The sequence below is a fragment of the Bacillus sp. JZ105 genome (assembly GCF_053903125.1).
Window position 1 is genome coordinate 3,626,524 of sequence record NZ_CP096387.1, and the last position, 57,671, is coordinate 3,684,194.

Annotated in this window: 47 protein-coding genes, 6 pseudogenes and 1 riboswitch (2 of these 54 only partly in view); of the genes and pseudogenes, 21 read left to right on the forward strand and 32 right to left on the reverse strand. The window is 40.0% G+C overall.

Features of this window, described 5'->3' with window-relative positions:
• Nucleotides 1–97 carry the start of a LysR family transcriptional regulator gene (locus M1D81_RS18670; RefSeq protein ID WP_034281399.1) on the reverse strand. It extends 803 nt beyond the left edge of the window, so the window shows 97 of its 900 coding nt (coding positions 1–97); its start codon is at nucleotides 95–97; its stop codon lies off the left edge, out of view.
• Nucleotides 98–269: 172 nt separating this feature from the next.
• Between M1D81_RS18670 and M1D81_RS18675 the strand changes: the two genes are divergently transcribed.
• The 7 genes from M1D81_RS18675 (at nucleotide 270) to M1D81_RS18705 (ending at nucleotide 9,853) form a co-directional block, all read left to right on the forward strand.
• Nucleotides 270–1,265, forward strand: a complete 996-nt coding sequence (locus tag M1D81_RS18675; RefSeq protein ID WP_328699163.1) for a LacI family DNA-binding transcriptional regulator — start codon at nucleotides 270–272, stop codon at nucleotides 1,263–1,265.
• Between the two features lie 172 nt (nucleotides 1,266–1,437).
• Nucleotides 1,438–2,703, forward strand: coding sequence for an extracellular solute-binding protein (locus M1D81_RS18680; RefSeq protein ID WP_456266048.1), 1,266 nt, complete (start codon nucleotides 1,438–1,440; stop codon nucleotides 2,701–2,703).
• 146 nt (nucleotides 2,704–2,849) lie between these two features.
• Nucleotides 2,850–4,088 carry a carbohydrate ABC transporter permease gene (locus tag M1D81_RS18685; RefSeq protein WP_065214989.1) on the forward strand — a complete coding sequence of 413 codons (1,239 nt, stop codon included), beginning with the start codon at nucleotides 2,850–2,852 and terminating at the stop codon, nucleotides 4,086–4,088.
• Between the two features lies 1 nt (nucleotide 4,089).
• Nucleotides 4,090–4,932: a sugar ABC transporter permease gene (locus tag M1D81_RS18690; protein WP_456266047.1), complete on the forward strand. Its 843-nt coding sequence runs from the start codon at nucleotides 4,090–4,092 to the stop codon at nucleotides 4,930–4,932.
• An 11-nt stretch (nucleotides 4,933–4,943) separates the two neighbouring features.
• Entirely contained in the window at nucleotides 4,944–6,152 is a 1,209-nt protein-coding gene (locus M1D81_RS18695; protein WP_456266046.1) for a glycoside hydrolase family 53 protein, read from the forward strand.
• A 23-nt stretch (nucleotides 6,153–6,175) separates the two neighbouring features.
• Entirely contained in the window at nucleotides 6,176–8,245 is a 2,070-nt protein-coding gene (locus M1D81_RS18700) for a beta-galactosidase (RefSeq protein WP_456266045.1), read from the forward strand.
• Nucleotides 8,246–8,524: 279 nt separating this feature from the next.
• On the forward strand, nucleotides 8,525–9,853 hold the full coding sequence (locus M1D81_RS18705; RefSeq protein ID WP_456266044.1) for a CitMHS family transporter: 1,329 nt from the start codon (nucleotides 8,525–8,527) through the stop codon (nucleotides 9,851–9,853).
• 41 nt (nucleotides 9,854–9,894) lie between these two features.
• Here M1D81_RS18705 and M1D81_RS18710 read toward each other — a convergent pair whose 3' ends face one another.
• From M1D81_RS18710 to M1D81_RS18750, 9 genes are all read right to left on the reverse strand, one after another.
• On the reverse strand, nucleotides 9,895–10,323 hold the full coding sequence (locus M1D81_RS18710; protein WP_456266043.1) for a DUF4064 domain-containing protein: 429 nt from the start codon (nucleotides 10,321–10,323) through the stop codon (nucleotides 9,895–9,897).
• A 24-nt stretch (nucleotides 10,324–10,347) separates the two neighbouring features.
• Nucleotides 10,348–11,298: an ABC transporter permease gene (locus tag M1D81_RS18715; RefSeq protein ID WP_456266042.1), complete on the reverse strand. Its 951-nt coding sequence runs from the start codon at nucleotides 11,296–11,298 to the stop codon at nucleotides 10,348–10,350.
• A complete protein-coding gene (locus M1D81_RS18720) occupies nucleotides 11,295–12,224 on the reverse strand; it encodes an ABC transporter ATP-binding protein (protein WP_456266041.1) in 930 nt (309 codons plus the stop codon). Before M1D81_RS18720 ends, M1D81_RS18715 begins: the two co-directional genes overlap by 4 nt.
• A 323-nt stretch (nucleotides 12,225–12,547) precedes the next feature.
• The gene (locus M1D81_RS18725; protein WP_024423969.1) at nucleotides 12,548–12,886 is read right to left on the reverse strand and encodes a zinc ribbon domain-containing protein YjdM; all 339 of its coding nucleotides are present in this window, start codon (nucleotides 12,884–12,886) and stop codon (nucleotides 12,548–12,550) included.
• Nucleotides 12,887–12,953: 67 nt separating this feature from the next.
• Entirely contained in the window at nucleotides 12,954–16,064 is a 3,111-nt protein-coding gene (locus M1D81_RS18730) for a CDP-glycerol glycerophosphotransferase family protein (protein ID WP_456266040.1), read from the reverse strand.
• Nucleotides 16,065–16,357: 293 nt separating this feature from the next.
• Nucleotides 16,358–17,508, reverse strand: a protein-coding gene (locus tag M1D81_RS18735; protein WP_456266039.1) for an IS3 family transposase whose coding sequence is annotated in 2 segments (ribosomal slippage) — nucleotides 16,358–17,235 and nucleotides 17,235–17,508 — 1,152 coding nt in all. Because the reading frame shifts where the segments join, the coding sequence is not laid out codon by codon here.
• Nucleotides 17,509–17,625: 117 nt separating this feature from the next.
• Nucleotides 17,626–18,765 (reverse strand): glycerate kinase, encoded by a 1,140-nt coding sequence (locus M1D81_RS18740; RefSeq protein ID WP_456266038.1) that lies wholly within the window; start codon nucleotides 18,763–18,765, stop codon nucleotides 17,626–17,628.
• 29 nt (nucleotides 18,766–18,794) lie between these two features.
• Nucleotides 18,795–20,066, reverse strand: coding sequence for a GntP family permease (locus M1D81_RS18745; protein WP_456266037.1), 1,272 nt, complete (start codon nucleotides 20,064–20,066; stop codon nucleotides 18,795–18,797).
• Nucleotides 20,067–20,185: 119 nt separating this feature from the next.
• Nucleotides 20,186–21,298 (reverse strand): CdaR family transcriptional regulator, encoded by a 1,113-nt coding sequence (locus tag M1D81_RS18750; RefSeq protein ID WP_456266036.1) that lies wholly within the window; start codon nucleotides 21,296–21,298, stop codon nucleotides 20,186–20,188.
• Nucleotides 21,299–21,458: 160 nt separating this feature from the next.
• On the opposite strand from M1D81_RS18750, the gene M1D81_RS18755 reads away from it, so the two are divergent.
• The 4 genes from M1D81_RS18755 (at nucleotide 21,459) to M1D81_RS18770 (ending at nucleotide 26,531) form a co-directional block, all read left to right on the forward strand.
• The gene (locus M1D81_RS18755; protein WP_456266035.1) at nucleotides 21,459–22,109 is read left to right on the forward strand and encodes a TetR/AcrR family transcriptional regulator; all 651 of its coding nucleotides are present in this window, start codon (nucleotides 21,459–21,461) and stop codon (nucleotides 22,107–22,109) included.
• A gap of 69 nt (nucleotides 22,110–22,178) precedes the next feature.
• The gene (locus tag M1D81_RS18760; RefSeq protein WP_456266034.1) at nucleotides 22,179–23,432 is read left to right on the forward strand and encodes an MFS transporter; all 1,254 of its coding nucleotides are present in this window, start codon (nucleotides 22,179–22,181) and stop codon (nucleotides 23,430–23,432) included.
• On the forward strand, nucleotides 23,429–25,756 hold the full coding sequence (locus tag M1D81_RS18765) for an FtsX-like permease family protein (protein ID WP_456266033.1): 2,328 nt from the start codon (nucleotides 23,429–23,431) through the stop codon (nucleotides 25,754–25,756). Before M1D81_RS18760 ends, M1D81_RS18765 begins: the two co-directional genes overlap by 4 nt.
• Nucleotides 25,757–25,769: 13 nt before the next feature.
• Nucleotides 25,770–26,531, forward strand: coding sequence for an ABC transporter ATP-binding protein (locus M1D81_RS18770; protein ID WP_456266032.1), 762 nt, complete (start codon nucleotides 25,770–25,772; stop codon nucleotides 26,529–26,531).
• 32 nt (nucleotides 26,532–26,563) lie between these two features.
• On the opposite strand, the gene M1D81_RS18775 is transcribed toward M1D81_RS18770, so the two are convergent.
• On the reverse strand, nucleotides 26,564–26,833 hold the full coding sequence (locus M1D81_RS18775) for a hypothetical protein (protein WP_456266031.1): 270 nt from the start codon (nucleotides 26,831–26,833) through the stop codon (nucleotides 26,564–26,566).
• Between the two features lie 354 nt (nucleotides 26,834–27,187).
• Here M1D81_RS18775 and M1D81_RS18780 point away from each other — a divergent pair, with 354 nt between their 5' ends.
• Complete coding sequence (locus M1D81_RS18780) at nucleotides 27,188–28,366, forward strand: response regulator aspartate phosphatase (protein WP_456266030.1); 1,179 nt, start codon at nucleotides 27,188–27,190, stop codon at nucleotides 28,364–28,366.
• A 97-nt stretch (nucleotides 28,367–28,463) separates the two neighbouring features.
• On the opposite strand, the gene M1D81_RS18785 is transcribed toward M1D81_RS18780, so the two are convergent.
• From M1D81_RS18785 to M1D81_RS18800, 4 genes are all read right to left on the reverse strand, one after another.
• Nucleotides 28,464–29,312, reverse strand: a complete 849-nt coding sequence (locus M1D81_RS18785) for a PRD domain-containing protein (protein WP_456266029.1) — start codon at nucleotides 29,310–29,312, stop codon at nucleotides 28,464–28,466.
• A 30-nt stretch (nucleotides 29,313–29,342) separates the two neighbouring features.
• Complete coding sequence (locus M1D81_RS18790) at nucleotides 29,343–30,809, reverse strand: glycoside hydrolase family 1 protein (RefSeq protein WP_456266028.1); 1,467 nt, start codon at nucleotides 30,807–30,809, stop codon at nucleotides 29,343–29,345.
• Between the two features lie 4 nt (nucleotides 30,810–30,813).
• A complete protein-coding gene (locus M1D81_RS18795; RefSeq protein WP_456266027.1) occupies nucleotides 30,814–32,673 on the reverse strand; it encodes a beta-glucoside-specific PTS transporter subunit IIABC in 1,860 nt (619 codons plus the stop codon).
• Nucleotides 32,674–33,000: 327 nt separating this feature from the next.
• Entirely contained in the window at nucleotides 33,001–33,894 is an 894-nt protein-coding gene (locus M1D81_RS18800; RefSeq protein ID WP_456266026.1) for a hypothetical protein, read from the reverse strand.
• A 141-nt stretch (nucleotides 33,895–34,035) separates the two neighbouring features.
• Between M1D81_RS18800 and M1D81_RS18805 the strand changes: the two are divergent.
• Nucleotides 34,036–34,377, forward strand: a pseudogene (locus M1D81_RS18805) (PadR family transcriptional regulator); the annotation flags it as partial.
• A 62-nt stretch (nucleotides 34,378–34,439) separates the two neighbouring features.
• Here the strand turns inward: M1D81_RS18805 and M1D81_RS18810 are convergent.
• Nucleotides 34,440–35,063: an NUDIX hydrolase gene (locus M1D81_RS18810; protein ID WP_135031597.1), complete on the reverse strand. Its 624-nt coding sequence runs from the start codon at nucleotides 35,061–35,063 to the stop codon at nucleotides 34,440–34,442.
• 170 nt (nucleotides 35,064–35,233) lie between these two features.
• Here M1D81_RS18810 and M1D81_RS18815 point away from each other — a divergent pair, with 170 nt between their 5' ends.
• On the forward strand, nucleotides 35,234–35,440 hold the full coding sequence (locus tag M1D81_RS18815; protein ID WP_003215336.1) for a helix-turn-helix transcriptional regulator: 207 nt from the start codon (nucleotides 35,234–35,236) through the stop codon (nucleotides 35,438–35,440).
• Nucleotides 35,437–36,117, forward strand: coding sequence for a DUF3169 family protein (locus M1D81_RS18820; protein ID WP_456266025.1), 681 nt, complete (start codon nucleotides 35,437–35,439; stop codon nucleotides 36,115–36,117). The genes M1D81_RS18815 and M1D81_RS18820 overlap by 4 nt, the downstream gene beginning before the upstream one ends.
• Nucleotides 36,118–36,164: 47 nt before the next feature.
• Here the strand turns inward: M1D81_RS18820 and M1D81_RS18825 are convergent, their stop codons facing one another.
• Nucleotides 36,165–37,511 (reverse strand): amino acid permease, encoded by a 1,347-nt coding sequence (locus M1D81_RS18825; protein WP_456266024.1) that lies wholly within the window; start codon nucleotides 37,509–37,511, stop codon nucleotides 36,165–36,167.
• A gap of 164 nt (nucleotides 37,512–37,675) precedes the next feature.
• Nucleotides 37,676–37,755: riboswitch (glycine riboswitch) on the reverse strand.
• Nucleotides 37,756–38,010: 255 nt separating this feature from the next.
• Here M1D81_RS18825 and M1D81_RS18830 point away from each other — a divergent pair.
• The 3 genes from M1D81_RS18830 to M1D81_RS18840 all read left to right on the forward strand — a co-directional run bounded on the left by M1D81_RS18830 (nucleotide 38,011) and on the right by M1D81_RS18840 (nucleotide 41,578).
• Nucleotides 38,011–39,030: a LacI family DNA-binding transcriptional regulator gene (locus tag M1D81_RS18830; RefSeq protein WP_456266023.1), complete on the forward strand. Its 1,020-nt coding sequence runs from the start codon at nucleotides 38,011–38,013 to the stop codon at nucleotides 39,028–39,030.
• A 445-nt stretch (nucleotides 39,031–39,475) separates the two neighbouring features.
• Nucleotides 39,476–40,657 carry an MFS transporter gene (locus M1D81_RS18835; RefSeq protein WP_456266022.1) on the forward strand — a complete coding sequence of 394 codons (1,182 nt, stop codon included), beginning with the start codon at nucleotides 39,476–39,478 and terminating at the stop codon, nucleotides 40,655–40,657.
• An 18-nt stretch (nucleotides 40,658–40,675) separates the two neighbouring features.
• Nucleotides 40,676–41,578 carry a shikimate dehydrogenase gene (locus tag M1D81_RS18840; protein ID WP_058838381.1) on the forward strand — a complete coding sequence of 301 codons (903 nt, stop codon included), beginning with the start codon at nucleotides 40,676–40,678 and terminating at the stop codon, nucleotides 41,576–41,578.
• Between the two features lie 129 nt (nucleotides 41,579–41,707).
• On the opposite strand, the gene M1D81_RS18845 is transcribed toward M1D81_RS18840, so the two are convergent.
• The 12 genes and pseudogenes from M1D81_RS18845 to M1D81_RS18900 all read right to left on the reverse strand — a co-directional run bounded on the left by M1D81_RS18845 (nucleotide 41,708) and on the right by M1D81_RS18900 (nucleotide 52,347).
• Entirely contained in the window at nucleotides 41,708–42,901 is a 1,194-nt protein-coding gene (locus M1D81_RS18845; protein ID WP_456266021.1) for an MFS transporter, read from the reverse strand.
• Nucleotides 42,902–43,217: 316 nt separating this feature from the next.
• Nucleotides 43,218–43,403 (reverse strand): YxiF family protein, encoded by a 186-nt coding sequence (locus M1D81_RS18850; protein WP_456266020.1) that lies wholly within the window; start codon nucleotides 43,401–43,403, stop codon nucleotides 43,218–43,220.
• A 343-nt stretch (nucleotides 43,404–43,746) separates the two neighbouring features.
• A pseudogene (locus tag M1D81_RS18855) lies at nucleotides 43,747–43,978 on the reverse strand (tRNA-Val4); the annotation flags it as partial.
• 82 nt (nucleotides 43,979–44,060) lie between these two features.
• A complete protein-coding gene (locus M1D81_RS18860) occupies nucleotides 44,061–44,387 on the reverse strand; it encodes a hypothetical protein (protein WP_456266019.1) in 327 nt (108 codons plus the stop codon).
• 19 nt (nucleotides 44,388–44,406) lie between these two features.
• Nucleotides 44,407–45,258 (reverse strand): annotated as a pseudogene (locus tag M1D81_RS18865) (hypothetical protein); the annotation flags it as partial.
• A gap of 398 nt (nucleotides 45,259–45,656) precedes the next feature.
• Nucleotides 45,657–46,097, reverse strand: coding sequence for an SMI1/KNR4 family protein (locus M1D81_RS18870; RefSeq protein ID WP_456266018.1), 441 nt, complete (start codon nucleotides 46,095–46,097; stop codon nucleotides 45,657–45,659).
• Nucleotides 46,097–46,537: pseudogene (locus M1D81_RS18875) on the reverse strand (LXG family T7SS effector ribonuclease toxin YxiD); the annotation flags it as partial. The gene M1D81_RS18870 and the pseudogene M1D81_RS18875, both read right to left, overlap by 1 nt.
• A 249-nt stretch (nucleotides 46,538–46,786) precedes the next feature.
• Nucleotides 46,787–47,580 (reverse strand): annotated as a pseudogene (locus M1D81_RS18880) (T7SS effector LXG polymorphic toxin).
• Between the two features lie 195 nt (nucleotides 47,581–47,775).
• Nucleotides 47,776–48,996, reverse strand: coding sequence for a TerD family protein (locus M1D81_RS18885; RefSeq protein WP_456266017.1), 1,221 nt, complete (start codon nucleotides 48,994–48,996; stop codon nucleotides 47,776–47,778).
• A 328-nt stretch (nucleotides 48,997–49,324) separates the two neighbouring features.
• The gene (locus M1D81_RS18890; protein ID WP_456266016.1) at nucleotides 49,325–50,305 is read right to left on the reverse strand and encodes a restriction endonuclease; all 981 of its coding nucleotides are present in this window, start codon (nucleotides 50,303–50,305) and stop codon (nucleotides 49,325–49,327) included.
• Nucleotides 50,306–50,459: 154 nt separating this feature from the next.
• Entirely contained in the window at nucleotides 50,460–51,899 is a 1,440-nt protein-coding gene (gene bglA, locus M1D81_RS18895; RefSeq protein ID WP_456267080.1) for a 6-phospho-beta-glucosidase BglA, read from the reverse strand.
• A gap of 81 nt (nucleotides 51,900–51,980) precedes the next feature.
• Nucleotides 51,981–52,347: pseudogene (locus M1D81_RS18900) on the reverse strand (PTS sugar transporter subunit IIA).
• 206 nt (nucleotides 52,348–52,553) lie between these two features.
• Here M1D81_RS18900 and M1D81_RS18905 point away from each other — a divergent pair.
• Nucleotides 52,554–53,264, forward strand: coding sequence for a GntR family transcriptional regulator (locus M1D81_RS18905; RefSeq protein ID WP_073208095.1), 711 nt, complete (start codon nucleotides 52,554–52,556; stop codon nucleotides 53,262–53,264).
• A 119-nt stretch (nucleotides 53,265–53,383) separates the two neighbouring features.
• Nucleotides 53,384–54,534 (forward strand): IS3 family transposase gene (locus tag M1D81_RS18910; protein ID WP_456266015.1). Its coding sequence is split into 2 segments (ribosomal slippage): nucleotides 53,384–53,654 and nucleotides 53,654–54,534, totalling 1,152 coding nucleotides; the frame shifts between segments, so codons are not numbered across the junction.
• Between the two features lie 65 nt (nucleotides 54,535–54,599).
• On the opposite strand, the gene M1D81_RS18915 is transcribed toward M1D81_RS18910, so the two are convergent.
• Complete coding sequence (locus M1D81_RS18915; RefSeq protein WP_456270906.1) at nucleotides 54,600–55,187, reverse strand: Imm64 family immunity protein; 588 nt, start codon at nucleotides 55,185–55,187, stop codon at nucleotides 54,600–54,602.
• 175 nt (nucleotides 55,188–55,362) lie between these two features.
• Between M1D81_RS18915 and M1D81_RS18920 the strand changes: the two genes are divergently transcribed.
• Entirely contained in the window at nucleotides 55,363–56,259 is an 897-nt protein-coding gene (locus M1D81_RS18920; RefSeq protein ID WP_456266013.1) for a PhzF family phenazine biosynthesis protein, read from the forward strand.
• A gap of 39 nt (nucleotides 56,260–56,298) precedes the next feature.
• Here M1D81_RS18920 and M1D81_RS18925 read toward each other — a convergent pair whose 3' ends face one another.
• Nucleotides 56,299–57,174, reverse strand: coding sequence for a LysR family transcriptional regulator (locus tag M1D81_RS18925; protein ID WP_456266012.1), 876 nt, complete (start codon nucleotides 57,172–57,174; stop codon nucleotides 56,299–56,301).
• 9 nt (nucleotides 57,175–57,183) lie between these two features.
• On the reverse strand, nucleotides 57,184–57,671 hold the 3' portion of the coding sequence (locus tag M1D81_RS18930; RefSeq protein ID WP_456266011.1) for a hypothetical protein. The gene runs 19 nt beyond the window's last position; the window shows 488 of its 507 coding nt (coding positions 20–507); its start codon lies beyond the right edge, outside the window; its stop codon occupies nucleotides 57,184–57,186.

The following is a 57,671-nucleotide window of genomic DNA, read 5'->3' on the forward strand; positions in this document are numbered from 1 at the left end:
TGACACTTGGCTGAGAAATCCGCAGTTTTTGGGCTGCTTTTGTAAAGTTCTTCTCCTCCACCACTGTCACAAATGTCTTCAGTGCATCGTAATACATCGGTCCCTCTCCTATCAGAAATCTTAATCCAACACCTTACCTATATATATCTTACTAATTCCTTTCCAACACGTAAAGAACCGCCTAAACGAAAACAATTTAATAAAAATATTTACTAATTTTTTTAAAGACTCTATACTAAGAGGAGATATTTTCTATAGGAGGTGCTGATTTGGCAGCTAAAATAAAGGACATTGCAGAAAAAGCAGGCTTATCCATTGCAACGGTATCTCGCGTACTGAATCAAGATCCCAACCTATCTGTCACCGATCAAACACGCGAAAAAGTATATGCCGCCGCAGAAGCTTTGTCCTACCAAAAGAAGACATTCAAACATTCATTAAAAAAAATCGCCTTTCTCTATTGGATGACCGAAAAGGAAGAGCTTGAAGATATTTATTTTAAATCCATTCGACTCGGCATTGAGGAACTCACCAATACCCGGAGCTTAAATGTCACCGCTTACAATCCGTCTGATGGGCTACAATCCATTGATTCTGCTACAGAAGGAATCATCGCCATCGGCCGCTTTAAAACGTCAGAACTTGACCAATTATATGCGATCACTCCGCATATTGTCTTTATTGATACGACGCCAGATGAAGACCGTTTTGATTCTGTAAAGCCGAACCTGAAACGAATTGTTGAAAAGATCATTGATTCTTTTATCGAAAAAGAGCACACATCTATTGGATTCATTGGCGGCACAGACCTTGATCTGAATACGAATGTGCACATTCCAGATATTCGTGAAACGACTTTCCGTGAATACATGCTGGCCCGCCATATGCTTGATGAGCAATTGGTCTATATCGGCCATCATTTCTCAGTAGATGAAGGCTATTCGCTGATGATGAAGGCGATCGACGAGCTTGGTGATGATCTGCCCACCGCTTTTTGTGTCGCTAGTGACCCTCTTGCCATCGGCTGCTTACAAGCATTAAATGAGCGAGGATTTTCTCTGCCGAACCGCGTCAGCGTCTTTAGTATCAACGATATTCATGTGTCTCAATATGTATCGCCGCCGCTCACCACGTATCACATCCATACGTCATTACTTTGTGAGACGGCGATCGATTTACTTTTAGAAAGACTTGTGGACGGCAGAACATTGCCTAAGACTGTTCTGATTGCGTCAGAACCTGTTTTTCGGAAAAGCACCATATAATCAACTGGAAGTCCCTCCTCATGTGGAGGGCTTCTTTTCTCTCTACACGAGTAAAAAATTTTACTTAATAAATTTAATAAAATATGTTTACTTTTTTTACTTAAGTTGATATTCTCACATTAAGAAAGCGTTTTCTTATTATCTGTGAAAAAAGAACGAGAGGGGATTACCAATGAAAAAGGGAAAATGGGCGACATTATCAGCAGTCGTTGGTACTGCTGTGCTTCTGCTTTCAGCATGCGGGCCAGGAGATGACAATTCAAGCGGGACTCAGCCAGCATCTACAGGTACAAAGACCTTGCTAGTATGGGAGGATGTCAAAAAGTCTGATGGAATTCAAGACGCTGTAAAAGAATTTGAAAAACAAAACGATGTGAAAATCAAAGTGGTCGAAAAAGCGTATGCCGACCAAATCGAAGCTCTACGTCTTGATGGAGCAGCCGGGACAGGCCCAGACGTCATCACGATGCCTCACGATCAAATTGGATCAGCTGTCACTGAGGGGCTGTTACAGGAAATCAAGCCTGATCAAAAAGTGATCGATACCTTTACAGACGAATCCATTCAATCACAAACGGTAGACGGCAAGCTGTATGGTCTTCCTAAATCCGTTGAAACGACAGTGCTTTTCTATAACAAAGACCTTGTCAAAAAGGCACCAACTACACTTGATGGCTGGTATGACCTTTCGAAAAAGCTGACAAAAGACGGGAAATACGGTTTTGTTGCGAAATGGGATGAAATTTACTATGCACAAAGTGTGTTAGGCGGATCAGGGGGTTATATTTTCAAACAGAAAAGCGATGGCTCCTATGATGTAAATGATATTGGCCTGAACAACGATGGCGCGGTTGAAGGCGGAAAATACATTCAAACATTCTTTAGCGAAGGACTTTTCCCGAAAGGCATCATTGGTGAACAAGGAATCAATGTCCTTAACTCCTTATTCACAGAGAAAAAGGCGGCAGCTGTCATTTCTGGTCCATGGTCATTTGGTCCTTATAAAGAAGCTGGTATTGACTATGGCGTAACAGAGCTGCCAACACTCCCTAACGGAAAGCATATGAGCTCATTCTTAGGTGTAAAGAGCTACAACGTCTCCTCTTATTCTAAAAATAAAGAACTTGCTGAGAAATTTGTTGAGTTTATCACGAATGAAAAAAATTCGAAGAAGCGATTCGAAGCGACAGAGGAAATTCCACCAGTGAAAAAGCTGATGAAGGATTCAATTATCACAGGAAACGCCAATGCGGATGCTGTTTCAAAACAAACGAAATATGCCACACTGACACCAAATACCCCTGAAATGGCAGAAGTATGGAAGCCGATTGACAGCGCATTAGGTCTCATTGCAACAGGCCGGACAGATGTGAAAAAGGCATTTGATGATGCCGTCAATCAAATCAACTCTCAAATTAAAGCAAATCACTCTAAGTAATCATCAAACACGGGTAGCCTTTGAGTCTATCAAGCTGCCCGTATTTGATCTAATTTCATATGAAGTAGGTGTTAGACGTGACGGGTAACCTTGAACTAGACCGCACACACATAGTGGAATCAAAGACACACCGGAGACGGGCGCTAATGTTCTCCTTAATACCCGGGATGGGGCAGATTTATAACAAACAGTACGGCAAAGGGGCACTTTTTTTCCTGTTCGGCGTCTCTTTTTTCATCGTATTTTATGATTTATTCAATATTGGCTTTTGGGGGCTGTTCACACTTGGTACGATGCTGCCTCGTGACAACTCTGTTTTCCTTTTAGCAAAAGGGATTATTGCGCTGTTAACAGCTGGTTTTGGTATCGGCTTTTACGTACTCATGATGCGTGATGCTTTTATGAACGGAAAGAAACGTGATCAAGGGGTTCCGCTTCATTCCATCCGGGCTCAATATCATCAGCTGATCGACCAAGGCTTTCCTTACTTAATGAGCACTCCTGCTTTCTTTTTACTTCTATTCTCTGTTGTCTTTCCTATTATGTTCAGCTTTGCGCTGGCTTTTACGAACTACGATTTATACCACTCGCCTCCTGCCAATCTGATCGATTGGGTAGGGATCAAGAACTTTCAAAATATCTTTTCAATTGATATTTGGAGAGACACTTTCATTGATGTACTTGGCTGGACCGTCGTATGGACGCTGGCTGCTTCGACCCTTCAATGTGCTGTCGGCATCTTTCTAGCGGTTCTGCTCAATCAGAAGGATTTAAAAGGAAAACGTTTTTTTAGAACCATTTTGATTCTCCCTTGGGCTGTTCCGGGTTTTGTGACCATTTTGGTGTTTGCCGGACTGTTCAACGATACATTTGGGGCCATTAACAACACACTTTTTGCATCGATTGGAATTGATCCAAAACCATGGCTGACAGATCCATTTTGGAGCAAAATTGCCCTTATTGCGATGCAGACTTGGCTTGGATTTCCTTTTGTTTTCATTATGACAACCGGTGTTCTGCAAGCAATTCCAGAGGATCTATACGAAGCTGCGACCATTGATGGGGCAAACTTCTTTCAGAAATTCCGGTCCATCACGCTACCGCTTGTCCTTTATTCCATTGCGCCTATATTAATCACGCAATATACGTTTAACTTTAACAACTTTAATATCATCTACTTATTTAATGGCGGAGGACCGCCTGTCGCTGGCTCAACTGCTGGAGGAACGGATATCTTGGTTTCTTGGATTTACAAACTCACGATGCAGTCTTCTCAATATGCACTTGCTGCCGCTGTCACGATCTTACTTTCAATCTTTGTCATTGCCATTGCACTCTGGCAGTTTAAGAGAACAAATTCATTCAAAGAGGAGGACATGATGTGATATGGGATCAAAACAAAACAAGCTCATTCGCCTGAGCATCACTTATTTTATCCTTTTCATTGCCTCCATTTGTATTCTATATCCACTGCTTTGGACGATCGGCGCTTCCTTTAACCCTGGAAACAGCCTCATGAGTACAAACATGTTTCCGAAGAATCCAACGTTCAGCCACTTCACCGAGCTGTTCTTCGGTCAGGGGGCACTTTATGCAAAATGGTATTGGAACTCAATGAAGATCAGTATTGCCACGATGGTTTTAACGCTGGTTCTTGTCAGTTTTACAGGCTATGCCTTTTCCAGATTCCGCTTCAAGGGACGGAAAAATGGGCTGATGCTCTTTTTGCTGCTGCAAATGATTCCTCAATTTTCAGCGCTGATAGCGATTTTTGTTCTTGCTCAAATGCTTGGACTCATAAACAGCCACCTTGCCCTGATTTTGATTTATGCAGGTGGACAAATTCCGATGAATACGTATTTAATGAAAGGCTATCTTGATGCGATTCCAAAGGATCTCGATGAATCAGCCAGGATGGACGGCGCAGGGCATTTCCGGATTTTCATCCAAATTATTATGCCGCTCGCCAAGCCCATCTTAGCTGTTGTTGCCATCAACTCATTTACAGGTCCACTGGGTGATTTCATCATTTCCAGTGTCATTGTCCGCTCACCTGAAATGTATACGCTCCCAATCGGTCTGTACAATCTTGTGTCAGACAAAATGGGTGCCAGCTACACGACTTTTGCAGCCGGGGCTTTACTCATTGCGATTCCAGTTGCTTTATTGTTCCTTGTTTTACAAAAACAATTTGTGTCCGGTCTCACACAAGGCGGGACAAAAGGATAAGGGGAGATTTGATGAAGAAATGGTTGCTTGTCACTGTTGTCGTTTTCTTTCTGATGGGATTAGGTATTCTGCCTGAAGCAAAGGCCGATACGATTTCTGTGAAACCGATCAATGGACTGCAAGGTGATTTCATCAAAGGAGCCGATATCTCAATGCTTGCAGAAGTGGAGAAAAGCGGCGGCAAATACTACAACCAGAACGGACAGCAGGTTGATCCGCTCAAGCTATTAAAGGATAAAGGCGTCAACTATGTGCGTATCAGACTGTGGAACCATCCATATGACAATCAAGGCCGTGCCTATAACGGCGGCACAAATGATCTCAATACAGCCATCGCTTTATCGAAACGTGCAAAAGCACAAAACATGAAAGTGCTGCTTGATTTTCACTACAGTGATTTCTGGACTGACCCTGGTAAACAATTCAAACCGAAAGCGTGGGCATCTCTCTCACAAAGCGATTTAGAAAAAGCGGTCGGCACTTACACAGGTGATGTGCTCAAAGCGATGAGAGCGCAAAATGCCTTGCCGAATATGGTTCAAGTCGGAAATGAGTTGAACTCAGGTATGCTGTGGCCAAACGGAAAAAGCTGGGGTGAAGGCGGTGGTGAATTTGACCGGCTCGCTGCTCTGCTAAAAGCTGGCACAAATGCCGTCCGCTCTGTCGATTCAAACATCAACATCATGCTTCACCTTGCACATGGCGGAGACAATGGTGCATCCCGCTGGTGGTTTGATGAAATCACAAAACGAGGCGTCTCCTTCGATACGATCGGTTTATCTTATTACCCTTATTGGGACGGCGGCTTTAGCGGTCTTACATCCAATATGAATGATATGAGTACCCGCTATAACAAAGACGTCATCGTGGTAGAAACTGCTTACGGCTTTACAACAGCAAACGGTGACAATCTAGAAAACTCATTTAACCAAGACTCTGTCAATACAGCCGGCTATCCAGCCTCACCTCAAGGCCAGGCATCTTTTATACGAGATCTATCCGAAAAAATTTCACAAGTAAACAACAAACGCGGGAAGGGGTTCTTCTATTGGGAGCCGCTTTGGATTCCAGCGAAAGGTGCTCCGTGGTCTAGTCAATACGGGCTCGCTTATATCCAAACAACCGGGACTGTCGGAAATGCGTGGGAAAATCAAGCGATGTTCGATTTTAACGGAAAAGCACTGCCATCTCTTGATGTATTTAAACAAATGACACCGTAACTAAAAGGATAGGACGTGACAAAATGGGAAAGCGTTACCCACTCGTTCACCCAAATGTGAAAGGCTTTTTGCATGGTGGCGATTACAATCCAGATCAATGGCTCCATATGCCAGAGATCATAGACGAAGATTTTCGATTAATGAAGCTTGCACACTGTCAAACATTCTCCATCAACATTTTCGCATGGAGTAAGCTAGAGCCAGCAGAAGGTCAGTATGACTTTGCATGGCTGGATGACATCATGGACCGCTTGGCAGCGCAGGGGGCACACGCCATTCTCGCAACGCCAAGCGGAGCAAGACCTGCTTGGCTGTCACAAACATATCCAGAAGTATTGCGCGTCGAAGCGAATCGTCAGCGTAACTTACATGGACTGCGCCATAATCATTGCTTCACCTCTCCGGTTTATCGAGAAAAAACGAATACACTCAACCGGCTGCTTGCGGAACGCTACAAGGATCATCCAGCACTGATCATGTGGCACATTTCGAATGAGTACGGCGGTGAGTGTCATTGCGACCTGTGCCAGGAAGCATTTCGAGACTATTTGAAGGACAAATACAACCACGATCTTGAGGCTTTGAATCAAGCATGGTGGACGGGATTTTGGAGCCACACGTATAGTGATTGGTCACAAATCGAGTCACCCGCACCACACGGGGAGCACATGATTCACGGCATGAACCTGGATTGGAAGCGCTTTGTCACAGCACAAACGATCAATTTTTATCAAAATGAAATTAAGCCGCTGCGGGAATTGACGCCTCATATCCCAGTCACCACGAACTTTATGGGCGACTATCCGCATATGCGTCCATTTCTTGGGCTGGATTATCATCAATTTGCAAAAGAGGTCGATGTGATCTCATGGGATAGCTATCCTGCTTGGCACAGCGGCAGAGAAACAACGGCCGAATTAGCATCGAATGTTGCCTTTGTACATGATTTGTATCGTTCCTTAAAGGACGGACAGCCGTTTCTCGTCATGGAGAGTACGCCGAGCCTTGTGAACTGGCATGAAGTGAACAAGGTCAAACATAAAGGCATGGCACACCTTTCTGCCATGCAGGCAATTGCCCACGGATCAGACTCCGTGCTTTATTTCCAGTGGCGGCAAGGCCGAGGCGCCTCTGAGAAATTCCACGGTGCCGTTGTCGATCATTCTGGTCATGAACATACGCGCGTGTTTCAAGAGGTAGCTGATCTAGGGAAACAACTGGAGCAGCTGCAGCCAATTGCGGGCACATCCGTTGATCCAGAGGTTGCCATCATTTACGATTGGGAAAACCACTGGGCCATTGATGATGCGCAAGGTTTAAATAATAAAAACAAACGCTATGTAGAGGCTTGTCAAACTCACTATCGAAGCTTTTGGAAAAAAGGCATCCCTGTTGACATTGTTGGGATGGAAAAGGATTTCTCATCCTATCGTGTACTCATTGGGCCAATGCTCTACATGATCAAACCAGGCGTTGCAGAAAAAATTGAAGCCTTTGTCAAAGCGGGCGGCATTTTTATCGCGACTTACTGGAGCGGCATAGTCGACGAAAATGATCTCTGTTTCCTCGGCGGTTTTCCTGGCCCTCTCCGCCATGTACTTGGCATTTGGGCAGAGGAAATCAACACATTGATGCCAGATGAACATGTGTTAATGACCACAGGGAATGGACGCACCTATCATGTCGGACAATATTGCGAATCTATACATCCTGAAACGGCCTCTGTGTTAGGGCATTTTGAGAATGGCTGCTACGAAGGACAGCCAGCCCTGACTGTCCGTTCATTAGAAAAAGGGAAAGCATACTATATGGCCTCAGAAAATGAGCAGTCTTTTTATGATGAGTTTTACGAAGACCTTATCGCAGGTATTGGCATACAGCCCGTCCTATCCACTGCAATTCCAGAAGGAGTCAGTGTACAAAAACGAACAGACGGGTCGCAGGACTATGTGTTTTTGATGAATTTTACAGAAGAGCAGCAGAACCTGTCACTAGATTCAGAGGCAAGCTATGAGAATATGCTGACTGGACAGCAAGTGCCTGAGCAGCTTCAACTTGATCCTTACGAGTATGTCATCTTGAAAAATCGTTGAAAGAAGCGTCCATTTATTGGGCGTTTTTTAATTCAATAAGTCTAAATACCCATATTAATTATTGTGAACTTTAATCGTTATTTTTATCTAAATTTTTTTACAATATTTGATGCCGCGACATGACTGGTCTCTCCATCCTTTTTTACCATTGTATAGGTATGAAAGCGGTTGCTTAATACTCATAAATTTGATACTCTTTTTTTTCAATGCACCTGTGGGAATGCATTGGATGAAAAGTATAGACAAATGTAAACGTTTTATTTGTAGGGGGAGGGGCTTATGTTAACGTTTGTTGGATTGATGATTATTTTAACGATTGTTGTGCTGCTGATTTGGGGGAAAGCAAGTCCAATTGTCGCCATGGTCATGGTGCCATTAATAGGGGCACTCATTGCGGGATTTGGGATCAATGACATTCAAACCTTCTTCGAGGAAGGGATTATCAAAGTATTGCCGGTGGCGACCATGTTTATCTTCGCCATTTTATTTTTTGGCATTTTGCAAGATACAGGGTTCTTTGAACCTGTAATTAAAGCTTTAATCAAGCTGACAAAAGGAAATGTTGTCACAGTTGCAATGGGAACTGCTTTAATTGGGGTTATCGCACACTTAGACGGAGCAGGGGCTACGACCTTTTTATTAACTGTACCTGCACTGCTTCCGCTTTATAAAAAATTACATATGAGCCCTTATTTACTGCTGTTATTAATCGGGACGAGTGCTGGATTAACCAATATGATTCCATGGGCTGGACCGACTGGACGGGCAGCAAGTGTCCTGAATATGGACCCCTCTGAACTCTGGGTGCCGCTCATTCCAATTCAGCTCATTGGCGTTGTACTCGTGTTAGGAATGGCATTCATTTTAGGAAAGAGGGAAGAAAAGCGAATTCGGGTGAAAATTGCTGCAAATGAAATAGCGGCGGTTCAACTAGAAGGTGCAGATTGGGATCGTGCCATTCAGTCTATTAGTGAAACGGGAGACGCCTCTTTAAAGCGTTATCATCTCCTTTGGGTGAACCTTGTTCTGTTTTTGTGTGTTGTGGTACTACTCGTGTTGAACGTGATGCCAGCTAGTTTAATGTTTATGATTGGTCTGTCTCTCGCACTATTGATTAACTTTCCGAATGTGAATCTGCAAATGGAAAGGATCAAGGCACACGCACCTAGTGCGCTGATGATGGCGGCTGTGATTTTTTCCGCAGGGTCATTTTTGGGAATTCTTGAAGGCACAGGGATGCTGAAAGCCATTGCGGTGGACAGTATTCACATTTTACCAGCCTTCTTGCTGCCATTTTTACATATCATTGTTGGGATGCTTGGAGTGCCGCTTGATATGCTGACAAGTACAGACGCCTATTATTACGCCCTTCTGCCGATTGTTGAATCCATTACATCAGAAGTTGGCGTATCAGGCACTTCTGCGGCATATGCCATGATGATTGGGAACATCATCGGAACCTTTGTCAGCCCGCTTGCTCCCGCTGTTTGGCTCGCTGTAGGTCTTGCAGGGGTGGATATGGGGAAACACATCCGCTACTCCTTCTTTTGGATGTGGGGATTCAGTATTATCCTTCTGTTTGTGGCGATGCTGATTGGCATCATTTAAAAAGAAAGACATGCGCGGATATGCGCATGTCTTTTCTTTCATTATGAAGGATATTCACTTGTGTGAATGTCTGAATTCGGCTTTCTAATAAGAGACATTAATCCAATGATAAACAATAGAACCATTGGAACGAATGCAAGGCCAACTGTTCCAATTAAAAGAGTCACAGCAGAAACCAAGAAAAGAACACCTGAAAGCACGGCACGACGGTCCGTTTTCAAGAAAATCACACCTACAATCGCCAGCACAGCCGCAATTGCGGAAACGACCATGAACTGAGTACCAAATGCATGAACCGAAGCCTGAAGCGTTTCAATCGGCAATGTTTCCCCTTCCTCTTTTAACACCTCATTGATTTCATCATAAAAAGATGGATCCACAGAAAGGATTAATGCCCCGAACCCGACACCAATCGCATTGAGGACAATACTAATAATCCCCATAATTTTTTCACCTTTACGTTTAATCATGTGTAAACCTCCTAAAAAGTTAAATTAACCTGTTTTTACTTCTCGCTTTTGGAAGACGATTAAGGCAACAGCTAAGAAAATAGCCCAATAGATGACTAGGACGGTTAGTGAGAATCCTAGGGACATACCATCGATAAAAGTAACCTGTTCCATAAAGTATTGGGATGGATCATTTGCAAATAACAAATATTTTGCCCAATCAAAGAAGAGCATTAAAATACTTGTAATCGTTCCACCTACAATATAAGCTAACACACTAATGGCAATGGAGATAGCTTCACTTCTAAATACTGTAGAAATGGCGAACGAAAGAGTTCCCAAAACGACAAACATTGCACAATGAGCAAGATAATAATAGACCATATTTGCAAACTGCGAACGTTCAATCACTTCACCATTTTGATACACCAAATTCACATAATCAGTGTTAAGTCCAAAGAAAATAGCACCCAATATGAATGACAAGATAAATAGCACCACAACAAGTAAAAGAGCATACAGCTGCACCGTAATATATTTAGATATTAGGATCTTTAACCTTGATGGTGGACGAATCAATAATAATTTAATTGTACCATGCTTGTATTCAGCCGATACAATGGTGGAAGCAATAATGATCACAAACACACCGACTAGCTGAAGTAAATTAGCGTTTGTTTTCACATAGTCCCATACACTGTCGCTAAACTGATCAGACGGCGGCAAGTTATGCTTGATTCGATAATCATTAATAGCGATCTCTTTTTCAAGCTCTCTTTTAAAGAAACCATTCTCTGTCTCTTTGAGCTCCTTCTTGTTTTCCTTATTCATCATTTCTAGCTGGGTTTTCCAATCACCTGAAGCTTGATCTTTGTCATTTGTTTTCACTGCAAAGATCAGCGTGGCAACCATACCTAACACAAGAAGCCCAACCATAATCCAAGTACCAACACGATAACTGATTTTCATCCACTCGTTTTGAATGAGGCGAATCATACGTCTGCCTCCTTTTTACCTGTTAAGCTTAAGAACTTATCTTCTAAGGTTTGTTTTTCAATTTTGATCTCGTACAAATGAATAGACGCGCTGCTCAAATGACGGATTAATTCTGGCATTTTTTGTTCTGGCATAGAGAAAAATAAGTACTGCTCCTCTTCTCTTACAGTGACGCCTTCCTCAAATGCACCAATAAGCTTCTGTGCTTCTTCAAGCTCCCCGGCTGCTACCTTCATTCGATAATTAACCAAATCATCCTGCTTCGTCTCAGCACGCTGATCCTCAATCGCAATCAGCTTTCCGGTTTGGATAATTGCAAAGCGATCACACATCAATTCCATCTCTGACATGAGATGGCTTGAAACAATTACAGCCAGCCCTTCTTCCTTCGCAAGCCTTCTCAAGTAATCTCGTATCATTCGAATCCCTTCAGGATCAAGTCCATTGGTCGGCTCATCTAAGATTAGCAGTTTCGGTCTATGTATGAGTGCCTGCGCAATGCCCAATCGCTGTTTCATTCCTAATGAAAATGTACGCACACGCTTATGTTTCACATGCTGTAAGCTGACTAGCTCTAACAGCTCATCAATTCGCGCTTCATCCACTCTCCCATTCATTCTGGCAAAGTGAACAAGATTTTGTCTTGCCGTTAAATGATTATACATTTCTGGATTTTCAATAATCGCACCGACATGTTGGATGGCATACTGATAGGAGGTTTGAATACTATGACCATTAATCAGAATGTCACCAGATGTAATGGGAGAAAGACCGACCATCATACGAATGGTTGTTGTTTTCCCTGCACCATTTGGTCCTAAGAAGCCAAAAACTTCGCCCGCTTGGACAGAAAAGCTCAAGTCTTGAACAATCTTTTTCCCGCTAATATGTCTAGATACATTATGCAGTTCTAAAACGTTCGTCACGTTACCTCTCCTTCTTTGTCTAAGTATCATCTATCATTCTATTTCCTGATAAACACCATGATCCGTCAAAAATAGAAGAACACTTCCATATGGTACAGCAATGCCCAAAAGTTGTGAAGGGGATTAGCCAAAATTTAGCGAATCATCTGCCTTTTTTAAGGTAAAGTTAAGAAAACTGCGAATTTTTATGTGAAAAGAGGCTTGATTTTTTAAAAAATGAACCTTTTTCAACAGGTATATATGTATGGAATTTTGTTTGAGATTATTCCTTTCACCTATAAATAAAGAAAAGAGGCCTCTTACTGACAGCCTCCTTTTATACATTATATCTTTTTCACAAACTCTGATTTTAATTTCATTGCGCCGAAGCTAGGAATTTTACAATCAATGTTATGATCGCCTTCAACTAAACGAATGCCTTTGACCTTCGTTCCTATTTTCAAAACGGATGAAGAACCTTTTACTTTTAGGTCTTTAATGACAGAAACCGTGTCCCCATCACTTAACAGATTCCCATTCGCATCTTTGACCACAAGCTGTTCCTCTGCCGCTTGTTCTTGTTCAAGTGACCATTCATGCGCACACTCAGGACAAACCAGCAGACTGCCGTCCTCGTAAGTATAAGGTGAGCTGCACGAAGGACAATTCGGTAGATTAGACATTTTTGTTTCCTCCACAAGAATAATGGTCGGAAAGACACTTTATAGATGACCTTCCGATTTCTGCAAATTAAACTTTAAATACATTCGAAATATTCTTCAGTATTTTTTTATTTTTAGCCATTCTGTTTCTTATTCTCTTTTGAATTTTCTCAAAATATTTCTTTTCTAACCTGTGTAAAAATTTGATTCCTTTAGATGACCTTGCCAGTGACATTCTCATATTTTTTGTCTCTAAATCAATCGGTTTGCCGACTAATTTGGGCATGACCTTTTTTAACGTTATTTCAGGAGCGTATTCAACTTCTGGCTCGTATAATCTTACTGAATCTTTCAAGGGAGCAAAAACATTCAAAATGTAATGATCTGTTGGATGCACTCTGAAATAATCAACCGCATAATCGTATAAGCTTCTTTCAATATTATCCTCATCTGTTAGAGGAAGTGAATAGAAATGTTTAATAAATTCTACAGTATGTTCTTTAATAGCATCATGAAGTTTTGTTTCATATGTTCTCGATTTAATTACAGGCTTAATTATACCATCTTTTTCATAATATCCTGTAATACTTTGATATGGTATATTAGCAAAAATTGACTCTATAAATATTAGAGAGGTCATTTTAGAAGTATAATTATATCTAACTGAAGTACCTGTAGTTGGATAAATACTTCTTGCATAATAGAATATTGTCTCTATTTTGCTTCCATATGCATCGTTTAATAATCGATCTAAGCAATCTTGGGTATAACCCCTTCCCCAATATTCCACAAATGCAAAACGCTCACTAAAGTCAATTTCTTGTTTCAAATATTTTGTAATGATTTCTCTATCTTCTTTTGCCTTATTTAATAAATATTCTTCATATTTTAGAGAGTTTTTTGCTGTAGTTTTTATTGCTTCTTTTGTGTTCTTATCAATCTTATTAATGGTTTTTAAATGGCTTAGTTCTGGGAATATTTCATCGAATTTAGATTCATTCATTGATAATGCATCTAGTACACTACCAAAATCGGTCATGCCTTCAAAATTTCCGAAAACGGAATAGAATTCTTCATCCACTTTATCTATGAACGATGGAATTCTCCATGCTTTCCTTGAACCATAAATATATTTCGTCTTTATATCATACTTATTTGTTTCGATTATTGAATCTGCTACAAGTTTGAGATAATATCCATCTCTTGAAATAAAATAGAGTGTATCAATTCCTTTTCTCATAGCATGTTTAATCGCCCAATGAATATACGGGACAAAATACATACTTACATAAGAATAAGCATAATAACTAGTTGCATCATTATTTGTTTCTCTAAATCTAGCTAATAAATTTGAAGCTAAGTAAGAATCATAGGTTCTAGTTCTATTTACTAACTGCTTCTCATACGCGTTAAATTTTGTCATATGGTGATGTACAGCTTGTATATTTAGAGATTTTGCTGCCTTTAAATCTGCTGCTTGATTATCCCCATAATGTACCCACTTACTGTAATTATAATTCATTTCCTCAAATACTCTTAAATAGAGTTTTCTTGTTGTTTTCTGATCACCGTAATCACTAGATAAGAATAGAGGTAATTCCGCCAGACGTTCATCCGCATTCTTTAACATCTCTAAGATAACATTTTTAGGTAAATACATATCACTAATTAACACAACGTCATTTCCTTGATTAACCAATTCCGCAACGTATTCTACTCTATCTTTCATAGGTTCTATATTTTCTATTTCTGCTTTAAATTCTTCTGCTTTTAAAAATTCTACTTGCTGATCTGTTAAATGATATAAATCCTGTAATCTCCGCATAATATCATCAAAAAAGATTTCTAATCTATCATCTTCTCGAATGATTAAGGATTTTCTATAATAATCCCTAACATAAGATTCTGCCTGGGCTCTTACACGTGGATAGTTCTCAACTAAATATGAAGGGAATTTTAGTCCACTGTATTTAGCCGCCTCTCCAACATAGAAAAATATCCCTACCGGTTCCAACGTTTTTCTTTGAATAAGCGTATCAAAAAGATCAAAACTATATAAAGTAGGAAAATCTCTTTTTTCAGGACTAAACTTCAGCGTTTTTTCAATAATTTCCTCAAAAGAATTGTCATTAGTGTATTTCCAAAAAAGATCATAAATCTCTTCTCTTCTATCTTCTTCCACCTTATTTTCATAAGAACTCAGATATTCTAATAACTCCTCGAAGTTATTTGTTATTTGTCCAAAAGTCATCTCTTTATAATCAAAAACGAAATCACGCAAATTATTATATTCATCATAATCAAAGATATAACGTGTGAAATGTTTGACACCAGCTGCAAGCAGGTCGTAAAATATCGATGAATAATCCATAATAGCGATATCAATTTTATTAAAAATTTCATAAATATCATTATCCTCATTCCAGAATAGCAAATGTGGACAATCTTTGTATTTCTCTTTCAAAAGATTATATTGATAATCATTATTTACTAAATAATGCATTTTAAAGATCATTAGCATGTTATTTTCTTTTAATGTTTCCACTAATTTGTCCATATCAGGTATCGCTTTTCCAAAAAATGCATTGGTTGATCCATCCCTAAATGTTGGAGCATATAACGCAATTTTCGTATCTTCAGGAAGCCCTTTTTCTTTCAAAATATCATGATTATAAGAAGAAAATGACTCTTTATACGTTACAGCTGGATATCCTGCTCTTATAATTTTGTCATCATCTATACCGACTTGTTCTTTAAAATGCTTCTCCATTAACGGAGAAGTAACTAAGAAGAGCTGATTATTTTTAAAAATAGAATTATACTTAATATATTTTTTGTATATTCTTTCTTTTAATTGAACTGAATTAACTTTTCGCTCTATAGATTTACATCCAACGCCATGCCATAAATTGAGAATGACAACTTCATCTTTAAATAATACGGGTATATGTTCTTTTACCTGATGTACAACAAAAACTCCAGCTTGTTGTTTAATTTTATCTGCTTTTTTAGAAGAGTATAATTCTGCATTGTATCCTAAATTTCTAATTCTATTAATTACTTCTTCGTCGTCACACATCCAATATGCTGTAATATCTGGACGATATTTATTCACATAAATAAATAACCATTTAGGATTTCCAACAAATGAATTAGTAGCATTAAAAATCCATATCTTTTTGTCCCTGATGTTGTTCAATTTTAAAAACTCCTTTGAATTATTTCTCACCTATATAAACTTCCTACAAAGTAATCTCACAAAATTTTAAAATTGGAAGACAAATATCATCATGAGGGACTAAATTCCCCCAACTGACATCCTAAACATTATAATTCAAAATCTCAAAAATGAATAGTTGTTATAAATTGTTTTCTAAGTATTTTCATAGAACTTTCATTCGTTTTGATGGGTATTTTGTGAATCTTTATAAAAAAACTTGTAGATGATGCATGGGACTGACCCCCGTTATTGAGACAGGGATCAAAACACCTTTATACAGCCAATTGCCGATAGTTTATCGGTGATTGGTTGTTTAGTTTCGTTTGAATACGAATGTTGTTATAATAATAAATGTATTCTTTGACAGTGCGTTCTACGATGTTGGTCGTAGTTCGATCAATGCTGTTAAGATAGAACGTTTCAGACTTTAGTGAGGAATGAAACGATTCGATGGAGGCATTATCAGCGGGTGTCCCTTTACGGGACATGCTCATGGTAATGCCTTTTATATGAACAGCTTTCTGATACTCGTAAGATGTATACACAGAACCTTGGTCGCTATGTAACACGCAGTTCTCAGGCAGTGCTGGGAGCTGATCAAGTGTGTTTAAGATAAAGTCTGTGTCCTGCTTATCACCAATCGTAAAAGCAATCACTTCTCCATTATATAAATCCAATATACTGGAAAGGTACAATTGTTTCTGTCCATAAGGCAAATACGTGATGTCCGTTACTAGTTTTTCAAGAGGGCGATCAGACTGAAAGTTCCGATCGAGTATATTACCAGCCACGGCATAGGGTTGCCCATTCTTCTTACGCTTTTTCATTTTAACCCGGCATTGCCACTGGTTTTTCTGCATGATACGTTGAACAGTTTTATGGTTAATACGCATTCCCACTTTTAGTATGGCTGTAATTTTTCGGTATCCATATCGATACTTGTGCTCTCGGCACAACGTGCCGATTTGTTTCTCTAGTTGTCTTTTAGAATGATTCTGAGTCAGATTCTTTTTCCATCTATAGAACGAAGCGCGTGAGATGCCTAAATGGACACAGATGTCCTGTACTGTCATCTTTTTGCGCAATTCTTCTACCAGTTTGATTGACGTTTCCTTATCAACTTCCTTTCCAATTCGTTGTACTTTTTTAAAACTTCATTCTGTTGACTCAGATAGCGATTTTCTGCCCGCAGTCTCTCTAATTCGGAAGAGTACTCGGGACCCTTTCCATAGGTATATTGTTTTCCAACAGGCTGTTCGAACCGGTGTGTATCCCCAGCCTTATGCCACCTCACCCATGTCTGAACCTGCGTTTTATTTTTGATATTCAATTCTTGCATGATCTCTTTCATTGATAAGCCTGCCAATCTCATTTCTACAGCCTTCTGTTTGACTTCAACCGGATAACTCACTCTTGTCCCCATAGAAAAACACCTCCATGTTTTATTTCGGATGACAACGATCCATTTTCAAACTTGAAGGTGTTTTTTATTTGTCTCATCTTATGGGGTCAGTCCCGTCCCCATCTACAAGTTTTCTTTTTATTTTATCAGGCTAGATTGTATCACAGCCGCGATATTCCGGGCTGTTCTCTCTACATGAAGAGCCGCATCTCGTATCGCCTCAGACAGAGAGGTAATACCTGGAACGATACTAAACAGTGCATCAATTCCATGATCGTGTACGACTCCACTGTCGTTTGCAAGAGAGCCTGCAATACCAATCACAGGCAGATTATACTGCTTTGCTGCTTTGGCTACGCCGATTGGGGTTTTTCCATAAATGGTCTGCCGGTCAATTCGGCCTTCTCCCGTAATGACAAGGTCTGCCTCCTTGATGACGTCATCAAAATGAACAGCCTTCAGCACAATATCGATTCCTCTTTGCAAATCAGCTTTTAAAAAGCCTAATAAACTCGCACCAAGCCCTCCTGCCGCTCCTGCCCCTGCTGCATCTCCAAAGGAGACATTGAACTGCTTTCCAGCTACTTGTGCAAAATGAGCCAGATTCTTGTCTAACACTTGAACCATTTCTTCATCTGCTCCCTTTTGAGGACCGAAAACAGCAGACGCTCCTCTCTCACCCGTTAAAGGATTATCCACATCACAAGCCGCCTCCAGACGGACGGATTGCAGTCTTGGATCGAGTCCAGATAAATCAATTGAAGCTAATTGATGAAGTGCCCCGCCGCCTGACGTCAGGGAATGTCCTGTTTTATCAAGGAAATCTGCACCTAATCCTTGCATCATCCCAACACCGCCATCATTTGTTGCACTTCCGCCAAGCCCAATGATCACGTGCTTCGCTCCTTTATCCAGCGCTGCAAGTATTAATTCACCAGTTCCTCTTGATGTCGTCCATAATGGATTACGTTTTTCTCGGGGTACAAGATGTAAACCAGAGGCTGCAGCCATCTCTATGACAGCAGTCTGACCGTCTCCTAACATGCCAAAAAAGGCATTCACTGGCTCACCAAGCGGGCCCGTGACCACTTGATGAACAATGTGTCCGCCAGTCGCATCAACCAACGATTGAACGGTCCCCTCTCCTCCATCTGCCATTGGCAGTTTGATATACTCTGCGTTTGGCAAAATAGAAAGAAATCCTCGTTCAATGGCACATGCTGTCTCATAAGCAGATAAACTTTCTTTAAATGAATCTGGTGCGATCACAATTTTCATCCTAAAGCCCCTCTTTTCTTATCATGTCCTCAGCCAAACAGCTGGAAAACGCCAAAAATAATGGTCGATACAACGGTTAACGTCAAACCGATTAACGATTCAAAAGGCATGAGCTTCAAACGCTCTTTGATATCCATTTGAACACTTCCTGCTGTTGCATGGAAAAAGCTCCCGTGCGGCATATGGTCAAGCACTGTTGCGCCAGCATGAATCATGGCTGCCCCTGAAAGAGCAGATACACCAAGCCCAATCAGTGTTCCGCTAAACACACCACTCGCTACCGCCGTTCCTGCTGTTGTCGAAGCGGTAGCGGCTGACATAAATATCCCTGAAGTTGGTGCAAGTAAATATGGAGGTAAACCCGATGCATCCAGTGCCTGAATAAACACATCTTTTAAGGAAGAATTCGATACGATTCCTGCTAATGTACCTGTCCCTAATAACATGATCGCGACACCTGACATTTTATGAAGCCCGGACATCGCATAATCATTGAGAAATTTCCCTTTTTTCATGAAAAGAGCGCCTACAATCCCTCCAATCGGTAAAGCAATCATGGGATCTATATTGATTTGAAAAAGCGGCCTTAAAGCCAACAATAAAATGGTAACCAGCGGACCAGCCAGTGCTTGAAAAAAAGCAGGTATTTGAACTTTACTTTGCCCAGTTTCCTCTTCAAGAACGGGTATCCCTTTGTTTGCAAGCTTTTTAGCTAATACATATGTAACCGCCAACCCGAACACAGCCGGAATGATTCCTGCAGCCATCATTGAAGTTAGAGGTACACCAAAAGCATCTGAAGCGGCAATAGCATTCGGATTCGGTGACATGATATTTCCTGCCTTCCCGCCTCCAATCATAGCAAGGAGAATTCCCGTTTTTGAGAGCTTTGCGCGTTTGGCAATGGCAAGTGCGATTGGCGCTACCGTAATAACCGCAACATCTACAAAAACGCCCACTGTTGTTAAAATCATCGTTGCAAGTGCGAGTGCTAATAGTGACCTCGCCTCACCAAGCCTTCTCACGATGGCCTCAGCGATAGATAACGCTGCACCCGACTCAATGAGAACACCAGCCAGTACACCTGCAGCCATAATTCTAAGGACAGCAGGAATCATGTCCTTAGCACCTTCCATCATAACGTTGACGGTCTGAACAATATCTACTCCGCCAACCAATCCGCCTATAAATGCACCTGCCAGCATGCCATAAGCAGGTGATACTTTTTTTAGAATGAGAACAATCGCGATCACAAGCGCCGCCATGGCTCCCAGAGTACTTACCGTTACATCTCCACTCATCTTCAATCCCCCCTAAAAATATCTCCCTCCAATTGTAAGCGTTTACCTAAAGGGATAGTGTTGTGAATCTGGATGAACTTTTTTCACTGACCACTCTACTGAATTGTGCATTTGCACAATCAAGATAGTTGATTCATTAGCTGCGCCATATAAAGCTCGATTAACTGTTTTACATGACGAGGGTCTTTTCCAGTCAATCCTTGAATTTTGTCTAAACGATAACGCAATGTATTCCGATGAATAAATAAACGATCAACAATTCTTTGCAAATCACCGCCCTCTTCAATGTAAACCCTTAATGTATGGGCGAGCTCTGCTTCTTGTGTCAAAGGCTTGTAAAAGTCCGTCCATCGACTTTTCTTTTCAGCAATTCCCGCCATCATGAATAAGCTTTCCAGCTGATAAGACTCAAAGAAATACATACTTTCTTCCGGATCAAGAGCCTTCCCTAACCTCAGGGCATCTCTCGCATGTTGAAAAGAAATTGGCAGCAGGCTGATGTCGTCAGCGACAGTCCCTATCCCCACTAACACTTGGCCTCCTACTGCTCTTTGCATTGTTTTTTGCAGATGACCTGCCACCTGCTTTAATTGATGTTCAGGAATGGGCTGACTTAAAAGAATCAATTCATGACAAAAGGTCATGCCAAGTAAATCATCCGCCTTCTTATCATATTGAATCGCATGCATCAATTTATGAACAGCATCCTCTGAGGATGGAACTGGCTGAAAAACAATAGCCATTCGGCGCTTGTCTAAATCCATCCCCAGCCAAGCAGCTCGATTTTTCAGCTGATGATCCCCAACATCAGAATATGAAATCAACTGATTGACAATTTCACTTTCTATTCGATGACGCCATTGAACCCGCTCAAGCAGAAAAGATTGCTCTAACACCAGTTCAGCTGCCATCTTCACCAGCTCGGCATGATGCCGAATGTCCTCTGGTTCACCAGTAATCCCAATCACACCAACTACTTGTTCATGGAAGCAGATAGGCAAATTAATCCCGGGTTTCACCCCTTCTAAGCGCAAAGAGGTCTCCTGGTCAATTTCCACACTGTTCCCGCTTGTCAGCACAAGCCGTGCACCATCATGTTTCTGGCCAATCCTGTTTCGTTCACCAGAACCAATAATGACACCATCTGCATTCATCACATTGATGTTTTTATGTAAAATATGCATTGTACGTTCAACCATTTCTTGAGCCAATTCACTGGTCAAAAATTGCATTTGCCATCTCCCCTGAAGTTTTTTTTCATTCAATGTATCATAGTGTCTTTGAACAATAAATGCAAAGTGTTAAAAACCAGCCATTGACAAAGACACCCTGAAAAGTGTTTAATCAAATCAAGAACCGACCGACAGTCTAGTTAAAAGAAAGGATGGCTTTATGAGAACCGTTAAACATCCTGAGGAACGTAAAAATGACATATTAAACGCAGCAGAAGCGCTTTTTTCAACCAAAGGCTATCAGAAAACAACGATTATTGACATATTAAAAGCCGTTAGCATTGCAAAAGGCACCTTTTATTACTACTTTGCATCCAAAGAAGAAGTAATGGATGCCATTATTGACAGGATCATCAAAGAAGATATCATCGTGGCCAAACGTATTGCGGCTGAGCCAGACCTTCCAGTCGTTGACAAACTATTTCGTATCATCATGGCGCAATCACCTCAGCAAGGAAGCCATAAACAGGGTATGATCGATCAGTTCCATCAGCCTTCTAATGCAGAAATGCATCAAAAAAGCTTAATCAAAGCCATTAAAGAACTATCACCAGTGTTGGCAGGTGTCATTCAGCAAGGTGTAGAGGAAGGGACATTCAAAACGAAGTATCCGCAAGAGACGGTTGAATTTCTTCTTGCTTCTGCACAGGTCATATTTGATGAAGGCCTGTTTCAATGGACAGCCGAAGAAAGTATACAACGCGCTTTAGCTTTTATCGATATACTCGAATCCTCATTGCATGCAGAAAAGGGGAGCTTTTCCTTCCTGCTGAAGCGATTATCTGGAGAGCTGGATGAAAATAATCAGTGATTGGTCACTTCAATACCAATCCTGCATACATTATAGACTGACGGTCGGTCTAAAAGGAGAGTGATATTCATGTCTTTGTTATCCAAAAGAGGGTCATCCCACTTTATCTACCTTGTTCTCGGACAGATTATTTCCGTTTTCGGATCTTCTCTCATTCGGTTTGTTCTATCTTTACACGTACTGGATATGACGCAACGAGTTGATTTATATGCCTTACTTTTCGCTTTATCCAATATCCCGCTCCTTCTCTCTCCCTTAGCTGGTGCAATCGCCGACCGGTTTAACAGAAGGAACTTAATGATTTTATTTGATGTCCTCACCGGCATGATGATTCTTGCCTTTTATTTTTGGTTATTTTCGGGAAATGATTCACTCTATATGATTGGAACTGTCATGATACTGCTTGGCGTGATGAGTACGTTCTATGCTCCTGCTGTGATGTCCAGCATTCCACAGCTAGTGAAACAAGAGCAATTAGAACAAGCAAACGGCATTGTCAATGGCGTTCAGGCGCTTTCAGGTGTTCTCGCACCTATTATCGGAGGAGTTCTATACGGCATGATTGGAAGCCAATCCATCATCGGTGCAAGTGCCATCGTATTTTTTCTATCAGCCTGCATGCTTTTAAAGTTAAACATTTCCTTCTCCCCTAGTCCGCTGACAGAGTCTATGGGCAAAGTGCTCATAAAAGATATGAAACAAGGATTTTCTTATATTGGCAGCCAGCCATTTTTAAAAAGAGCCATGCTGCTTGCTGCAATGTTAAATTTCATCCTTACACCATTTTTTATTGTTGGGGGTCCAATCATTTTAAGGGTCACAATGAAGAGCAGTGACATCATGTATGGAATAGGCATGGGCTTGATTGAGTTTGCTGTCATCGCAGGGGCTCTGCTAGTTGGACTTGTAGCGAAGCATTGGCGCATTCCTACTTTATATCGCTGGCTTCTTGTCATCGCAGTCATCTTGCTGCCTGTAGCGTTCTCAACATCCAAAACAGCTCTTCAATTTGGTACTTATCCAGCTTATTTTCTCTTTTTAGCAGGATGTCTTCCAATTGCTATGCTGCTGACTATGATCTCAATCGTTGTGATTTCACATGTTCAAAAGAAAACCCCAAATGATCAATTAGGAAAAGTGATGGCCAATCTGACAATGGTTTCTCAATGTGCTGCTCCGCTTGGTCAAATGATGTATGGATTTTTGTTCAATACGTTTTCAGCCACCATGTATGTGACGGTGCTCATCGTCAGTACTTTCATGTTTGCACTAGCCTGCTTAACAAAAAAAATGCTTCAGCATGAAGGAGAATCAGCCTCATGAGATTAGCGTTTATAAAGAAAGACTTAACCCGACACCGTCTCATTTCAATCGGCTTAACCATTTGCATCATGATGACTTCATTTCTCGCAGCAAGTGCAGCTCAAATGATCGTACAGCTGAATGGTTCCATTTCTAACCTGCTTCATTCTGCCAAAGCGCCAGACTTTGTCCAAATGCATGACGGCGACCTAAATGAAAAAGACATTGAAGCATTTTCAAACAAGCAATCCATGGTAAAAGCCCATCAAATCGTCCCAATGATACCAATTGAACATACAAACATCAGGTTCGGACATGAGCCTGCAAAAGCAGGTGTGATGGATCATTTATTTGTGAAGCAAAATCGCAACTTTGATTTTCTTTTAAATGAACAAAACGAAAAGCTCACTGTCAATAAAGGTGAAGTGGCTGTCCCAATTTATTTTCAACAAAAGTATCATCTCAACATAGGTGAAACATTACTGATTGAGAAAGGAACTAATCAATTCACCTTTCGCATCAAAGCGTTCTTGCGAGATGCACAAATGAACCCCAGTCTTGTCAGTTCAAAAAGATTTCTTCTTCATAACGAGGATTGGGACGCAATAAATCAAGTGTTTCAACAAAAAGAGTACTTAATCGAATTTTTACTACATGATGCAGCGCAGACAGATACTTTTCAAGCCATCTATCAATCATCACAACTTCCACAACAAGGACCAGCTGTTACACTACCTTTACTGCGTATGCTGAATGCATTGACAGATGGAATGGTCATTGCCATTCTCCTGCTTGTTTGCCTGCTGCTCATCAGTATAGCCCTTCTCTCTCTCCATCTTGCTATGACGGCTTCTATAGAAGAGGATGAACGTGAAATTGGCATACTGAAGGTGCTTGGGATCCCTTTAACAAAAATCAAGCAATTATACGTTGGTAAGTATGCCGTGCTTGCTTGTGCAGGGGGTATAGCAGGATATGTGTTAACGCTTATATTTGGTGATATGTTTAGGGCCAATATTCACCATTACATGGGGAATCAGCCTTCTTTTACTCATTGGTTAATCCCGCTTTTTGTTTCTATTGCGACGGCAATAATCGTCATCTCTTTCAGCTATGCTGTCCTAAGAAAGTTTGGTCAAATATCAGCTGCTCAAGCACTTCAAGGCGTTATCAATTCACCGGGACATAAGAAAAGAATACCTATGCACCTCAAGAAAAGCAGGTTCATACCGATCAATATTTGGCTTGGTTTAAAAGACCTGATATCACGAAAGAAGTTGTACACAACGATTTCTTGTATTATTGCACTCTGTACATTTTTAATGCTCATGCCTATTCAGCTATGGCATACCTTACAATCACCGGATTTCATCACATACCTTGGCTCTGGTAAAAGTGACCTTCGAATGGATATACGCCAAGGAAATCATCTAGCGAAAAATACAAACGAAATAGAATCAATGATTCGTGAAGATCAGGGCATACAAACAGCAGCCATCTATGAAACTACTTCTCTTCAGGTGAAATCAAAGGAGAACACATTAGAAACGCTCTACTTAGAAACAGGTGAGCTCTCAGCATTTCCCCTCACCTATTTACAAGGACGGCAGCCTTTAAAGAATGAAGAAATTGCCTTATCCGTATTAAATGCAGATTCACTTCAGAAAAAGATAGGAGAAAGAATCACTATCGTAACTAATGGACATGAAATCCAAAGAACGGTGACAGGTATTTATCAGGACGTGACCAATGGAGGCAAAACAGCAAAGGCAATATCACAGCCATTTCCTCAAACAGCTCTTTGGCAAACCGTTCAAATCCAACTAAAACCAGGAGTAAATATTGCAGAGAAAAAGACAATATTTGAAAAAAAAGTATCTCCTGCAAAAGTGACTGATATGAAAGAATACGTTCATCAAACGATCGGCAGTACAGCATCTATAGTAAAGGTCGTTGCATTTTTTTCTGCATTAGCCGCCTTTGGAACCGCCAGCTTAATGCTATTCATGTTTCTGCACATGTTAAAAGCAAAAGATTCAAGCCGAAACAACATGCTAAGAACAATTGGATTTTCTATAACAGATATAACAGCACAATATATAACAAGTTTTATCGTTGTTCTCTCTTTTGGCGCTTTTATTGGAACAATCGCAGTCAATACCATTGGTCCTGCTTTGATGAGTATAGGTGGAGCAACATTAGGGGCGTCGAGCCTCCAGTGGCTGTCACCTCAATGGGTGTCAGTTGTGTACCCAGTTACACTATTTATTGTCAATTTAGCTTTGACCACCTGGTTATTGAAGACATTTTTTTCTAGTCAAACGACAAGGCAAACACTTTTATAAGGAGATGTTTCACATGGAACACTTGATTGAAACGAAGCGATTGTCATTGCATATCGATTCATTAAAAGGACAGAAACAAACGATTCTTAAGGATATTCACTTATCGATAAAGCGTGGGGAATTCGTGACCATTATGGGACCTTCTGGATGTGGGAAAACATCCCTACTGTACCAGCTTAGCGGCATAGAAACAGGTTCAACAGGAGAGATCAAATATAAAGGCCAATCACTATCAGAAATGACAGACAAACAGTTAACTGCTCTACGCTTAACAGAGATGGGATTTGTCTTTCAGCACAGCCACTTATTAAAAAATCTTAATCTATTTGACAACATCATTGCAGCAGCTTACTTAGCAAAGAAAAAGCCAAGACAAGAATTGAATGAACGAGCTCAATATTTAATGGAAAAACTTGATATTGATCAATTGGCAAATAGATATTTGACAGAAGTATCAGGAGGTCAGCTTCAAAGAGTTTCTATCTGCCGAGCGCTCATGAATGAACCAGACATACTTTTCGCTGATGAACCAACAGGTGCTCTTAACTCCAGTTCATCGAAGGAAGTGATGAATATTTTTTCAAGAATCCACTCTGAAGGAGCAACACTGCTGCTTGTCACACATGACCCCAAGGTGGCTCTTCGTTCTGAAAGAATCATGTTTATGAATGACGGAGAAATTGCAGACAGTTTACACTTAGGAAGATATGACCATTCAACTGCCGGGAACCGAGAAATGAGATTAAATCAATGGCTGCAAGATTTAGGTTTTTAATTTGAGTACAAACAGGCAGAAAACTGCCTGTTCTACTTTTTCTGGCACTCAAACGAGTAATCCATAGACAAACTATTTGTTTCTAAGATGATTTTGCCGCCAGCTTGTTGGCAAGATTCTGTCAGCAGCTCAATTTCTTTGCTATAAAAGTATCTCTTTGACATATAAAGAGTCACTAAAACAAGTAACAGAGTCGCGATAACGACTGTGATTTGTCTGTTTAAACTTTGAAATCTTTTTTTCATTTCAACATCCTTTCTAAAAGGTCTGAGTTTGTGTTTAGTACTTACTTTTGGCTGCATCTATCAGTTTCTTATCTCATGATCTAGCAACATCATACATGATTTTCTTTCCCATATCGACCTTCCATTTTCCCTCTAAAATAGTTAAAACTGCTTTATTCCAAATTTACGAGTGATATTTTCATTCATTATCATAAAAACCATTGTATATATCCCTTTTTTAGATTTCCAAAAAGAGATTTTATTCATTTGTGCTAACAAGCAATCACCCTTACAATATCGTACATCACATGACCTTAGGTCCTTTTTATTACCTCTTGTCAATCACTTCACAGAAACGATTATATTTTACCAAATATTGTGATATCGTTTTTTATGAAACAGGTGAAAGGATCTTAAAGAGGTGAAATTTCCATGGCTATCATTTCTGCTGAACAGGTGGGGAATCGTTTAAATGATTGGAGAATTGCAATTCGCAAGCATGATGTACAATGTGCAAAAGCAATGTATACAGAATTAAAGGAATTACTTCAAAAAATGGAAGAAAATCAGGAGGTCTTGACCTATTACTCATTGCTAGAAGGCAAGTATAAGCTCATGTTATATGAACGAAGAGGTACAAAACTGAAGGAACAGACAGAACCAGAGTGCCCCTCTAAAACAAACGACTTAATTGAATACTATTTTTACCTATACAAAGCCCTTTACGCTTCATATAAAAGAGACTATGCATCAGCCATTGGACTGTTTAAAATTGCCGAGAAAAAACTACAACACATTCCTGATGAAATAGAAGTAGCAGAATTCCATACGAAAATCGCCAACTTATATATGCTGCTTCGTCAAAGCCTGATTTCTCTACACTACATTCAGAATGCTATTGATATTTTCAAAAGCCATGAAGGATATGAGAGAAGACTAGCTGCAGCCTTTGTGATCGCCGCTGCTAATTATATGGACATTGGTGACTTTATAAGGGCAGAAAATTACTACAAAAAAGCATTACACATCGCAGACAGTCTAAACGATCACTTTCTAACATCACAGCTTTATCATAATATCAGCATTTTGTACGCCGAAGCTGGCGAATCAAAAAAATGCATCGATGCCCTAGAAAAGGCTCTTAGTGACGAAGATTATCTCTCATCGTGTTACTTCCATCACTCCATGTACATGTTAATGAAAGAGCTGCTCTCTATCGATGAAAGGACACAAGCTCTCTATTACTTCGAATTGGTTAACCAAAAACATGAATCAGAGAAATGCCCCATCTATACAGCAAAAATGAATTTGCTTTACCATCTATATTTCACTAAAGATATGGCTCAAAAAACTCAAGCCTGTTTCGATGAAATCAGCATTCTTAAAAAATTAAAAGATGCTGAAGGAGTCTGTGAATTAAGTTCATTAGCTGCAAAACACTTTGAAGAGCTGGGAGCCATTCATCAAGCCTATCTCTTCTTAAAGGAAGCTGATCGCATGAAACATCCTATCATTGACTGGGGGAATTCTAATGAAAAAAATGAGTATATTGATTATCACTTTGACCATCGTTGTTTTAGGACAAACAGGAGCTTTCAATTCATTAAATGATGAAAATCCTGGTACAACAGAACGACCTATCGGAACTTAATATAAACATTGATCATACAAAGAACCACTCGCCTCATCAAGGCAAGTGGTTCCACATTTATTTTAGTTGCTGATAAGATATGAGGCGGTGTATATGTACCGCAAGATAAGTAAGCTCATCATTAGGAATGACGATACTATGCACCTGTTTAATATAGTCTTTGATCTTAAAAGCAACATCCATCGCTTGAGGATACAAGTGTGCAATTTGTTCAAATAACTCATTTTCTTGATCTGATAATAATTTATCAGCATAAAATCTTTCTACAAAGAATTTCACATGTGTAATGAACCGGCTGTAATGAATATTCTCTTGATCCATTTTCATATTCAACGTATAGCGCACAAGATTGACAATACTTCCGATCATCTTGGCGTATTTCATACCATCTTTCGACTCGGACTCTTCACCTAATGCATTAATTAAGTGAAAGGCGATATTGGCAGCTTCTTCTTTTGGTAATTGTATGCCCAATGTGTCATTGACTAACTCAAGTGCGTAATTCCCTACTTCAAATTCTTCTGTATAGTAATTTTTGATTTCCCAATACACGCGATTCGTAATATTAATATTCTTTTTATGACGTTCCACTGCAAAATTCAAATGATCCATTAAGGTAAAATAAATACCTGAATTTAAAGTTGAGTTTAAACGATTTTCTGCATATTTGACGATGTGCTGAGTTAAATCGATAAATTCCTGCGGCATTGAATCTAACAGTTGAAGAAATTCTTTTGCTCTCATGTTATCGACTGACATAAAGACTTGATCGGCTTTTTTCTCTTCTATCATTTGACCTGGTTTCTGTCCATAGCCAATTCCTCGGCCGAACAAAACCATCTCCTGTTGGTTCTGATCTTCCGCCAGGACCACGCTTGAGTTTAAAACTTTTTTGATTTTAAACATCGTCATCACCTGTTTTCATGATTGTGGTGTTCAATCAAGCGATTCACCATTTGTCTCAATGACTTTTTGGTACCAATAAAATGAGTCTTTTCGAGATCGTTTTAATGTCCCGTTCCCGTCATCATCTTGATCTACGTGAATGAAGCCATAACGTTTTGACATTTGTGATGTACCTGCACTAATAATATCAATCGAGCCCCAGCTCGTATATCCAAAGAGATCGACGCCTTCTTCGATCGCTTCTCTCATTTGACGGAAATGCTCTTTGAAATAGTTAATACGATAGTCGTCATGGATTGAGCCATCACTTTCAACTACATCCTTTGCACCCATGCCGTTCTCGACTATGATAAGAGGTTTTTGATAGCGATCATACAATTCGATCAAAGAAATTTTCAGACCAACCGGATCAATTTGCCAGCCCCAGTCAGTTGAAGGAAGATAAGGGTTTTTGACTCCACGAATGGTATTGCCTTCTGTCTCTTCTAATCCTTCTTGGGCTGATTCCGTTAAAGACATATAGTAGCTAAATGAGATAAAATCTACTGTGTTTTCTTTTAAAATGGTAAGATCATCTGCTTCCATTTGAATATGAATATCTTTTCTCTCAAGCATGCGCTTGATCAGCGGTGGATATTCGCCAAATACTTGAACATCTGCATAGAAATAGTTTTCTAAATTTTGTTTCAAAGCTTGTTCCACATCATTCGGGTGGCACGTATGCGGATACGTTGTCAATTTTGTTAACATACATCCGACCTGGCTGCCTGGAATGATACGATGGCAATCTGCTGTTACGAGAGCAGATGCGACAAATTGATGATGAAGTGCTTGGTACACCGTCTCTTCTACTTTTCCTTCTGGGCAGCGATCAGGAATAATTCCCGCTGTAATGAAAGAGTGGCGGTGAATACTATCAATTTCATTAAAGGTGAGCCAATATTTCACATCATCTTTATAACGTTCGAAACAAACATTGGCGAACTTCACAAAGAGGTCGATTACTTTTCTTTCAACCCAGCCGTTATATTTTACACTAAGGGCTAAAGGCATTTCATAATGCGAGAGAGTCACGATCGGTTCTATGTTGTGTTTTTTCATTTCTGCAAATACGCGATCATAAAATTGCAGCCCTTTTTCATTCGGTTCCGCTTCTTCCCCAGTAGGGAAGATACGACTCCATGCTATAGAAATCCGAAGTGTTTGAAATCCCATTTCAGCAAAGAGAGCCAAATCCTCTTTATAGTGATGATAGAAATCGATCCCTCTGCGTTTTGGATATTTTTTATCGTCTGGATCTTTCATCGCACGATCTATATTCTCAGTGGTAACAGCAAGATGACCTTCATAATCTTCTACACTCAAGTTGGAACGGTACATTGCAATATCTGCAACAGACGGTCCCTTTCCATCTATATTCCAGGCGCCTTCTGCCTGGTTAGCAGCAATGGCGCCGCCCCATAAAAATCCTTTTGGAAAACCTTTGAATTTTGTCATATGATTAGCCTCCTAATTGTGTAACAACCATCAATGTATCTTGACGATTGACCTCTTGTAATGACTGTACCTTAATATCATATTGATCTGTATTTGTGACTACAGCAAGTGTTACTGGATCATATCCTGCTGCCATGATTTTTTCTAGATCAAATTCAATCAATAAATCACCCGCTTGAACACGGTCTCCAGCCTGCACTTTTGGATGGAAATACTGTCCTTCCAACTGAACGGTGTCAATACCGATGTGGAATAATACTTCAACCCCTTGGTCCGTTTTCATACCAAGTGCATGGTTTGTTTCAAACAGCAAGGTTACCTCACCGTCTACTGGTGCATACAGTGCTCCTTTTGAAGGTACAATGGCAATTCCTTCTCCCATGACCTTTGAAGAGAAAATATCATCTTTCACTTCAGATAGAGAAATCATTTGGCCAATCACAGGGCTTTTGAATGTTTCTCCTGCTCCAATTTTTTCAGCAAACCCAGCTTGCTCCTTTGTCTTTTCTTCTACAGTTCGATCTTTACCTAATACAAAAGCAGCGATAAAGGCGACAATAAACGAAATGACCGCTCCAATGATAGCAAACATCAAATTTCGCGGGAGCTCATCTGATATAAACATCGACATGCTTGCTAATCCAGGGCCAACAAGCACAAAGGCTTGTATACCAACTAAACCAATGAAAATTCCGCCAATAAACGAACCAATCATAACACTTCCAAGGACTCGCTTATTTTGAAGTGTCACACCATATAACGCCGGCTCTGTGATGCCAAAAAAGGCTGATATTCCTGCCGAGATGGCTGTTGATCTGAGTACCTTGTCTTTTGTTCGAAGTGCCACAGCAAAACACGCTCCACTTTCCGCAATATTATGCGCAAGTGATGCCGGTAAATAAAGTGCTTCTTTCCCAAGGGTTCCCATCGTTGTGACTGCATAAGGGACCATTGCTTTGTGCATGCCTGATGCAACCATGAATGGGAGGACCGCTGCTAAAATTGCGACAGCTACCCAGCCTACCGTATTAAACATTGCAAGAATAATAGATGAGAAACCTTGCCCCGCTGTAAAACCAATCGGCCCTAACAGAAGGAGCGTAACTGGTACAGTAATGACCAGTGACATCATCGGAACGAAGAAAATCCGAATTGGTTTTGGTGAAAACCGTGTAAAGAATTTTTCCATTTGTGCGTAAAGCAATACAGAAAGGATTGCCGGAAACACTTGGTACGCATAAGCTATATTTTTTACATCGAATGAAAGTAATTGTGCACCTTCTGTAAGCATCGCCGTCATGTTCGGCAGAAGGAGCGCACCGACTGCCGATAGTGCGACCAGTGGATTTACTTTTAGTTTATTCGCCGTCGTTACAGCAACTAGTAAAGGCAGAAAGTAAAGTGGTGCGTCACCTACCATGTTCAGTATTTGATAGGTTTGTCCCTTTGCATCCATCCAGCCTAATAAAGAGAAAAGGAGAAGAAATGATTTTAAAATTCCTCCGCCTGCGATAGCTGGTACAAGCGGCTGGAAGACGCCGACAATGAAATCTAACAGAACTGTGCCTGCTTTTCTTTTTTCTTTTGGCTGGTTGGATGGCACGTCTTGGCTTAATGAGGTGCTGCCAATTAAACTAGTTACCTTTTGATACACTTCAATGACATCATTCCCAATGACTACTTGGCATTGTCCAGACATTCTGACAGCTATAACACCTGGTGTTTTTTCTAGTGCTGGTACATCTGCTTTTTTCTGATCGATTAGTGTGAAGCGAAGTCTTGTTGAACAGTGTTCAAGGTGCGCAATGTTTTCTTTGCCGCCTACATGCTGTAAAACGTCTTTGGCAACTTGTGTGTAATTCATTTTTTCTCCCCCTTTTCCCATACATGAGACCTATATTTTAGCAATAAAAAAAGGACCTAAAACGACAAATAAAAGAATTCATCGTTTTTAGATCCTGCCTGCATGACCAGTCACATGTCTAATTTATTCATATTGGATTTGTTTTTAGTATATATTGATTACATGAAAGCGTCAACATTTATTTTTCTAAAAATTATTAAGGTCTATATACCCAATTTCTCTTCTTGCTTTGTTGAAGTAACCTTCATACAATAAATATCCTTTTATCATTCACCAAAACTATTTTCATCTAAAAACCAGAAAATGACCCATCTGGTTTATCACCATCTATTTTTTCGTTTCTTCAGCCTGCTTTTTGAATGCTTCCGTTTGTTTTTGATATTCCTCTTTCGTGACAGCTTTAAATTCTATTGTACCGCCTGCCATTTTAAAAGGAAATTTAATTGATGTTGCATCTCGATCAGTTTCCCCTAAAATAAACCCCTTTTCAATTGCAGGATAAGTACTCAAATCAAACATTATCCCATCTGAAACGCCACCGGCTGTATGTTTCGTTTCTTTATATGGTTCTCCACCATCTCCTGGGACCGTTCTCATCAGAAAAGAACCTGCCCATTCAGACTGCATATACATCCGTTTTACTTTTAGAAATAGCTGGTATGAACCATCCTCCGCCGTATACAGATAACCATAAGCGCCTGTTACTTTCTTGATAAAGTTCCTTACATAATCATGGAATCTATTCTCAGAGTCCTCCATCAATTCATCATATCGGTCATGAAGGTCCTTTTGAACAGCACGTAGTTTTGTTTGATCAACTGCTTTGTATGTGATGCTTTGCTTTTCACCTTGTTTTTTCACAGAAAGATCTTTTTCATCAAGGTGAACTTTATATGTGATCGTCTCTTTCTCTTGCTTCACTTGAAATTCGTAACCGTTTTCAACAGTTTTGCCAGTTAATTTATATTTGTTAATAAATAAGTTGGGATCAAAATGTCTTTTTGGGTTTTCCTCCAAAATGGTTTCATTTAGATAACCTGTGACTTTCCCTTTTCTCTCCGTTACCTTGAACCAGTTCACTTGATCCTTTGTCTTATATACAAAGGCGTAAGAGTTGTTCAATCCACTCTTTTTTGCATTTGCTTGATATGCTATCCAGCTGACAGCACCGATGACTAGTACCGCTAACATTGCTACGATCCAGATTTTTGATCTATTCATACATACCTCCTCTGATCATTGATTTGACGGATTTTATTTTTTTATCAATAGATGTGATGCATCTCCTACAGCGATCTCTTCACCAGTGGATATCGCATATTATGTATCTAAATGATACATCTTTCAGATAGGTGTGCTGATATGAAAAAATACAATGATACGACGTATGCGATTTTAGGTATTTTAACGACTGATTGTAAATCGGGGTACGAAGTGAAGCAATTAGTTGATAGAAGCCTGCATCATTTTTGGAAAATCAGTTATGGACAAATTTACCCAGCTTTAAAGTTAATAGTCGAGGAAGGTCTTGCAGAAGTTTCACCTGCTGCTACTTCTGGCCGCTCAGACAAGCGGGAATATCATTTGACTGAAAAAGGACTGGATACGTTAAGAGAGTAGCTGGCGCAGCCGCTCGATCAGTTACCAACAGAGCGTAACGAAGTGTTATTAAAGTTATTCTTCAGTCAATATCTTTCGTTTGAAAGTAATGGACAACAAGCAGCAAAGGAACGGCTGAATACAACAAATTCCTAGAGAGCGATTCTCTAGGAATTTCTTTTTGCAACGGTCACAAAATGCTTTAATATGCGGGCTGTTAATCCCCATATGGTGTAGTTCTCGTAATCATAAAACCATTCCTCAATCGAACGGCTTCCCCAGCTGTATTTTTCACCATTCATGATTTTTTCATAAGGGAAGTCCTCTCCTGGTGTTGGCTGAACAGATACATGATGTAAGTACGGCTCATATTGGCTGAGCCATGATAGGGGCACGGTAAAAGTCTCCTCTACTTCTTCTTGATTAAAGGAGTGTTTCACCTTTTGCTCATCAATGATACCGACATATGGGTATACCACGAAGGATGGAGAAGCGATATAAGGACTAAGCTGTCCAAGGATCTCGACCGATTCTGGCGGAATGCCCAGCTCTTCATGTGTTTCTCGCAGTGCAGCTTCCTGTGCAGTTTCGCTGCCGTCAAGCTTGCCCCCAGGAAAGCTAATATCCCCCGGCTGTTTTCTCATGGTCAGCGATCGTACCTCAAATAATATATGCCATTCTCCATTTACTTGCACCAAAGGGATAAGGACTGCTGCTTTGAACGCTGTCTCTTCTCCAATGAACAATGGTTGTGATTGATGTAAGTCATTTTTTAATTGATCAATGAACACGGACATCACCTGTTTTCTGTTTCTCTTTCCTTTAGCGTATCATGGTTCACCTTTTCAATAAAGATCATCCTTCTGACAATTATTTTTATCATTTTGACAACTTTACTTGTCAAAATGAATATAATGCTTTACAATCAAGGAAAGATTTCAAACAAAATTGAGGTGACAGAATGAAAAATCGGTTAAAAGAGCTTCGTGCGCGTGATGGTTTAAACCAAACTGAGCTTGCAAAGCGTGCAAAGGTCTCTCGTCAGACTATCAGCTTAATGGAACGAGATGAGTTAATGCCGTCTCTTTTGCTTGCGGTTAAGCTTTCACGAATTTTTCAGGAACCCATTGAACGTATTTTTCTATTCGAGGAGGATGAACTTTCATGAAAACTGTATACAAAATGCTCTTAGGTGCTCTCCTTGGCTTTCTCGGCGCTTACTGTCTGCTGGCAGCCGAATTTGAGATGACACTTCTTGATGTTGCATTTGAAGCGACTCTTGTCATCAGTGGATTGACGATTTTATTGATTATTTATTGTTTTTCAGGGATTTCACGTATGAAAAAAAGAGTATCTCTTTCGGTTTCTGGAGATGAGGAGGATGAACTGGAGGCAAAGCAATATCGGACCTTTACTGATTTGACTTTAGCCAATACGGTAAGTACCATTTTTTCCATTGTTGCCATGGGTATCGCGATCGTCACCGAGCAGCCCATTTGGTTGATTCTCGTCAATGCTGCTTTATTTATCGTCTCCATTATCAGTTCATATATAGCGATATCTGTTCTAAATCTTGTCTACCCTAATCGGAACCTGCCAAATCCATCTGACAAAGATTATAGTAAAAAGCTGCTCGCCATTTCAGACGAAGGGGAAAAGCATGTGATGCTTGGCGGACTGTATCACACGTATCAAATGATGAATGTTCTATTGACCGGCGCCATGTTTATTTTGATTGTGTATTCCATTGGAGCCAACCACTCTCAGCTGTTCTCAATTATGGTGATTGGACTTGTTTTGATCATTTTGAATGCAAATTATGTGCTAAAGATTAGAAATCGTTAAATGAACAAAAGCACAGCCTCATGCAAAGGCTGTGCTTTTTCCGTTCATTATGACGCGCGGCGTTTCTTTCGTGCATAAATCAAAAATAAGAAACCAAACCAAACCGGTGTCAATAACAGCGCTGGACGTGTGGCGTCTGCGAAGAGCATGATCACGAGAATGGCTGCAAAGAGCGCAAGAACACAAATGTTCACAAAAGGGGTGAACGGTGCTTTAAAGGTAGATGCTTCATGCAATTCAGGCCGTGTTTTTTTATATTTCAAATGGCTAATTAAAATAATACTCCATACCCAAATGAAACAAATGGCACTGATTGTTGTCACAATACCAAAGGCTTGTTCGGGAATCAGCTTGCTTAAAAGAGCTCCAACTGATACCACAATCGTCGAAACAAACAGCGCATTACTTGGGACAGCATGCTTGTTCAAACGTCCGAAAGAAGCTGGACCCTGCTTTTGATGACTGAGATTATACAGAATACGGCTTGTCGAGAACATGCCGCTATTACAAGCTGATGCCGCAGATGTCAGGACGACAAAGTTGATGAGCCCTGCTGCTACTGGTATCCCAATGAGTCCAAAGATTTTCACAAAAGGGCTTTCTGATGCACTGAGCTCAGTCCATGGGTTGATACATAGTAAAACAAAGATCGCACCCACATAGAAAAATAGAATTCTTAATGGAATCTTATTAATCGCAGAAGGGATGTTTTTTTGCGGATTGGCTGTTTCTGCTGCGGACACACCGACCAGTTCAACTCCCACATACGCAAAAATCACCATCTGGAACGAGAGCAAGAAGCCTGTGACACCATTCGGGAATAACCCGCCATGAGACCATAAATTCGTTACTGTCACCGGTCCGGCATCTGTTTGAAAACCAATGATTAAAAGAACAATTCCAACCCCGATCAATAAAAGAATCGTCATTACTTTAATGAGTGCAAACCAAAATTCCATTTCTCCGAAAAGCTTTACTGTTAACAAATTCAACCCTAGTAAAATCAACAAACAAATGATGGCAGGAATCCACTGCGGGATGTCAAACCAATACTGCACATACACCCCGGCAGCAATGACATCCGCCATCGCTGTCATAATCCAGCAAAACCAATACGTCCACCCTGTAACAAAGGATGCCCACGGGCCGAGATAGTCCTCTGCAATATCGGTTAATGACTGATAGCCCGCCTTCGATAAAAGTAATTCTCCAAGTGCCCTCATGACAAAAAAGATGGCCATTCCGACAATTAAATAAGCAAAAATGATTGAAGGACCTGCCAATTGAATGGCTTTTCCAGAGCCTAAAAACAGCCCTGTTCCAATGGTTCCGCCAATGGCAATTAATTGCACATGACGGTTTGATAAATCACGTTTTAATTCTTGTTGTGCCAATGCTAACACCCTCCTACGACACGATCTTATACTGAAATAATGAACTCTTTAAAAAGTCCATAAAAAAAAGAGATTGGATGCGCTCCAATCTCACGGTCATAAAAGAATAGCAAAATAGAGAAGAGTCATACACGGCATCATCCATGCATCACAAATACAATATTTCGTACTCTTCTGTCCTTTTGCCTGAGATTGTGAACCCTTCGGCGCCGCACATACATGCGGTCTCTCCAGAAGCTGCTCCTGCTATAGTGTGACCCACAGCATTCATAGCCTTCGTTATTTAATTAAAATGTTGCTATTTCTGAATAATTTTATATTTTACGCCTCAATCAGAAACCTGTCAATGGTAATCTTTTATGACTTACGGCGTTACTCATATGTCTTCACTTCATCAATCCCCCCTGATTCATGTATAATAAATCAAAAGATGTTCGGCTCATAAATTACTCTTGATCATGAACAAAGTTAGGCAATCCATTGAAGTTGGTGAAGATAAATGAAAAAAATGAACAAACAGCGTGTCACATTACAGGAAGTCGCCAAGCATGCCGGTGTCTCGACTTCAACGGCATCACTCGTTGTTCGAAATAATCCTAGAATCTCTGAAGCCACTCGAAACAAAGTACTGCAAGCCATGGAGGACTTAGGATACGTATACGACCGCGTTGCTGCTAACATGCGGTCAAAAAGCTCAAATATCGTTGGTGTAATTGTGACGGATATTTCTAACACCTTTATTTCGGAGTTTTTAATTGGCGTACAGACCACACTTGAATCGCTGGGCTATACTGTTTTACTTGGTACAACCTTTGACAGTGTCGATAAACAGGAGCGGCTCATTTCCACCATGGTAGAGCACCGGGTGGGCGGGATTATTTTAAACCCAGCTTCGAAAAGCTCTGCTCGAACGGTCAAACAATTAAATCAAATTCGCACCCCAAAAGTACTGGCAAATCGTGAATTATCAGACGTGCAATGTGACTATGTCGGTGTTGATTATGAACAAGGTACTTGGATGGCGGTTCATCATCTTCTTCAAAAGGGACATCGCCGCATCGCTTTTTTAGGCGGCATCAAGACCTCTTCGACTTGGATTGAGCGGATGAAAGGTTTCAAAAGAGCTCATGACGAAGAGAACCTAACGATTGATGATTCTCTTATTATTGATATAGAACCTACTCGTGAAGGCGGGAAAGAAGCACTTGCCCAAGTGATGGATCAGCCTGAGCCCCCTACTGCTATTTTTTGTTTCAGTGACTTAGTCGCATTTGGGGTCATTCAAGCACTATCAGCACGGGGTATCCAGCCTGGTGAAGATATCGATGTCGTTGGGTTCGATAATGTTCCTGAAGCGGAAATGTATCATCCACCGCTCACCACTGTATCCTCCTTCCCCCGATCCATCGGGGTAAAAGCAGCGAACCTTTTATATCATAAAATGAACGAGCAGGATGAAGAGCTGCAGCGAGTGATTTTAAAACCTCAACTTCATATTAGAGAAACCTCTCCATCATGATGAAAAAGAGAATTGTGTGCAGCAATTCTTTTTTTTTATTGATGAAGTCAACAATTTCTTTGTTTTATTTTTCTTTTTTTAAATCACAAAGTCATAAACTTGACACATTTAAAATGCAGGAGTATATTTATCTCGTTGCTTCTTTTAGTATATCGTTATACCTATTTCGTCATATCATTATCTCTATCAAAAAACAGTTAAAAGTGATTTTTTATGATTCTGATCAAATCATGAAGTTTCACTTCCTAATCAAGGCTGTTATTATTTTTTTCATTTTAGTAGAACGATGTACTTGATTGAAGAACAGATGAATATTCATTATTTTTTCATCAATCACATAAGGGGTGTTGTGATGGGCTTCATATTATTCATTTTTAAGGAAACAATAACAAAGGGTATACAAAGAATTTGACCTTAAAGGGGTTTCAAATATAGGAGTGGGAACATGAAAAATCCTTATATAAAATCGTCACTTGGCATGTATTTAAATTACTTCATGCTTGGCATGATCAACATTATTGTAGCTTCCAACATGGACAGCTTATCCGAACGCTACCATGTAGATATTCCGAAAATCAGCTTGCTTGTATCGGCAATCGGAATTGGTAAACTCATTGCGCTCTTTTTCTCAGGCCGGTTAGCCGACAGCTGGGGACGTAAGCCTGTCATTATTACAGGAAATTTCCTTTACTTACTATTCTTAATCGGTATTCCAACGACAACAAGTTATACACTGGCATTTATCTTTGCGATTTCAGCAGGTATTGCCAACTCACTGCTTGATTCAGGAACCTATCCTGCTTTGTCTGAGTCATTTCCGAAAAAAGCAAGTTCGGCTTCTGTTTTAGTAAAAGCGTCTGTATCCATTGGGGCGACTGTTCTTCCATTTATCTTGGCATTCCTAGTGGCACATGACATCTTTTGGGGCTGGGCGTTCTTTGGACTAGGGCTTCTTTATCTACTTGTAGGGATTTACTTAATCTTTATGCCATTCCCGAACCATAAGCAAGTTTCTTCACAAGACGCTCTTCCAGTACAGGATCAGCTGAAGGAAGAACCAAAAATGCTTGGCGAAGGTTTAGCTGTTGTACTGATGGGATTTACATCGACTGCATTGTTTGTCGTATGGCAGACATGGCTTCCGCAGCTCGGGTTAAAATTAATTGGACTTGGCACAGAACAATCCACACAGCTTCTATCTTATTTTAGTATTGGTGCACTGGTATCTGTTCTATTGCTTTCGGTCGTCTTAGATAAATTCATTTCACCGATTATGGTGGCGATCATTTATCCAATTGGGGCGTTCCTTGCAATGCTTTCACTTTTCCAAATCGAAACGTACAGCATTGTCATTGTCAGCACCTTCTTCTTAGGACTATTTACAGCGGGAATCTTCCAGCTGGCGATGAGTATAATGATGAAATTATTCCCGACAAACAAAGCAACGGCTTCATCCTATGTGAACATTGCGGCAAGCTCAGCGTTTATTCTTGTGCCGCTCATTACAAGTGGATTGGTCAGCACGTACGATATTAAAATGACGTTATTTTTCGATATGATCATTGCGGTTATCAGCGTATTACTAGCGGTCTTTGTTCTTGGACGCATGAAAAAATTATTTAGATAATTAAAGGAGATGTCAATCATGACAAACATACATGAACGAAATATTGATGGAAAAACAAAATTAGTCGGTCTACTTGCTACACCAATCGGGCACAGCCTTTCACCACGTATGCATAACCTTGGCTATACTCTAACAGGTATCAACTATGCTTACCTTGCATTTGAAGTAGGGAATGATGAACTGGAAGCAGCCGTAAATGGTATGAAAGCTATGGGTGCAGCTGGATTTAACGTCTCTATGCCGAACAAAATGAAAGTACTGGATTACTTAGACGAACTAGATGATTCTGCAAGATATACACGTGCTAGTAACACTGTAGTGAACAAGGATGGTAAGCTCATCGGCTACAACACAGATGGTCTTGGATATGTGAGAAACTTAATTGAACATGGCGTTGAATTAGCCGGCAAGAAAGTTACACTTGTTGGCTCTGGCGGCGCTGCGACTCCGATTGCGATTCAGCTTGCACAGTCCGGCATTCGTGAAATTAGCATTTTTGCTCGTAATGATCAATACTTTGTTCAAGCGGAAGAAAATGTAAATTACATCAACAACGAAATGAAATCTTTCGGTGTCAAAGCAAACATTTTCCCACTTGAAGACAAAGACGCATTCCGCCGTGAAGTAGCAGAAAGCGCGATCCTGGCAAACGGGACAAGCCTTGGCATGAAACCACTAGATCAACTCAGCATTATCGATGATACACTTGATGTACTTCGTAAAGATTTGATCGTGACAGATGTTGTATACAACCCGCAAAAAACAAAGCTTCTTGCACAAGCACAGGAAGCTGGCGCCAAAACCATTAACGGTCTTGGAATGATGCTATGGCAAGGTGCACTTGCTTACAAACTCTTTACTGGTGAAGATATGCCAGTTGATCAAGTAAAACAAATTCTTTTTGAAAATGACCGTTTCTAAAATAAAAAAGACAAAGGGCTAAAATGATCATCATTTTAGCCCTTTGTTTTATTTTTAGCGTGATAGATAACCGGTGCAGAGGGGTTTGTCTACACGCTGAGACGACTTCCTGCGGAGGTCGTCTTTTTTTTAATCATGTACCATGACTTGGCGGTATCGATACAGGATATACAGTGCGCCGATAATGGCCGCAACAGCCACCACTGCGTCGAACATAAAGATTTGTAAAATGGACGCGTGACTCTGAATTAAACCTGTTACGACCGGGATGACGATAGCCGACACGCCGCCCGCTGTGGAGATAATCCCTGTCATCGTCCCTTTGTTTTTCCAGAAGAATTCAGCCATCACAGTTAACGTCAGCTGAAAAACCCCTGCGGTTGAAAATCCCAATATAAAAGCATTGACGGTTCCTATGACTGGAGATTTCACGACCAAGAGCACACAAATGGAAACAAGTGTAATGATTGGATAGATCAGCAGTACAGTGACCGGACGGACAAAACGGCGCAAAAGAAACGCGAGCATCACGACAGAGAGCAGCCCGCCCATGCTATAGTAACTGAGCAGTTTCACAGCACTGCCCGATGCCATCCCCAAGATGGCCTCACCATACGTAGGAAGCCAAATTTGCGGCAGCGCATACAGCCCATTTGACGTAAAGCTGATCACAATGAGTGCGATCCCTTCTCTCCAAAATGTAGGCTCTATCGAGAAGCGCGGAAGTCCGTCATGCTCCGTAACCTGGACTTGCTCCTCCTTGCGATGATTCGGAAATGGCAAGGTCCACAGCATCAAGACATTCACAAGATAGATCAGAGCAGGAACAAAAAATGAAATTCCATAAAACAAATCATGCTGTGCTAAAAAATAAATCGCCAGAGGCAAAATGGTTGCTCCAATGGAGATAAAGGCCTTCACCATCACATTCGCAGACCCCGAGTTTTGCGGAAACGCCTCCATTAACGCAGGATACGTTCCTGCATCCATTGCCGAATTCGCGACCCCTGCCAAAATCGCAAACGCAAACGCGATTTGATAATTCGGAGACAATGGGATTCCAATGAGGAACACCGCCATCAGCACACCAGAAACCAAAATGACCGGCTTTCGCCCAAAACGATCTGACAGTACGCCTGATAAACCATACGTGAGCACCCTGCCAATGCCAAGTGCCGAAATCATATAACTAATTCCCGCACTATTGGTATCTAATTGTTTGATTAAAAATGGCATATTTGACGCCAAAATAATATTGACCATACCCAATAAAAAATAATTAATATACAGACTAGAAGCCGTTCTCACATACGGATTCCTCATCCTGACACACCCCTCAACACCATCGCAATGAAGTGACAAATAATGGTTACGCTTACAAGATCTCATATGTGAGAAAGAACAGCTTTACAGCCTTCACGTTCATACATCTCATCATGTCATGCAGCTCACAGCTTACACGCCCTTCATGTATCAAGCATTTCTTCAATTTTTCACTGCTCTTATTTTATACGAATGAGAAAGGTAAAGATAGTGAATTGCTTAAATTTGAAGGGAATTCATCGATCAAGCGTATGACACCATCGATAGAAAAAAGGAGTGGTTAACTGCCACTCCTTAAATGATGTCTCAATTCTGTTCATCGTTCATTCATACAGCCCCAAATAATTAGCTCATAAAAATATTCTGTTCTCTCGTTGCATAATCCAAAACGAAAATCCTCTGCCGCTAAAATAAAATGCCCATACCCACTTAAAAATTTTGTTTGCTCAAGTAGGCAATTTAAATGAATAAAAACTTCATTCACATTCACTTTAAGTTTCATGCTCTCGATAGTGTTCTCCATGTATTTCAATTTTATGTTCTCTCGATTGAAGGAAAGCAAACACCTTCTGACAAAACAATTGATTTTCCTCGATAGCTAAAGAGGGGTGTTCTGGAAGTGTCATATAGCTTAATTTGTTTATTAAGTGGTTTCTTCTGCTTTTTCTTTTTAAGGTTTTGATTTTTGGGTTTCTGTTGTTATTCATAGAAATCACCATTTTAGGGTTACCGTACTTTTTGTATCAAACATCTTCAGATTTCTAATTAAACAAAAGCACTTGTAGCCTGAAGAACTAACCAAGTGCCTGAATCATTATGTTTCTACTCGTCAATAATATTATTTAATGTTCAACTATTGTTTCATTTTTTTTGATAATTACATTTGTAGCATTCAATGTAATTTCAAATTTTTCGTATGCTCCATCTATAACATTTTGAATATATCCCTAAATACTCATCCACTTCTTCTACTGTTGAAATATCTTGTATAAAATCTGCGAAAACACTTATTTCTTCTGGGGGTATTATTGCTAAGTTACCAAATTGATCTTCCTTAAATTCATATGAATACTTCATATAAGTTAGTCACCTTCATACTAAAGGTTTATAGTGACTAATTTATACAGGCCAACTCGTCATTTGTTTAAAGCCACAAAATTTAATCTTCATTTATCTGCTCGTCAACTTCTTCTAGATACTTTTCTGTATCCAAATAAGATTCAATAAGAATATCTAAAAATTCAACACTAACCTCTCGACTATCTTCATAAATATGCATTTCAGCTCCAGCTTTTTCTAGTAAACTGATCATTTTTTTCATCTCTTTCAATTCATCAATATCTAATAAATTATAAGATAAAATAAAATCATTTTTATTTATTGCTTCTTTTATTTCAGAAATACTTTTATCTGTATGTTTTCTTAGAATCGAGATATATTTGATTTGATTATCATCTTTCTCTATTCGCATTTTCATTTCAGGCATTTATTTTCTCCTCCATAGTTTAGAAATCGTCAATAGGTTTAATTCTTTCTCCAGGCAGACTGTTCTTCCAATTACCTCCATGCCAACCATTAAAATGTTCATTTGGTGTAGCTGGATATATAATTTCACCTTTGTTCGCTAAATGTGGATATTGTGATGCACTGTAAGAATGATGACCTTGCACAGTTTTTCCATCTACTTTAGGCTTCTTACCATTTAGAATATCACTTAATTGCTGCTTATCCCAGTTTCTGGTTGGATCCTCTTTATTCAAAATCCTTTGACGTTCCTGATACCAAAACTCATTCACACCAGTGTTTCTATGTTTGGCAAACTTTTTATTCCATTTATAATTTTCGTATTCTAATTTCGTAATCGTCCTATTCTCAAATTTGTCTTTCAATTCTTTCATCTTCTTAGCGCTTAACTGCTTTCTTTGTATAGGGTGCTTCTTTAAATCTAATCCCTTGGTTCTTTCTGCTATAATTTTCTCAGCAACTTTTTGTTCACCGATCCTCAGACTACCATTGAAGCTCTTTTTACCAAACGGCAAAAGCATCCCCAGCGCTGCGTTCATACTAGCTTCCTGCTGTTCTTTCGAAATCTTATTTCCAAACATGTCTCGGCCTGTGATCGCTTCGCTGAAGCCGTTGGTGGCGGTGAGGCCATATAAGCCTTTTTGAGATGTCTTTAGGGCGTCAAAGGATTTTTGTGATGACTTGTAAATGTCGACTGCTCTGACTGCAGCTGATGTGGCTTGAGTCGTTTTATAGACAGCTTTTCCGCCTTTGAAAATGCGGCCTGCCCAGCCGACGATTGGGATGTAGCCTGCTGCGGTGAGCTTTTCGCCTGTGATTGAATTAAAACCTGTTTGCTTCACTGATTCCTTCATCTGTAAAGCTGTATTTCAAGTTCAAGCCTTATTTTTTATAGTACGCTTTAATTTCATCTTCTTAAATTTCAAGCTGTATCCATCTCTTTCTTACCCTTGAATGGAGACACGTATATACCTAACTACGTTCAACTTTTTATCCTCCCGTTACATAAAGTAATGTTTTTTAAACGAATAGCGAGTATTATACGACCGTCTCCCTTAAACATATTTAACTATATAAAGCAATCAGCTCCTTGATGGTACTATCATCATGGTCTCGATTCTCAAACTAGTCATTTTCTTATTAACTCATTCAAATATCAGGTAGTTTAATATTAATTAAAGTAAAAAACCTTGAAAGGCATTTAGCCAATCAAGGTATGCGTTTTATTTTTTTAATCAACTAGTAACTCCAAGTAATATTTATCATTTTCTTCTATTTTTCTTAAAAATTCTCCAAGAGAAATCGCAATTTGAATATCATAATAGTAAACCGGACTGCTATTCTTTTCATTCAATTCAATTGACATTAAAGCTGATTCACTACCTTCAAAAAATATTAGTTTGTTATTTTCAAATTCATCATAGATTTCTATATCAGGATAAAACTCAAAATCATTAACTCTTAATCGAAAATCTCTGACAGAATAAGGATCCATAATACGATTGATATTAAACTCTGAACCTTTAATAAACCCGTAGCCAACCTCTATATAAAAATTAACTAACTCCTTAGGAAATTTTAAATCGAGTTCCTTCTCAACCTCTTTTATTTCATTTTCAGTTACTGGATGAAAACTATTTTCTTGATTTGCCTTCATAGATTCGTATCCCATTATTTTTTACCTCCTTTAAATAGTTCGTTTGCTGGTGAACCTTTCCTATGAATACCAGCTTGATGCTCATTTGGGAATTTTGCAGGATGCATATTCCACCATTCATGCTCTCCTCCAAATGTATTCTCAATTATATGATGAGCATCATACTTATCTCCTTTTTTCCTAATTATTTTACCTGTTTTTTCTGAAATAACATTTTCATTATACTCAGGCCACTTTTGCCCAGTATTTTCTTCCCACTTTTTGATTACTGTATTTTTTACTTTATCAAATTCTGCTCTATGCTTAGCTGTTTCTATTGGTGTCATTTTTTTATATTCTTTATTTCTTAAGGCTTCTTTCAACTTCTCAGTTTGGTTTTTAGGTAACTCTCTGCCTGTTCGTCCTTCTATATCTCTAATATATTTTTTTATTGTATCAGAATCTATCTTATTACCCTTTACCCTCATCTTACCATGAAACCCTTTTGCCCCAATCGGCAAAAGCATTCCCAGCGCCGCGTTCATACTCGCTTCCTGCTGTTCTTTCGAGATCTTGTTTCCAAACATGTCTCGGCCTGTGATCGCTTCGCTGAAGCCGTTAGTGGCGGTGAGGCCATATAAGCCTTTTTGAGATGTTTTCAGGGCGTCTGTGATGTCTTGTAGATATCGACTGCCCTGACTGCGGCTGATGTGGCTTGGGTCGTTTTATAGACTGCTTTTCCGCCTTTGAAAATGCGGCCTGCCGATGTTCCCACCATAATCGAGGGCTTTTTCATACCAAGGGCGGTTGGCGAGTGCTTCTTGTTCCTTAGCGATCTTGCGGGCTTCTTCTTGTTCTTTTTTGATTTTCAGATATTCAGAAGTTTGCTTTTCAATATCGCTTTTTACCTTGTAGATTTCGCTATTTTGATACGCTTTCTTGTCAAAATTCATAGGCGAAATCGCTTTTCCGTCATTTGTCGCATTCATCATTTCAGCGTACAATGCCATTGTAGCTTTCTGCTCCGTTTCTGACAAAGCATATTCATCTTTTAAATTTTGATCAAGCTCTCTTAGGTCTTTGACCGTCTTTTTTCGTTCATCTTCCGCATCTTCTATTTTTTCATCAAAGGTTTGACTATCAAATACCTCTAGAGAAATGAGATCATCAATGTCTTCAAAAATTGTTTTGAGTGCCTTTTTTGATCCTTTACAATGCTTTTGGCGTTTTTGATGCCCATATGTACTGCGTTGTCTAAAAAGTGTTCTTCTACAAAGGTATCGCCGCCAAAGCTCATATCATCAAGTGTCCCAGAAACACCTTCATGAAAGGCTTTTTGCTTATCAATGAAGCTGATAAACATGTCTACATTTCCAGCAAGCTCTTTATAGAAACTTTTAATATTATCTGCGCCTTTCCCAGTGAAGTCATCACCGAGGTTGGCAACACCTTGTAATGCCTTTTTTAAATCGACCATTTGTTCGCGGAGTTCCTGATAGTGTTTTGCCCTTGTGTCCATGGCACTGGTTAGTGCTTTTGCATCAAGTATCTTGCCCAGAAGAAGTCACTCCCTCCATTATTGATCCGTGACCTCCAAAAAGGAAAAATAGTCTAAATGATCTAAAAAATGGAACAGACTCTCTATTTAACGGTCAAATAAAATAAGCTAGACAATGCACTTTGCTTTGTCCAGCCATACATTCATTTTATTTATTTATTTATAATCATTGATCGGTCCTTTATCCATCAAAACGTCAATTTCATTAGATGACTTCATTTTTAATTTAGGTCTGCGCTCGGAATTTGGTTTGCTGTAAAGCTCTAGCGGACGGATGATGACCCCATCATTTGTATTTTGAAGCATCCCCGGCACACAAGTATAAATCCGATCATTATCATTCGCATGTTTGGCATGAATTGTCACAGACGTTCCTTGGTGATTATCGATACTCATAGATACTCTATATCTATAAAATGAACCTGTTCCGTTTGATTGAGCAGAATAAACAACTGGAACGACAGCAAGAATTCCGTCATTTAACCGTAGTTTAATAACTTCTGTTTTCATCGATTCACGGTCCCTACCGACATCTCCCAGATGCTCTACAGCTCCGTTACCGTAACTTTTGAGAGCAGGAACACCTTTTGCGCCAAACATGGCCACATCTATTTGTTTTCCTGACTTCGTATAGATCAATGCATAAATATCATAATCGGTTCCAGACTCCCAGGATACTGTGGCTGTAATCTCAGGCGTTTTTTCAATGATGATCGGTTTATGACCTTTGTCTAGACTAATTTTACCTTGAACTTTCTCTAAGCTGATAGGTGCAGCGGCTGTCTTCATTGAAGCAGGCTCATCAATTTGTTTTTCAGAAGCCATTTGAGGAGGCGAAGAAACATCTTGTTCATCAGGTTCAATCTCCACCCCATAAAGCTTGCATAGCCCTTCCAATCCAGAATCGAAGCCACGCCAGATGGATCGCGCTTTCGTCTCACTATTTCTGATATATAGCTCTACTACGACAATACCCTTTTCATTTGTAAAGTTTACTGGTGTTAGGTATAGCACCTTATCACCTGTTCGAATTTCTGCTTGCAGATTCTTCACTTGAGAAAAATCAATTCCTTGATCTTCTGTTAGTGTAATCGCCATCTTTGTGATTCCTGCAGGCACTTTGCTCATATCAAAATTCAATTGATGCCTTTTCAACTGACCTGATATCTCTGCTGGTAAAAGTGTCGCGACACCCGTGGCACTCTCCGGCTGATTGTAAAAAATAATGCCATTATCTCCTTGAACTAGGTCTGAATCTGTTAAGAGAAACGCCGTTAAAGAAATGTCAATTGCAGATGACACTTCATAACTGATGGATACTTGTCCCTTTGGAGAGTTTAGTACGGTATTGGCACCCATTTGCAGAGTTTGATTCATTTCAACAACTCCTATTCTTTATCTACCATTTATCGCTTTTATAGATCAATTATACCAAATCGTGTCATGGTGCCTTTTCATATCTTTATCTCTTTTCAACCTTTGCAATGATATGAGACAATGCCAATTAAAAACAAAACTACTCTCGAAAGGAGAATCAATGTGTATAAAAAAATCATTCCTGCTGTTATGGTGATATTCGGCTTTTGGATTCTTCTTCAAATATCCTTGAACATGAAGATCTTTCACAATCCAATGAACTATTTTGTCGCTATTGCTCTCTTTTTTCTTTGTATTCAGGCATTAATAAAACTTAAACAATAAAAAATCACTCAGGTACATACACCTTTTTCAAAGGTAATAAAGATCTTGTCTCTGTTGGCATGTCCTCATACCATTGTACAATAAGATTGACGAGTTCTTCTAAGTCCAATAGATGAACTTCATTATGCTTCGCAACAGCTTTTGCATGAGAGGTAAATCCGCCAGTAGAAACAAATAAACTATTTGCATTCATGGGGTTAGCTCCTAATAATTGTTGCACTTCTGGTGCACTTGCTGAAGTTTTTCGATGCTTGACTTGTACTTTAATAATAGGTTTTTCAAATCCAAATGCATCTTTATAAGCTAATACATCTACACCGCCGTCAGGACCTTTTGGACTTACACGAACATTGTATGACATAGCTTGCAGTAGGCCCCCGACTAAGTCTTGCATCTTCCACGGGTCTAATTTATCCACCTTATCTGCAATCATCACAGTTGCTTTGCTGACTAAATCTTCAATAATTTCATCTTCTTCTGTTTCATCTTCGTATGCTGGTATAGAAGTAGGGTTTTTCAGTAGGTGTTCAATTTCCTCTCCCCAATCATCTACACGAAAAACAGTTGATATAGAACCAAGGCTGTTTTTGGCTGATTGGCTGAAAGAATCTCGTTTCAATGCGATTGGTTCCCAGTTGACTTGAATATGATTTGGATACATTTTATCCCCTGTTGCTTCATCAAAAAAATGTGGAGCAGTCACCGTACCAACTCGATATTCACGGCTTTCTTTTATGTATGTAATAATTCGATCTCCCTTTTGAATTTCTCTACTAAACCTCCATACCTGACTAACCCAGCTTCTTCTTGTAAACGGTTTGCTCTCGGCGAAGATAACATCAGCTCGATCATTCATCTCTTGCTTTGTTTGATATTGTTTTGGATTACCTAATTTCGGCCACCCGATTGATGCAATACCTTCCTTTTCCCAAATTGAAATTAACTCATTTTGGTCACCTGCGCGAACCATCCACCATTTTGTCATTAACGATCTCTCCTATTCCATCCCATAAATATTCTTACTAAATTATAAGACTTATTTCTTGTGAATAAAAGGATATACTCACCATTTTTGTCGAAAGAAACAGAAAAACCCGAACAAGCATATACCACGCTCATCCGGGCTCTATTTTCCTTTATTACACTTCTTCACCATTCGTGGCGATGACGTTTTGATACCAAGTAAACGAATCTTTTTTAAGGCGCTTCATTGAGCCGTTTCCTTCGTTGTCGCGGTCAACGTAGATCATGCCGTAGCGTTTTTTCATTTCGCCTGTTGTGAATGACACAATATCAATGATGCCCCAAGGTGTGTAGCCAATAAGGTCGACACCATCGTATTCAATGGCTTTTTTCAGTGCTTTGATATGAGAAGCGAGATATTGAATTCTTTCTGGATCGTGAATAGAACCGTCTTCTTCCACTTGATCTATTGCACCAAATCCATTCTCTACGATGAATAACGGGATTTGATAGCGATCGTAAAAACGATTCAATGTATATCTTAAGCCTGTCGGGTCAATGGACCAGCCCCAGTCACTTGATTTGATATAAGGGTTATCTACACCATGCGGCAGGGCTCCGTTGACAATGTCTCCGTTGTGATCAGACACCGTATCACTTTTAACTGTTGTCGACATGTAGTAGCTAAAGCCTAGATAATCCACTTTCCCTTTTCTTAAGCTTTCTTCATCGCCTTCTTCAAATGGAATATGATAGCCTTCGCGTTCAAATTCTTTTAATGCATAGCTCGGATAGTAGCCGCGCACTTGTACATCTGGGAAGAAATAGCGCTGTCTCATATATTCCTCTGCGAGCATGACATCCTCTGGATTTGAAGAATACGGATAGATTGGCACGTGAGAAACCATCGCTCCAATTTTGAAAGCAGGATTGATCTCTTTTCCTTTGGCTACTGCCCATGCACTTGCAAGTAATTCATGGTGTCCTGCTTGATACATGACTTCTTTGGCATTTTCGCCTTCTTTGACTGATACTCCTGAGTTTGTCCAAAGGAATAGTGGGTTGTTGACATCCATTTTGTTATTGATTTCATTAAATGTCATCCAGTATGTGACCTTGTCTTTGTATCGATTGAAGCACACTTCTGCGAATTTCACGAAATACTCAGCAACTTTTCGGCTGCGGAACCCACCGTACTCTCTTGCTAAATGGAGCGGCATCTCAAAGTGCGACAGCGTAATCACAGGCTCAATGCCATGCTTGAGCAGTTCATCAAAAACATCATCATAGAACTGTAAACCTGCTTCATTCGGTTCTGCTTCATCTCCCTTAGGGAAAATCCGGCTCCAGCCGATCGATGTACGTAAACATTTTAAACCCATTTCGGCAAACATCGCGATATCTTCCTTATAACGATGATAGAAATCGATCGCTTCATGATTCGGATAAAATGTATCTTCTTCTATCGTTTCAGTTATTTGTCTCGGTACTCCGTGAGCACCAGCTGTCATCACATCTACAACACTTGGGCCTTTTCCTGCTTCGTTCCATCCACCTTCAAATTGATGTGCAGCTAATGCGCCGCCCCATAGAAAATCTTTTGGTAAAGTCATTATTCATTCCTCCTATTTCACAATTATGATGATGACCGGTGTCCTTCGTGTTCACTGGCTTCTTGATTAAATGTCATCAACAAGTCACCCTTCTTCACCTTTGCTGCCTTCTTTGATATGAAGAGTAAATGCTGAGCCATCTAGCGAAACCGTATCAATTCCTACATGAACAAGTAACTTCATACCGAATTCTGAACGCAGTCCAATCGCCTGCTTTCTCGGTGCAAGCATGACGACACTGCCGGCTTATTTTCATCGCAAATCCTTTGCCCATCGCCCCAGAGCTAAATACAGCATCCGGCACTTCAGATAACGGGAGCACTTTCCCTGCAAGCGGTGCAGGAATGGTTTCTTCATTGTTCATCGAAGCATCCATTTTTTCTCCAACTTGACCTTTATCAGATGTTGCACCGGCTGTCTGTTTCACTATATCGTTCCCATAACCAAACATTTGAATGAGCACAACTGGTAAGATCAGCGCAATTGCGACACCAATCAATGGCCTGCCAAAGTTGGGGCATTTTCTGCTAATATATACATTATAATTATACCGGTACAATTTATCAATACATATATAATTCAATCGGCATATCAAAGGAAATTTGGTATGTGCTATAATACAAAGACAATAAATCGTGAAAACAAAGAGGAATGGCCATGTTAAAGTATCAACAAATTGCGAGCGATATTGAAAAATATATTGTCACCCATGAGCTGCAGCAAGGGGATAAGCTCCCTGTACTCGAAACACTCATGAGCCAATTTGCTGTGAGCAAAAGTACCATTATCAAATCGTTAGAATTACTTGAAAAAAAAGGAATTATCTATCAAGTGAGGGGCAGCGGCATCTTTGTTCGAAGACACCGGCGCAAGGGCTACATCAGCCTTTTATCCAACCAAGGGTTTAAAAAAGATTTAGAGGAATTTCAACTGACATCAGAGGTTTTAATGCTAGACACCATCAAGCCGTCCGAAGAAGCTGCACTTAATTTGAACATTGAACAAGAAGAGGATGTTTTTTACCTGAAACGCATTCGTTACATCAATGGACAAACCCTATGTTTAGAAGAATCCTATTACCGAAAAACGATCATTCCTTATCTCAACACAGAAATTGCTGCCGACTCTGTTTTTAAATTCGTCAGTGAAGGTTTGGGGCTCAAAGTCGGTTTTTCCGATATGTACTTACAAGTAGGCAAATTGAATGAAACCGAAGCGACGCACCTCGGCCTCAAACAAGACGATCCCGCCCTCCGCGTCGAGACGGTCTTTCACCTCACAAACGGCCAGCCCTTCGACTTTTCGAAAATCACATATAACTACATGCAGTCCCAATTTTTTATTCAAGCGAATAATTATTATGGGTGATGGATGGAAAAAGCCCTCTGAGAGTGGGACTGACCCCATAAAGTGAGACAAATAAAAACACCTTTAAATTGAAAAATCGGGTATAGCATATCTGAAAACAATTTGGAGGTGTTTTTTGTATGGGAAAAAGAGTTAGTTATCCGATTAGTGTAAAAGAAGAGGCCGTTCAAATGAGGTTAGCTGGAATCCCGACAAAAGAAATCATGGACAAGTTAGGAATTAAGAATAGAACACAAGTGAAAACGTGGATGAAATGGTATCGCGAGGGTGAAATCCATCGATTTCATCAACCAGTTGGAAAGCAGTATACCTACGGGAAAGGACCAGAATATCAAAATGAGAACGAGAAGTTGAAAACAGAAAATCTTTATTTAAAGCAACAAATTGACCTATTAAAAAAGTATATAGAATGGGAAAGGAAGTGAAAAAAGAAGCATTCGTGTCGATTTATGCTGCGGTAAAAGACACAGTAAGTGTAAGTGCATTCTGTCAGATGTTTGAGCTCGCAAGATCAACATTTTATCGTTGGAAAAAACAAGATCTCCTGCCAAAACAGCAAGTGTTAATTGACCTCATATCGTCGCTTTGTGAGTCACACCAATATACGTACGGTTATCGTAAAATAACGGCCCTACTGCGAAAAGAAAGGAGAATAAATCATAAGACAGTACAACGCATTATGCAAACCTACGGTTTACAGTGTCGTGTGAAAATAAAAAAGCGTAAACAGACTGGTCAACCTTACTATATTGCAGAAAATCACTTAAAACAGGATTTTACTGCGACAAAGCCACTTGAAAAACTGGTGACAGATATAACGTATTTGCCATTTGGTCAAAAACCACTTTATCTATCCAGCATAAAAGATTTGTATACTAGTGAGATTGTGGCTTATACGATTGGTGATAAACAGGATGTTTCTCTTGTTTTAGATACATTGAAGCAGTTACAGACATTACCTAAAGGCTGCGTACTTCATAGTGATCAAGGTTCGGTCTACACTTCTTATGCTTATCAAAAGGAGATAAAGGAAAAAAGCATTACCATGAGCATGTCCCGGAAGGGAATGCCCGCTGATAATGCCCCCATAGAATCCTTCCACTCCAGTTTAAAAACAGAAGGATTCTATCTCCACCACCTGACAAACACTACAACAGCCATTGTAGAAAAAACGGTCAGGGAGTATATTGATTATTATAACAATATCCGAATTCAATTGAAATTAAACAGCCAGTCACCAAAAGAGTTTCGGCAACTGGCTGTTTTATAAAGGTGTTTTGATCCCTGTCTCAAAAACGGGGGTCAGTCCCAGTATCAGGAGGCTTTTTTTTACTATTATCTTTCAATCTTCAAACATTCCCTCCTTCTTTCTTGAGAAGAAAGGCCATCAATCGCCACATCACCATAATAAATGTCTATGTGATCTACTTTACCAATTAGAGCAACTGGAAAAGCATGCTGTTCTAGCAGGCACTTTTCAAACTCATTTGGATGAATCTCGACTTCAATTTCATGTCCAATGAACGCATATTCAAATGTAAACGTATGATAAAGATCTACAAGACAGCGTATGATCTCTTGTTGAAGATGAATAACATCATGAGAAACAACCTCTGTCCAATTTAAACTGAGAACGAACCCTACGAAACCCGTTTCTTTTTGTATGTTGATTGTCATATCATTTAGCTTCGACCCCGACAATTCAAATTCTGTATAATAACCTGAAAAGTCATCGTCTTTGAGGATGTTTTCTTTAACACTGTGTTCAATCCATGTTTCTCCGTCAGGGTCCAGACTAAACTTTACTTTCGTAATAGACATGTCTTTTTGAGCTAGATAATCAATCAATTGACGAAAAGTATTTGGTATATGAATGGTCTCATAAAAAACGAGTCCGATATTGATGTATCCACCCAGAGCTATGTCGCATCCCTCACTTCATTTTTTCTTTCATTATACTTTATTCAAACTATTATTCTGCGAAAACCCCTCTCTTACATGAACACTTCCGATTTAAACCATCAAAAAGATTCATTTTACGAATGCATCAAACAAACTTATGATTAACGTAACAAGAGTGTATAGGAGGGTTCGTCAGATGAGAGACATTAGAGTGTACCACGTCGATGCATTTACAACTGAGAAATTTGGAGGAAATGCTGCTGGGGTGGTGTTGGATGGTGAATTTTTAACAGAAGATGACATGCAGAGCATCGCCCAGGAGTTGAATTTGCCGGAATCCGTCTTCTTGCTTCCTGCCCATAATCAGGAAGCCGATTATCGTGTCAAATACTTCACCCCGACGGAAGAGGTCAATTTCTGCGGGCATGCGACTGTTGGATTGACGTGGCTTCTAGCGACGGAGCTAGGACTGGCTAAAGAGAGATCAGGGGTCGTGTTAGAAACAAAGATCGGCACTGTGCCTGTTGTATGGCATGAAGAAAACGGCAAGGTCGTTGATGTGGAAATGACGCAGGTGACACCGAAGACGCGAGATTTTGTCATCGATTTAGAAGAGCTTAGTGACATGCTTGGTGTGAGCAGCGACCGCATTGATTCCTCCTATCCTATCAAATTAGCAAACACCGGTAACTGGCATCTTCTTGTTCCGATGAAGAACCAACAGGACATTGATCAAGCGGCACCAAACTTAGCGGCTTTAGCTAGAATGAATAAAGAGCATGGCATCTCGACAACCCACCTTTATACGTTTCACCCCTCAAAAGAATGCGATCTTTATACGAGGGATTTTGCACCTGGGATTGGTATACCGGAAGATCCTGTGACTGGGGCAGCAAACGGGGCGTTGGCTGGATATCTTTATTTGGAGGGTATCATTTCTCAGCAAGAAATCACTCACCTGAACATTGCCCAAGGGGATGCCATCGGCAGACCTGGCTTGCTTCGTATCACAGTCATTCCAAATGAATCAGAGCCGGTGATCAAAGTGGCAGGCGCAGCTGTCATCACGATCCGCGGCGTATTGACTTTATAAAACATCAGCTTGAATGGGGACTTCCTGTTCAAGCAGATTCTATTTAAAATGATTTTTGACCGTTTCGATCCACCTCTTGGCCGATGGGGAAGCTGTTTTGAATGATTTGAGCGCCAAGTTGACCTCACGAAAGACGCTCGTCTCCAGTGGAATGACTTTCGTATGAGGTATGTGCGGCGGCAAAACTAAATTTGGAATGATCGTGACCCCAAGCCCTTCTTGCACCATAGAAATGAGCGTATTGTTGTCTTCAATTTCAAACAGAACATGAGGCTTCACGCCGCCTCTTTCTTTTAACAGCTTCTTAACGAGTATGTCACAGCCCGCTTTCGGCATGATAAAGGCTTCATCATGTAACGAGTCCACTTCAATCACTTTCTTCGTATGAAAGCGATGATTCTCTTGAATGAGCACCACCAACTCATCCTGAAAAAGTGGAACGGTCTCGAATTCCCTCGATGACTGCGTTAAAAAACCAACATCAACCGTGCCTGAAGCGATCCATTCCTCAATCTCCTCATAACCGCCTTCATATAACTCCAGCTTGATATGCGGATAGCTTTGCGTAAAAAGATGAATAAGGCGTGGAAGGACATTTGAAGAAAAACTGGGGAATGTCCCAATCTTAATGCTCCCCACTTCCATCCCTTGAATCAGCGCTGCCTCCTGCTCAAGCAATGCTGCATGGTGCATGATTTGCCGGATATGCGGCATCACCCGCTCACCTGCGTCCGTTAACGAAAGCCCGTTTCGATTCCTCCGAAGCAGCACAATCCCGAGTTCCGACTCAAGCTTCGCAATATTATGACTCACCCCAGACTGCGTCAGCCCAAGCTTCTCCCCGGCTTTTGTAAAACTGCCGCATTCGACGACTGTTAGAAATACTTTGTATTGGAATGTGATCAGTGTGCTCACCTCACAAACTCATATTAGATCTTGACAAAATTTACTTTTAGATATTTCTTTGATTTTTCGATTTAAATGTTGTTCTATCATTTGAAAGCATGCCTGCTGAACCCATAAACGTTTAAATGTATAGAGCTGTTCTTTTTCATCACCATGCAAATCTTCATCTTTCTCCAACCGAAAATCTGTTAAGTCCATTTTTTCATGAACGTGCATATTAGTAAAAACATGAGCATTGTGAAAATCGTGCATATGCTCTACTAAAGATGAGATCGTGGTGATAAAATCATCAAATGTATCTTCTTCAAGCGTTTTTTTGAGATCTATATTACTATGGACATCAATTGAAATGTAATTATCTCTTTCATCTAATTCTTCTCGGGTAGCTAGCGGGTTATCATGGGTCGTTGCTTTTCTATTTAAATCTGCAATGGAGAAATAAATAATGATTTCTTTTTTATCGAGAAATTCATACTCCCATAATTCTGCATCTCTTAATCTTATGA

Bases quoted from the DNA above. Each gene is read 5' to 3' on its own strand.
- M1D81_RS18680 (WP_456266048.1), top strand. From the start codon at position 1,438: ATGAAAAAGGGAAAATGGGCGACATTATCAGCAGTCGTTGGTACTGCT.
- M1D81_RS18685 (WP_065214989.1), top strand. From the start codon at position 2,850: ATGTTCTCCTTAATACCCGGGATGGGGCAGATTTATAACAAACAGTAC.
- M1D81_RS18690 (WP_456266047.1), top strand. From the start codon at position 4,090: ATGGGATCAAAACAAAACAAGCTCATTCGCCTGAGCATCACTTATTTT.
- M1D81_RS18695 (WP_456266046.1), top strand. From the start codon at position 4,944: ATGAAGAAATGGTTGCTTGTCACTGTTGTCGTTTTCTTTCTGATGGGA.
- M1D81_RS18700 (WP_456266045.1), top strand. From the start codon at position 6,176: ATGGGAAAGCGTTACCCACTCGTTCACCCAAATGTGAAAGGCTTTTTG.
- M1D81_RS18705 (WP_456266044.1), top strand. From the start codon at position 8,525: ATGTTAACGTTTGTTGGATTGATGATTATTTTAACGATTGTTGTGCTG.
- M1D81_RS18710 (WP_456266043.1), bottom strand. From the start codon at position 10,323: ATGATTAAACGTAAAGGTGAAAAAATTATGGGGATTATTAGTATTGTC.
- M1D81_RS18715 (WP_456266042.1), bottom strand. From the start codon at position 11,298: ATGATTCGCCTCATTCAAAACGAGTGGATGAAAATCAGTTATCGTGTT.
- M1D81_RS18725 (WP_024423969.1), bottom strand. From the start codon at position 12,886: ATGTCTAATCTACCGAATTGTCCTTCGTGCAGCTCACCTTATACTTAC.
- M1D81_RS18740 (WP_456266038.1), bottom strand. From the start codon at position 18,765: ATGAAAATTGTGATCGCACCAGATTCATTTAAAGAAAGTTTATCTGCT.
- M1D81_RS18745 (WP_456266037.1), bottom strand. From the start codon at position 20,066: ATGAGTGGAGATGTAACGGTAAGTACTCTGGGAGCCATGGCGGCGCTT.
- M1D81_RS18750 (WP_456266036.1), bottom strand. From the start codon at position 21,298: ATGCAATTTTTGACCAGTGAATTGGCTCAAGAAATGGTTGAACGTACA.
- M1D81_RS18755 (WP_456266035.1), top strand. From the start codon at position 21,459: ATGAGAACCGTTAAACATCCTGAGGAACGTAAAAATGACATATTAAAC.
- M1D81_RS18760 (WP_456266034.1), top strand. From the start codon at position 22,179: ATGTCTTTGTTATCCAAAAGAGGGTCATCCCACTTTATCTACCTTGTT.
- M1D81_RS18765 (WP_456266033.1), top strand. From the start codon at position 23,429: ATGAGATTAGCGTTTATAAAGAAAGACTTAACCCGACACCGTCTCATT.
- M1D81_RS18770 (WP_456266032.1), top strand. From the start codon at position 25,770: ATGGAACACTTGATTGAAACGAAGCGATTGTCATTGCATATCGATTCA.
- M1D81_RS18775 (WP_456266031.1), bottom strand. From the start codon at position 26,833: ATGCAGCCAAAAGTAAGTACTAAACACAAACTCAGACCTTTTAGAAAG.
- M1D81_RS18780 (WP_456266030.1), top strand. From the start codon at position 27,188: ATGGCTATCATTTCTGCTGAACAGGTGGGGAATCGTTTAAATGATTGG.
- M1D81_RS18785 (WP_456266029.1), bottom strand. From the start codon at position 29,312: ATGTTTAAAATCAAAAAAGTTTTAAACTCAAGCGTGGTCCTGGCGGAA.
- M1D81_RS18790 (WP_456266028.1), bottom strand. From the start codon at position 30,809: ATGACAAAATTCAAAGGTTTTCCAAAAGGATTTTTATGGGGCGGCGCC.
- M1D81_RS18795 (WP_456266027.1), bottom strand. From the start codon at position 32,673: ATGAATTACACACAAGTTGCCAAAGACGTTTTACAGCATGTAGGCGGC.
- M1D81_RS18800 (WP_456266026.1), bottom strand. From the start codon at position 33,894: ATGAATAGATCAAAAATCTGGATCGTAGCAATGTTAGCGGTACTAGTC.
- M1D81_RS18815 (WP_003215336.1), top strand. From the start codon at position 35,234: ATGAAAAATCGGTTAAAAGAGCTTCGTGCGCGTGATGGTTTAAACCAA.
- M1D81_RS18820 (WP_456266025.1), top strand. From the start codon at position 35,437: ATGAAAACTGTATACAAAATGCTCTTAGGTGCTCTCCTTGGCTTTCTC.
- M1D81_RS18830 (WP_456266023.1), top strand. From the start codon at position 38,011: ATGAAAAAAATGAACAAACAGCGTGTCACATTACAGGAAGTCGCCAAG.
- M1D81_RS18835 (WP_456266022.1), top strand. From the start codon at position 39,476: ATGAAAAATCCTTATATAAAATCGTCACTTGGCATGTATTTAAATTAC.
- M1D81_RS18840 (WP_058838381.1), top strand. From the start codon at position 40,676: ATGACAAACATACATGAACGAAATATTGATGGAAAAACAAAATTAGTC.
- M1D81_RS18845 (WP_456266021.1), bottom strand. From the start codon at position 42,901: ATGAGGAATCCGTATGTGAGAACGGCTTCTAGTCTGTATATTAATTAT.
- M1D81_RS18850 (WP_456266020.1), bottom strand. From the start codon at position 43,403: ATGAAACTTAAAGTGAATGTGAATGAAGTTTTTATTCATTTAAATTGC.
- M1D81_RS18860 (WP_456266019.1), bottom strand. From the start codon at position 44,387: ATGCCTGAAATGAAAATGCGAATAGAGAAAGATGATAATCAAATCAAA.
- M1D81_RS18870 (WP_456266018.1), bottom strand. From the start codon at position 46,097: ATGGGATACGAATCTATGAAGGCAAATCAAGAAAATAGTTTTCATCCA.
- M1D81_RS18885 (WP_456266017.1), bottom strand. From the start codon at position 48,996: ATGAATCAAACTCTGCAAATGGGTGCCAATACCGTACTAAACTCTCCA.
- M1D81_RS18890 (WP_456266016.1), bottom strand. From the start codon at position 50,305: ATGACAAAATGGTGGATGGTTCGCGCAGGTGACCAAAATGAGTTAATT.
- M1D81_RS18905 (WP_073208095.1), top strand. From the start codon at position 52,554: ATGTTAAAGTATCAACAAATTGCGAGCGATATTGAAAAATATATTGTC.
- M1D81_RS18920 (WP_456266013.1), top strand. From the start codon at position 55,363: ATGAGAGACATTAGAGTGTACCACGTCGATGCATTTACAACTGAGAAA.